This window comes from Bradyrhizobium sp. CCH5-F6, from assembly GCF_001556045.1.
GTDB lineage: Bacteria > Pseudomonadota > Alphaproteobacteria > Rhizobiales > Xanthobacteraceae > Bradyrhizobium.
The window spans coordinates 1-52,500 of record NZ_LSIC01000086.1; the positions used below are offsets into that span (position 1 = coordinate 1).

General features: G+C 65.4%; 45 protein-coding genes, 1 tRNA gene, 1 rRNA gene, 2 pseudogenes and 1 riboswitch (1 of these 50 only partly in view). Of the genes and pseudogenes, 26 read left to right on the plus strand and 23 right to left on the minus strand.

Annotated features, from left to right (window positions below; all coding sequences use genetic code 11):
* Positions 1-1,742: autotransporter domain-containing protein (locus AX729_RS38655; protein WP_156456987.1), on the plus strand; the 1,742-nt coding region annotated here is incomplete at its 5' end.
* Positions 1,743-1,748: 6 nt separating this feature from the next.
* Here the strand turns inward: AX729_RS38655 and AX729_RS15580 are convergent.
* Positions 1,749-1,970 carry a dodecin gene (locus AX729_RS15580; protein ID WP_061024515.1) on the minus strand — a complete coding sequence of 74 codons (222 nt, stop codon included), beginning with the start codon at positions 1,968-1,970 and terminating at the stop codon, positions 1,749-1,751.
* A 149-nt stretch (positions 1,971-2,119) separates the two neighbouring features.
* Between AX729_RS15580 and AX729_RS15585 the strand changes: the two genes are divergently transcribed.
* The gene (locus tag AX729_RS15585; protein WP_061024518.1) at positions 2,120-3,001 is read left to right on the plus strand and encodes a DMT family transporter; all 882 of its coding nucleotides are present in this window, start codon (positions 2,120-2,122) and stop codon (positions 2,999-3,001) included.
* A gap of 16 nt (positions 3,002-3,017) precedes the next feature.
* Here the strand turns inward: AX729_RS15585 and AX729_RS15590 are convergent, their stop codons facing one another.
* The 6 genes and pseudogenes from AX729_RS15590 to AX729_RS15615 all read right to left on the minus strand — a co-directional run bounded on the left by AX729_RS15590 (position 3,018) and on the right by AX729_RS15615 (position 10,571).
* Complete coding sequence (locus AX729_RS15590; RefSeq protein WP_008543309.1) at positions 3,018-3,575, minus strand: HNH endonuclease; 558 nt, start codon at positions 3,573-3,575, stop codon at positions 3,018-3,020.
* Positions 3,576-3,779: 204 nt separating this feature from the next.
* Positions 3,780-4,754: a peptidyl-alpha-hydroxyglycine alpha-amidating lyase family protein gene (locus AX729_RS15595; RefSeq protein ID WP_061024520.1), complete on the minus strand. Its 975-nt coding sequence runs from the start codon at positions 4,752-4,754 to the stop codon at positions 3,780-3,782.
* Between the two features lie 136 nt (positions 4,755-4,890).
* A complete protein-coding gene (locus tag AX729_RS15600) occupies positions 4,891-6,678 on the minus strand; it encodes a flavin-containing monooxygenase (protein WP_061024522.1) in 1,788 nt (595 codons plus the stop codon).
* Between the two features lie 149 nt (positions 6,679-6,827).
* Positions 6,828-8,363, minus strand: a pseudogene (locus tag AX729_RS15605) (acyl-CoA synthetase); the annotation flags it as partial.
* A 15-nt stretch (positions 8,364-8,378) separates the two neighbouring features.
* Positions 8,379-9,563 (minus strand): ABC transporter substrate-binding protein, encoded by a 1,185-nt coding sequence (locus tag AX729_RS15610; RefSeq protein WP_061024526.1) that lies wholly within the window; start codon positions 9,561-9,563, stop codon positions 8,379-8,381.
* Between the two features lie 33 nt (positions 9,564-9,596).
* Entirely contained in the window at positions 9,597-10,571 is a 975-nt protein-coding gene (locus AX729_RS15615) for an NAD(P)H-dependent flavin oxidoreductase (RefSeq protein ID WP_061024646.1), read from the minus strand.
* 179 nt (positions 10,572-10,750) lie between these two features.
* Between AX729_RS15615 and AX729_RS15620 the strand changes: the two genes are divergently transcribed.
* On the plus strand, positions 10,751-11,638 hold the full coding sequence (locus tag AX729_RS15620) for a LysR family transcriptional regulator (protein WP_061024528.1): 888 nt from the start codon (positions 10,751-10,753) through the stop codon (positions 11,636-11,638).
* On the opposite strand, the gene AX729_RS15625 is transcribed toward AX729_RS15620, so the two are convergent.
* The gene (locus tag AX729_RS15625; RefSeq protein WP_061024648.1) at positions 11,639-12,292 is read right to left on the minus strand and encodes a DNA-3-methyladenine glycosylase family protein; all 654 of its coding nucleotides are present in this window, start codon (positions 12,290-12,292) and stop codon (positions 11,639-11,641) included.
* A 116-nt stretch (positions 12,293-12,408) separates the two neighbouring features.
* Between AX729_RS15625 and gluQRS the strand changes: the two genes are divergently transcribed.
* A complete protein-coding gene (gene gluQRS / locus AX729_RS15630) occupies positions 12,409-13,311 on the plus strand; it encodes a tRNA glutamyl-Q(34) synthetase GluQRS (RefSeq protein WP_061024530.1) in 903 nt (300 codons plus the stop codon).
* 55 nt (positions 13,312-13,366) lie between these two features.
* Positions 13,367-14,638, plus strand: a complete 1,272-nt coding sequence (locus AX729_RS15635; RefSeq protein ID WP_061024533.1) for an ATP-binding protein — start codon at positions 13,367-13,369, stop codon at positions 14,636-14,638.
* Here the strand turns inward: AX729_RS15635 and AX729_RS15640 are convergent.
* Positions 14,565-15,458, minus strand: coding sequence for a YihY/virulence factor BrkB family protein (locus AX729_RS15640; RefSeq protein WP_061024535.1), 894 nt, complete (start codon positions 15,456-15,458; stop codon positions 14,565-14,567). The genes AX729_RS15635 and AX729_RS15640 overlap by 74 nt on opposite strands.
* Positions 15,459-15,691: 233 nt before the next feature.
* Between AX729_RS15640 and AX729_RS15645 the strand changes: the two genes are divergently transcribed.
* The 6 genes from AX729_RS15645 (at position 15,692) to AX729_RS15670 (ending at position 19,621) form a co-directional block, all read left to right on the plus strand.
* Positions 15,692-15,886: a twin transmembrane helix small protein gene (locus AX729_RS15645; protein ID WP_028178512.1), complete on the plus strand. Its 195-nt coding sequence runs from the start codon at positions 15,692-15,694 to the stop codon at positions 15,884-15,886.
* Between the two features lie 2 nt (positions 15,887-15,888).
* On the plus strand, positions 15,889-16,461 hold the full coding sequence (locus AX729_RS15650; protein WP_061024537.1) for a cob(I)yrinic acid a,c-diamide adenosyltransferase: 573 nt from the start codon (positions 15,889-15,891) through the stop codon (positions 16,459-16,461).
* A 126-nt stretch (positions 16,462-16,587) separates the two neighbouring features.
* On the plus strand, positions 16,588-17,337 hold the full coding sequence (locus AX729_RS15655) for an electron transfer flavoprotein subunit beta/FixA family protein (RefSeq protein ID WP_061024539.1): 750 nt from the start codon (positions 16,588-16,590) through the stop codon (positions 17,335-17,337).
* The gene (locus tag AX729_RS15660) at positions 17,337-18,281 is read left to right on the plus strand and encodes an electron transfer flavoprotein subunit alpha/FixB family protein (RefSeq protein ID WP_061024540.1); all 945 of its coding nucleotides are present in this window, start codon (positions 17,337-17,339) and stop codon (positions 18,279-18,281) included. Before AX729_RS15655 ends, AX729_RS15660 begins: the two co-directional genes overlap by 1 nt.
* Before the next feature lie 192 nt (positions 18,282-18,473).
* Positions 18,474-19,355 carry a 3-hydroxybutyryl-CoA dehydrogenase gene (locus tag AX729_RS15665; RefSeq protein ID WP_061024651.1) on the plus strand — a complete coding sequence of 294 codons (882 nt, stop codon included), beginning with the start codon at positions 18,474-18,476 and terminating at the stop codon, positions 19,353-19,355.
* A gap of 71 nt (positions 19,356-19,426) precedes the next feature.
* Entirely contained in the window at positions 19,427-19,621 is a 195-nt protein-coding gene (locus AX729_RS15670; protein WP_061024541.1) for a putative motility protein, read from the plus strand.
* Positions 19,622-19,626: 5 nt separating this feature from the next.
* Here AX729_RS15670 and tlpA read toward each other — a convergent pair whose 3' ends face one another.
* Positions 19,627-20,292, minus strand: a complete 666-nt coding sequence (gene tlpA / locus AX729_RS15675) for a thiol:disulfide interchange protein TlpA (protein WP_061024653.1) — start codon at positions 20,290-20,292, stop codon at positions 19,627-19,629.
* Positions 20,293-20,392: 100 nt separating this feature from the next.
* Between tlpA and argH the strand changes: the two genes are divergently transcribed.
* The 3 genes from argH (at position 20,393) to lysA (ending at position 23,457) form a co-directional block, all read left to right on the plus strand.
* Positions 20,393-21,790: an argininosuccinate lyase gene (gene argH / locus AX729_RS15680; protein ID WP_061024543.1), complete on the plus strand. Its 1,398-nt coding sequence runs from the start codon at positions 20,393-20,395 to the stop codon at positions 21,788-21,790.
* A 93-nt stretch (positions 21,791-21,883) separates the two neighbouring features.
* Positions 21,884-22,168, plus strand: a complete 285-nt coding sequence (gene lptM / locus AX729_RS15685; RefSeq protein WP_061024545.1) for an LPS translocon maturation chaperone LptM — start codon at positions 21,884-21,886, stop codon at positions 22,166-22,168.
* 23 nt (positions 22,169-22,191) lie between these two features.
* The gene (gene lysA / locus AX729_RS15690; RefSeq protein ID WP_061024547.1) at positions 22,192-23,457 is read left to right on the plus strand and encodes a diaminopimelate decarboxylase; all 1,266 of its coding nucleotides are present in this window, start codon (positions 22,192-22,194) and stop codon (positions 23,455-23,457) included.
* Positions 23,458-23,460: 3 nt separating this feature from the next.
* Here lysA and AX729_RS15695 read toward each other — a convergent pair whose 3' ends face one another.
* Positions 23,461-24,369: an NAD(P)-dependent oxidoreductase gene (locus AX729_RS15695; protein ID WP_061024548.1), complete on the minus strand. Its 909-nt coding sequence runs from the start codon at positions 24,367-24,369 to the stop codon at positions 23,461-23,463.
* Positions 24,370-24,501: 132 nt separating this feature from the next.
* Positions 24,502-24,885 (minus strand): carboxymuconolactone decarboxylase family protein, encoded by a 384-nt coding sequence (locus AX729_RS15700; protein WP_028134137.1) that lies wholly within the window; start codon positions 24,883-24,885, stop codon positions 24,502-24,504.
* Between the two features lie 169 nt (positions 24,886-25,054).
* Here AX729_RS15700 and AX729_RS15705 point away from each other — a divergent pair, with 169 nt between their 5' ends.
* Positions 25,055-27,709: a TIGR02302 family protein gene (locus AX729_RS15705; RefSeq protein ID WP_061024550.1), complete on the plus strand. Its 2,655-nt coding sequence runs from the start codon at positions 25,055-25,057 to the stop codon at positions 27,707-27,709.
* A 91-nt stretch (positions 27,710-27,800) separates the two neighbouring features.
* Here the strand turns inward: AX729_RS15705 and AX729_RS15710 are convergent, their stop codons facing one another.
* Positions 27,801-28,175 (minus strand): response regulator, encoded by a 375-nt coding sequence (locus AX729_RS15710; RefSeq protein ID WP_061024552.1) that lies wholly within the window; start codon positions 28,173-28,175, stop codon positions 27,801-27,803.
* 105 nt (positions 28,176-28,280) lie between these two features.
* Positions 28,281-29,159, minus strand: coding sequence for an MJ0042-type zinc finger domain-containing protein (locus tag AX729_RS15715; RefSeq protein WP_061024655.1), 879 nt, complete (start codon positions 29,157-29,159; stop codon positions 28,281-28,283).
* Between the two features lie 200 nt (positions 29,160-29,359).
* Here AX729_RS15715 and ftsE point away from each other — a divergent pair, with 200 nt between their 5' ends.
* From ftsE to AX729_RS15735, 4 genes are all read left to right on the plus strand, one after another.
* A complete protein-coding gene (ftsE, locus tag AX729_RS15720; RefSeq protein ID WP_018646542.1) occupies positions 29,360-30,019 on the plus strand; it encodes a cell division ATP-binding protein FtsE in 660 nt (219 codons plus the stop codon).
* The gene (locus AX729_RS15725; RefSeq protein WP_061024554.1) at positions 30,012-30,980 is read left to right on the plus strand and encodes a cell division protein FtsX; all 969 of its coding nucleotides are present in this window, start codon (positions 30,012-30,014) and stop codon (positions 30,978-30,980) included. Before ftsE ends, AX729_RS15725 begins: the two co-directional genes overlap by 8 nt.
* A gap of 283 nt (positions 30,981-31,263) precedes the next feature.
* Positions 31,264-31,968, plus strand: a complete 705-nt coding sequence (locus AX729_RS15730; protein WP_061024556.1) for a YdcF family protein — start codon at positions 31,264-31,266, stop codon at positions 31,966-31,968.
* A 22-nt stretch (positions 31,969-31,990) separates the two neighbouring features.
* The gene (locus tag AX729_RS15735) at positions 31,991-32,764 is read left to right on the plus strand and encodes a lysophospholipid acyltransferase family protein (RefSeq protein ID WP_061024558.1); all 774 of its coding nucleotides are present in this window, start codon (positions 31,991-31,993) and stop codon (positions 32,762-32,764) included.
* Here AX729_RS15735 and AX729_RS15740 read toward each other — a convergent pair.
* Positions 32,761-33,372: a gamma-glutamylcyclotransferase gene (locus AX729_RS15740; protein WP_061024560.1), complete on the minus strand. Its 612-nt coding sequence runs from the start codon at positions 33,370-33,372 to the stop codon at positions 32,761-32,763. The genes AX729_RS15735 and AX729_RS15740 overlap by 4 nt on opposite strands.
* 110 nt (positions 33,373-33,482) lie before the next feature.
* Between AX729_RS15740 and AX729_RS15745 the strand changes: the two genes are divergently transcribed.
* On the plus strand, positions 33,483-34,667 hold the full coding sequence (locus AX729_RS15745; protein WP_061024562.1) for a DUF2125 domain-containing protein: 1,185 nt from the start codon (positions 33,483-33,485) through the stop codon (positions 34,665-34,667).
* Positions 34,668-34,811: 144 nt separating this feature from the next.
* On the opposite strand, the gene AX729_RS15750 is transcribed toward AX729_RS15745, so the two are convergent.
* The 3 genes and pseudogenes from AX729_RS15750 to AX729_RS15760 form a co-directional block, all read right to left on the minus strand.
* Positions 34,812-35,747 (minus strand): prephenate/arogenate dehydrogenase family protein, encoded by a 936-nt coding sequence (locus AX729_RS15750; protein WP_061024564.1) that lies wholly within the window; start codon positions 35,745-35,747, stop codon positions 34,812-34,814.
* Positions 35,744-36,838: a histidinol-phosphate transaminase gene (gene hisC / locus AX729_RS15755; RefSeq protein ID WP_061024566.1), complete on the minus strand. Its 1,095-nt coding sequence runs from the start codon at positions 36,836-36,838 to the stop codon at positions 35,744-35,746. Before hisC ends, AX729_RS15750 begins: the two co-directional genes overlap by 4 nt.
* Before the next feature lie 62 nt (positions 36,839-36,900).
* Positions 36,901-37,698: pseudogene (locus tag AX729_RS15760) on the minus strand (chorismate mutase); the annotation flags it as partial.
* Positions 37,699-37,900: 202 nt separating this feature from the next.
* Positions 37,901-37,980, plus strand: a riboswitch (SAM riboswitch).
* Positions 37,981-38,065: 85 nt separating this feature from the next.
* Here AX729_RS15760 and metX point away from each other — a divergent pair.
* Positions 38,066-39,256 carry a homoserine O-acetyltransferase MetX gene (gene metX / locus AX729_RS15765; RefSeq protein WP_061024568.1) on the plus strand — a complete coding sequence of 397 codons (1,191 nt, stop codon included), beginning with the start codon at positions 38,066-38,068 and terminating at the stop codon, positions 39,254-39,256.
* A gap of 12 nt (positions 39,257-39,268) precedes the next feature.
* Positions 39,269-39,931: a methionine biosynthesis protein MetW gene (metW, locus tag AX729_RS15770; protein ID WP_061024570.1), complete on the plus strand. Its 663-nt coding sequence runs from the start codon at positions 39,269-39,271 to the stop codon at positions 39,929-39,931.
* 117 nt (positions 39,932-40,048) lie between these two features.
* On the opposite strand, the gene AX729_RS15775 is transcribed toward metW, so the two are convergent.
* Entirely contained in the window at positions 40,049-40,912 is an 864-nt protein-coding gene (locus AX729_RS15775) for an alpha/beta fold hydrolase (RefSeq protein WP_061024573.1), read from the minus strand.
* Positions 40,913-41,110: 198 nt separating this feature from the next.
* On the opposite strand from AX729_RS15775, the gene AX729_RS15780 reads away from it, so the two are divergent.
* Positions 41,111-41,791 (plus strand): NlpC/P60 family protein, encoded by a 681-nt coding sequence (locus tag AX729_RS15780; RefSeq protein ID WP_061024574.1) that lies wholly within the window; start codon positions 41,111-41,113, stop codon positions 41,789-41,791.
* 119 nt (positions 41,792-41,910) lie between these two features.
* Here the strand turns inward: AX729_RS15780 and AX729_RS15785 are convergent, their stop codons facing one another.
* The gene (locus AX729_RS15785; protein WP_061024576.1) at positions 41,911-42,657 is read right to left on the minus strand and encodes an MOSC domain-containing protein; all 747 of its coding nucleotides are present in this window, start codon (positions 42,655-42,657) and stop codon (positions 41,911-41,913) included.
* 243 nt (positions 42,658-42,900) lie between these two features.
* Between AX729_RS15785 and clpB the strand changes: the two genes are divergently transcribed.
* Positions 42,901-45,552, plus strand: coding sequence for an ATP-dependent chaperone ClpB (gene clpB, locus AX729_RS15790; RefSeq protein WP_061024577.1), 2,652 nt, complete (start codon positions 42,901-42,903; stop codon positions 45,550-45,552).
* Positions 45,553-45,628: 76 nt separating this feature from the next.
* On the opposite strand, the gene AX729_RS15795 is transcribed toward clpB, so the two are convergent.
* The 3 genes from AX729_RS15795 to AX729_RS15805 form a co-directional block, all read right to left on the minus strand.
* Positions 45,629-45,895, minus strand: coding sequence for a hypothetical protein (locus tag AX729_RS15795; RefSeq protein ID WP_061024579.1), 267 nt, complete (start codon positions 45,893-45,895; stop codon positions 45,629-45,631).
* Positions 45,896-45,981: 86 nt separating this feature from the next.
* Positions 45,982-47,601: an SMP-30/gluconolactonase/LRE family protein gene (locus AX729_RS15800; protein ID WP_061024581.1), complete on the minus strand. Its 1,620-nt coding sequence runs from the start codon at positions 47,599-47,601 to the stop codon at positions 45,982-45,984.
* A gap of 152 nt (positions 47,602-47,753) precedes the next feature.
* Positions 47,754-49,817: a M23 family metallopeptidase gene (locus AX729_RS15805; RefSeq protein WP_061024583.1), complete on the minus strand. Its 2,064-nt coding sequence runs from the start codon at positions 49,815-49,817 to the stop codon at positions 47,754-47,756.
* A gap of 1,000 nt (positions 49,818-50,817) precedes the next feature.
* On the opposite strand from AX729_RS15805, the gene AX729_RS15810 reads away from it, so the two are divergent.
* Both AX729_RS15810 and AX729_RS15815 read left to right on the plus strand, forming a co-directional pair.
* Positions 50,818-52,306, plus strand: a 16S ribosomal RNA gene (locus AX729_RS15810).
* A 187-nt stretch (positions 52,307-52,493) separates the two neighbouring features.
* Positions 52,494-52,500 (plus strand) — tRNA-Ile (locus AX729_RS15815) (it continues 70 nt past the right edge of the window).

The window sequence follows — 52,500 nt, forward strand, 5'->3', positions numbered from 1 at the left end:
GCGCCAACCTTACCGACCAGGGCGGCAGCGTCGCGATCAGCAAGAGCGGCGGCGGCACGCTGACGCTTCTGGGGGCCAACAGCTATAGCGGGGGCACGACGGTCAACGGCGGCGTGCTCAATGTCGAGGGCTCGCTGGGCGGCCCGACTGCCGTCAACAGCGGTGCCTTGATGGGGGGCGGCTCGGTCGGCGCGATAACGGTCAATGCCGGGGGCGCGTTCGCGCCCGGGAACGGCATGCCGGGCAGCTCGATGACCGTGAACGGCAGCCTCGCCTTCCAGTCCGGTGCGATCTATCTGGTTCAGCTCAATCCGTCGACGGCGGCCTATGCGGGCGTCAATGGTACTGCGCAGCTCGGCGGCGCGACGGTGCAGGCGAACTTCGCGGCGGGCAGCTATGTCGCCAAGCGATACACGATCCTGACTGCGAGCGGCGGCGTCAGCGGCACCTTCAATCCGGCCGTCGCGATCAGCAGTCTCCCGTCCAATTTCCGCGCCAACCTCAGCTACGATGCCAATGACGTCTATCTCGATCTGATCCTGACCTTCGGCATCCCATCCGGCCTCAACGGCAACCAGCAGCGCGTCGGCAACGCGCTGACCAATTTCTTCAACGGCAATGGTGGCATTGCGGCGGTGTACAGCGCGCTGACGCCGGGCGGGCTGACACAAGCGTCCGGTGAACCGGGAACGGGGGCGCTGCAGACGACGTTCAACGCCATGGGCCAGTTCATGGGCCTGCTCACTGACCCCGGCGCGCAGCGGGACGGCGGGCCGGGCTCGGCCGGTGACGCCGCTGGCTTCGCCGAGGAGGATCAGGCCAGTGCCTATGCCGCACGCAAGCGCACCGATGCATTCGCGCTGATGACGAAGGCGCCGCCGCAGATCTTAGCGCAGCGCTGGAGCGTGTGGGCCGCGGGCTTCGGCGGTTCGCAATCGACCGACGGGAATGCGGTGGTCGGCTCGAACGGCGCAACCAGCCGCATTGCCGGCACGGCTGTCGGCGCCGACTACAGGCTCTCGCCGACCACGCTGCTCGGCTTCGCGCTGGCCGGCGGCGGCACCAGTTTCGGCGTCAACGATCTCGGCACAGGCCGCTCCGACCTGTTCCAGGCGGGCGCCTATCTGCGTCACGCCAGCGGTCCGGCCTACATCTCCGCCGCGCTCGCCTATGGTTGGCAGGACATCACCACCGACCGCACGGTGACCATCGCCGGCATCGATCGCCTACGTGCCGAGTTCAACGCAAATGCCTGGTCAGGTCGGTTCGAAGGCGGCCGGCGCTTCGTCGCGCCCTGGATGGGCGGGATCGGCCTCACGCCCTACGGCGCGGCGCAGTTCACGACCTTCGATCTGCCGGTCTATGCCGAACAGGTCGTGTCCGGCTCAGGCGCATTTGCGCTGAACTACGCCGCGAGGAGCGTGACGGACACGCGCAGCGAACTCGGTCTGCGCAGCGACAAGTCCTATGCTCTGCACGATGGTGTGATGACGCTGCGCGGTCGCTTTGCCTGGGCTTACGACTTCAACCCGGACCGCGCGATCGCGGCCACTTTCCAGGCGCTGCCCGGCGCCAGCTTCGTCGTCAACGGCGCGGCGCAGGCGCGAAACTCCGCGCTCACGACCGTGTCGGCGGAGATGAAGTGGATGAACGGCTGGTCCGCGGCGGCCACTTTCGAGGGCGAGTTCTCGAATGTGACGCGCTCCTACGCCGGCAAAGGCAGCATCCGCTACGCTTGGTGACACACCTCACTCTTCCAGCGTGAAGCCGACGCGCAAGGTCACCTGATAGTGGCCGACAGTGCCGTTCTCGATGTGACCACGAGTCTGAACCACCTCGAACCACTTCATCTCGCGAATGGTCTTCGACGCCCGGCTGATCGCATTCTTGATCGCGTCCTCGATGGAGGTTTCGGACGATCCGACCAGGCCCAGGATCTTGTAGACGTGGTCTTTCTCAGCTGCGGGCATGGATGGCCTCCCTCGGTTGCGCTGCGGCATGCGCGGGCGCGCGTGCTCCCATTTGAACGAGCGCCAGCCGGTCCGGTTCCGTTCTGCGTGATGGCGCGCATGCGCCAGCCGAGGTGGAGCAGCCGGCGCCGGCCTGCTAAGCGCTATCGATGGATTCGGCGCGACGCGACAGGACGATAGGCTCTCTCTGCCTCTGCGTGACGGCGTTCGGCTGGGCGTTGAACTGGCCGCTGATGAAGCTGCTGCTCCAGCAATGGCCGCCTTTGTTCGCGCGCGGACTTGCGGGCGTTTGCGCCTCGCTGATTCTCGGGGCTCTGGTGCTGAGCCGGAAGGAATCGTTCGCCGTTCCGCGCGAGGCGGTCCCGCGGCTGCTGTTTGCGACCTTCACCAACGTCTTTGCCTGGATGGGTCTCGGCACGGTCGCGATGAAGTATGTGACGGTGAGCGAGGGCGCTCTGCTCGCCTATACGATGCCGATCTGGGCGATGCTGTTCGCCTGGCCGGTGCTGCACACACGGCCTGCCCCACGGGACATCTTCGGTCTCGTCCTCGGCGTTGCCGGCGTCACGTTGCTCCTGAGCGGAAACGGCTTCGCGTTCGGCCTCGACAAGCTGCTGGGCATCGTGCTGGCGCTGCTCTGCGCCATCCTGTTCGCGCTCGGGAACGTGCTCAACCGCAAGCCGCTGCCGATGCCGCCGCTGGTCGTCGTCGCCTGGCAGGTCGGGCTCGGCTGCGCCACGATGCTGATCCTCGGCATCGCGTTCGAGCGTCCTGATGTCACGGCGATCACTCCGCAGGGGCTCGGCTGCTTCATCTACATGACGCTGGTGCCGATGGGCATCTGCTATGTCACCTGGTTCGAGACGCTTCGGCGGTTGCCACCGACCACCGCCTCGACCGGCATGTTGATCGTGCCCGTGATCGGGGTGGTGTCCGCCGCCATCATACTGGGCGAGCCGCTGGGCCTGCGCGAATGGACGGCGATGGCGCTCACGCTCGGCGGCGTGACACTCGCCCTGCAGCGAGGGTAACGCGCGGAGGCTGGCCTTACGGATCCAGCTCCGTATCCCAGTACAGGTAGTCGAGCCAGCTGTCGTGCAGGTAATTCGGCGGGAAGAGACGGCCGTTGCGATGGAGCTGGTGCACGGTGGGCGCGAATGCGCTCTGGCGCGGAAACATCTTGGCCTGCGCCGGGGTGAGATTGCCCTTGCGCAGGTTACACGGCGAGCAGGCCGCGACTACGTTCTCCCAGGTGGTCTGGCCGCCCTTGCTGCGCGGGATGATGTGATCGAAGGTGAGGTCTTCGGGCGAGCCGCAATATTGGCAGGCGAAACGATCGCGCAGGAAGACGTTGAACCGGGTGAAGGCGGGATGGGTGGTCGGCTTGACGAAGGATTTGAGCGAGACGACGCTCGGCAGCTGCATCTCCAGCGTCGGACTTCGCACCGCCTGATCGTAATGCGCGACGATGTTGACGCGGTCGAGGAACACCGCCTTGATCGCGTCCTGCCACGACCACAACGACAGTGGGTAGTAACTCAGCGGCCGGAAGTCCGCATTCAGAACCAACACCGGCCAACTGCCTTGCGAGACATGTGCGTTCAAGTAACGCTCCCGGCCTCCAATGTACGCTGCGAAGCAGCATGTAGTGACATACTACATGCAGCGTGACGGGATTGTGAAGCCCGTTGAGCGACTTATTCAGGCGCGAGCAATGCGGCGGCGAGGTGGCAAAAGTGCTCAAAAAGCCGCGATCCCCGGCGCGCGCGGGACCCGCATCCCGGCTTGCGGGTGGCCTTGCCGTGGCAGCTACTCCCGTACCCTCTCCAGCTTCTGCAGGCAGCGCGTCGTGAGCACCGCCGCTGGCATCTCCTCGTCCGGAAAGCTGCTGTCCCAGTTGGTGACGCCGACTTCGCCGACATAGATGTCGCCCCTCGAGTCCAGCGCGATCCCGTGCGGCGCAAGGAATTTGCCGCTGACGACGCCCGGACCCTCCTCGCCGCCAAGCCGCGCGATGCGATTTCCCCTGGCGTCCACGATCGACAGCCGCGGGCCGAGATTTGGCACATGACGGTTGATGGCGAGGCCGGGGCCGAGCTCGCCGATCACGAAGGTCGGGCTCTTGCCGCCGCAGCAGCACAGCGCGCAGGGCCGGTGCAGATTGTTCCACTGCGTCTCGTACCTGCCCTCGCCGTCGAACACTTGCACGCGATGGTTCTCGCGGTCGGCGACATAGACCCAGCCGTCGGCATCGGTGGCGATGTTGTGCACGATGTTGAACTGGCCGGGATCGGTGCCGGGCTCGCCCCAGCTCTTGAGCAACTTGCCGTCGGGGGTGAACTTGTGCACGCGCGCATTGCCATAGCCGTCGGAGACGTAGATCTCGCCCTTCGGCGACAGCGCGGTGTGGGTGCAGCGGTGGAACGGCTCGCCACTCATGAACGGCGCCGGCTTTGCGGGAATGCCGATCGTGAGCAGCACCTTGCCGTCGGTGGTGCATTTGCGCACGGTATGGTCGCCGTCATCGGTGCAATAGAGATTGTCGTCGGCATCGATGTGCAGGCCGTGTGCCCGGGAGAACAGTCCTTCGCCCCAGCTGCGCAGGAAATTGCCGTCGCGGTCCAGCACCACCATCGGATGGGCGCCGCGGTTGAACACGTAGATGCGGTCTTTGCTGTCGACCGCGACCGAGGCGACGTCGGTCAGCTGCCAGCCGTCAGGCAGTTTCGCGAAATTTTCGACGACGCGGTAGCGGTGCTCGCCGCTGCCGAGAATGGCTGGCATTGGTGTTCTCCTCTTATTCGTTATGGATAGCGCGACACCGCTTCTACGTCGTCATTGCGAGCGAAGCGAAGCAATCCAGAATCTTTCCGCGGAGACAGTCTGGATTGCTTCGCTCCGCTCGCAATGACGGTGTTGCTCAAGCCGTGCTCGCCGGTGCAGCCCCAGCCTGCCCCAAAATCCCTTCCTCGATCGCCTTGATCTGGAGCGCGAGATATTTCGAATTGATGCGGCACTGGGCGAGGCTGCCGGCGATGAACCACAGGCCGGGCTGCTTCGTGCGCACGTACATGTTGCGCAGCTCGAAACCCTCGCCGAAACCCCAGATCGGGCCGACGCGATCTGCGATCGTATCGCCGAAAAGCTTTTGCACCAGATATTCCTGCGGCTTGTAGCCTGTCGAGAGCACGATGAGATCGGCTGCGATGGTCGAGCCGTCCTTCATCCGCGCGCCCTCGGTAACGAAGCTTTCGATGTCGGAAAACTGCCTGAGCCTGATCTTGCCCTCGACGATCAGGTTGGAGCAGCCGACGTTGAAATAATAGCCGCCGCCGCGGGTGAGGTATTTGAATTGCCAGCCGGTGCCCGCCTCGCCGAAATCGAGCTTGAAGCCGACGCGACGCAGACCGTCGAGCAGCTCCTTGTCGAGCTCCTTCGATTGCTCGGTCAGCATCACATGCGTCTTCTTCGCCAGCGGCGTCGGCATCGAGGCCGCGATCAGGTCATTGTCCTCGAGCGTGCCTTCATTGTAGGTCGCGTAGGCGAGCTGCGCCGACGGCTCGATGTTGGTGACCAGCGTCGGCGAGCGCTGCACCAGCGTCACCTCGGCACCGCTGGAATAAAGATCCTGCGCGATGTCGTGGCCGCTGTTGCCGGTGCCGATGACGATGGCGCGCTTGCCTGTCCAGCTCTCGCCGTCCTCGTAGCGGCTGGAATGCAGCAGCGCGCCCCTGAAATTGTCGAGGGTCGGGATATCGGGCACGTTGGCGATGCCGCTGACGCCGGTCGCCATCACCACGTGGCGCGGATGCATGGTGCGCTTGCTGCCGTCGGCGCGGCGCAGCGTCACGGTCCAGTGGCCGTTGGCCTCGTCATAGGCGCCGCCTTCGAACTCCGTGCCGGTCCAGAAGTTCAGCTCCATGGCATCGACGTAGGCTTCGAACCAGTTGGCGAGCTTGTCCTTGGGGATATAGACCGGCCAGCTGGGCGGGAAGGGCATGTAGGGCAGGTGATTGACCTGCACCTGGTTGTGCAGCGTCAGCGCGTGGTAACGCTTGCGCCAGTTGTCGCCGATCCGCGCCTCGCGATCAACGATCAGCGTGTCGACCTTGAGTTGCTTCAGCCGCGCCGCGATCGCGAGCCCGGCCTGGCCGCCGCCGACCACCAGCACGGCCGGATCTCGGTCGGCATAGCCGCGCGATGCGTTGCGCAGGTCGAGCCAGTTCGGCCCGCGGAAGTCGCGCGAATAGGCCTGGCCGCGGGGCCGCGAGGTGCCGAGCTGTTCCTCGAAGCCCTTGAGCTCATCGAGCGCGGTCAGCAGCGTCCATGCCTTCAACCGGTCGGCGTCGGTGCTGTCAGGTACGAGCCGCAGGATACCGCTGCCGCGGCCGAGGGCGGTTTCAAAGTGGAAGATGGCTTCGATGGTGTTGGTGCCGGCGCGCGTCACCCAGCGCGGCGGCGCGCGGTTGGGCGCGATCTTGAAATGAGACGGAGCGGCTTTGGGCGCGAGCGCCGTCAGCTGCTGCACGACCGTGTCGCGGCCGGCGATCGTTTGCAGGTGCCAGCTCAGCGCCAGCACGTCACGCCAAAAACTGTCGGCGAGGAACAGGTTGTCGAGCGCGACGGGATCGGGCTGGTCCAGCCCACGCTCGAATGCGTCGAGCCAGCCTTGTGCGGCGACGGAAATATCCTTCGTCCTGTCCAGCATGCGCGACCTCGTGGCCGTCTTCGCGGCGTTTCCTCTGATCGACGCTATACGGTTTCGTAGGTCGCCAAAAGCCGGTCACCCGAGCGATGCCGGCATATGGCCCTGCTTGGACGGAATATGCCAGGTGACGCTTCAACGCCGGCTGCCGGCTAAGGCCCGCCCGGCCTGCGGTCCGCCCAATAGGGATCGCGCAGCTTGCGCTTGAAGATCTTCCCGGTCGCCTCGCGCGGCAGCGCATCCAGGAACTGAATCTCCTTCGGCACCTTGAAGTTGGCCAGCCGCTCGCGCAGAAAGGCCTGCACTGCAGCGGCGGAGAGCTGCCCGGCCAGGTCGGGCTCGATGCAGGCGCACAGCCGCTCGCCATATTCCGGGTCGGGGATGCCGAACACGGCGCAATCGCGCACGCCGGGCATGGCGATCAGCACATTCTCGATCTCGGCAGGATAGATATTGACGCCGCCCGAGATCACCATGTCGCGCTTGCGGTCGCACAGGAACAGATAGCCGTCCTCGTCGAGATAGCCGACGTCGCCGACGCTGACGAGGCCGTCGCGCCCTGCTTCGGCGCGCGCCTGCGCCTTGCCGTGATAGTCGAAATCGGGCACAGCGGTCTGACGCATGTAGATCTCGCCGACCTCGCCTGCGCCGCAGAGGCTGCCGTCCTCGCGGAAGATCCTGACGATGCCGCCTTCGATGGCACGGCCCACCGTGCCGGGTTTCCTCAGCGCCTCCTCGGCCGAGTGCCACACCGGGATGCCTGTCTCGGTCGAGCCGAAATATTCGTTGATGACCGGTCCCCACCACTCGATCATGGCCCGCTTGACCTCGGGCGGGCAGGGCGCCGCACCGTGCACGACGAAGCGGAGCGACGACAAGTCATAACGCTGCCTCACCGTCTCGGGCAGGCGGAGCAGGCGCACGAACATGGTCGGCACCATGTGGATGTGCGTCACACGGTGGCGTTCGATTAGCGCCAGGAGCTCCTCGGCGTCGAACCGCGCCTGGAGAACGATGGTGCGGGCGTTGCGGAACGCCATCATGCCGTAGGAATGCGGCGCCGAATGATACATCGGCCCGTTGATCAGCACGACCTGGTCTTCGCGCGGCTTGATGCCATAGGCGATCGCGCCGACGCGTTCGGAAGCGGCGGCCTGTTCCGGCTGCATCGGCATGCGCCGCACGCCCTTCGGCATGCCCGTGGTCCCCGAAGTGTAGATCATCGCCGCGGCCCGGCGTGATGGTTCCTGCATTTCCGGATGGCCGTCGCGCCACCGGTCCCAATCCATCGATCCCGCCGGGACGCCGGTCAGATCGGGGGGAATTGCGAAGGTCGCAGCGAGCTCGGGCGGCGTCGCGACGACGAGCAGGCGGACATCCTCCGGGATGCCGGCGCGGATCTGCGGCAGCAGATCGGCGTGGCAGACCAGGATCCTGGCGCCGCTGTCGGCCAGGATGTAACGGACCTCCTCGGCCTTGAGGTGCCAGTTGATCGGCACCACGGGGCTGCCCAGTGCGGCCGAGGCCGCAACCACCTCGAACAGGGCGAAGTCGTTGCGCAGCATCATGGCGACCGGCGCAGCCTCGGCAAGGCCGAGGGCACGTAGCCCGCTCGCGGCGCGTTTGATGCGCGCCTGGATCTCGTCATAGCCGATCCGGCGTTCGCCGCTGATGATCATGGTCCGTCCCTTGTTCCGCTCGAATCAGCGATCGTCGAGCACGTCGCCGAAGCCCACCCAGCTCTTGCCGTTGAAGCGCCTGAGCTGAAGCTGCTGGAACGGCAGATAGTCGTCTGGCCCGGTCGAAACGGCGATGCCCGGCAGCAGCAGCGGCAGCTTCACCTCCTTCAGCGAGGCCGCCTGGCGCATGATGTTCTCGCGGCTGAAATCATCCTTGCACGCCTTCAGCACGGTCATCAGCAGTGTCGCGTAGTGGTAGCCTGCCGCATAGTTGGAGTTGGAGAGGTCCGCATTCGGCAGGTACTGCTTCATGAAGGCGAAGTACTCCTTCACCCCTGGATCGCTGGCCCATTGCGGGTCCATCGTGTCCTTTTGATTGCTCGACGAGATCAGGCCGACGGCGTTGTCGAGCCCGGCCGGCTCCAGGAACGAGATCGACGAGGCCGACGTCGGCACGAAGAACAGCTCGGGCTTCCAGCCGATCTCGGCGACGCCCTTGATCATCTGCGAGGTGAACTTGCCGAGCACGACTCCGAACAGCACGTCGGCGCCCGATGACTTCAGGGTCGAGAGCTGCGAGCTGATCGTCGGCGCACTGGTCTCGTAGGTCTGCTCGGCGATGATCATGCTGGCGGCCTTGTCGCCGAGCGCGCGCTTGAAGCCGGCGACATAGTCGCGGCCGAAATCGTCGTTCTGCGACAGGATGGCGATCTTGGCGCCCGGCTTGGTGCGCAGCACGTGCTTGGCATAGACCACGCCCTCGGATTCGTAGGCGGCCATGCCGGGCATGGTCCATGGATATTTCTGCGGATCGGCCCATTTCGTCGCGCCCGAGAGCACGAACAGTTGCGGCACCTTCTTGCCGTTCAGATAACGCTGCACGGCGCTGTTGGTGGCGGTGCCGAGCGAGCCGAACATCATCAGGACTTCGTCTTGCTCCACCAGCTTGCGGGTCTGCTCGACCGTCTTCGGCGGCGAATAGGCGTCGTCCAGCGTGATGAACCTGACCTTGCGGCCGTTGACGCCGCCTTCGGCATTGACCTTCTCGAAGAAGGCCTCCTGCGTCCGTCCGATCGTGCCGAAGCCGGAGGCCGGGCCGCTGTAGGGCAAAGTCTGGCCGATGCGGATCTCGCCGGCGCCTTCGGAATGAACGCTACCGCCGGCGAGCGCCAGCAGGGACAGGCCGATCAGTGCGGGTGCAAGCTTCATTGTATCCTCCCGTTATCTTGCAGGTCCGAGACGTCAGGCGCTGACGCGCATCAGGAAATCCTGGCGGGCCTGATCGAACTCACCCTTCATCCGGTCGACGAGCTCCGCGACGGGAGGGGCATCGGTGATCTGCCCGATGCCCTGGCCAGATCCCCAGATGTCGCGCCAAGCTTTCGATTTCATGTTGCCGCCGGAACCGAAATTCATCTTGGATTTGTCGGCAGCCGGGAGATTGTCCGGGTCTAGCCCGGCGGCGGCGATGGAAGGGCCGAGATAGTTGCCGTGCACGCCGGTGAACAGGTTGGTGTAGACGATGTCGTGTGCGGCATGCTGCGTCAGCGCGGATTTGTAGGCCTCGTCGGCATTGGCTTCCTGCGTCGCGATGAAGCGTGTGCCCATATAGGCGAGGTCGGCGCCCAGCGTCAGCGCCGAGGCGATGCCAAAACCGTCGCTGATCGCACCCGACAGCAGGATCGCGCCCTTGAACCATTGCTTGACCTCGCGCACCAGCGCGAAGGGCGACAGCGTGCCGGCATGTCCGCCCGCACCGGCGCAGACCAGGATCAGCCCGTCGACGCCCTGCTCGGCGGCCTTGCGGGCGTGCTTGACGTTGATGACGTCGTGGAACACCAGCCCGCCATAGGAATGCGCGGCCTCGACGATCTCCGCCGGCGGCCGCAGCGAAGTGATGATGATGGGTGCCTTGTGCTTTACGCAGGTCTCCATGTCCTTCATGAGCCGATCGTTGGAGGCATGGCAGATCTGGTTGACGGCGTAGGGCGCAACCTTTTTGCCGGGATTGCGCGATTTGTATTCGCCGAGTTCGTCCTCAATGCGGCTCAGCCACTCGTCGAGTTTCTCGACCGGACGGGCGTTGAGCGCGGGGAACGAGCCGACGACGCCCGCCTTGCACTGGGCGATCACCAGCTCCGGTCCGGAGACGATGAAAAGCGGCGAGCCGACCACGGGCAGCTCCAGCGTGTTCTTGAGCAGGGCAGGCAGTGCCATCCGATCCTCCTGACGACGCGCATCGTCGGCTCTTCCGGCCGAGGTGAGCGCTTCCATGTCGATTGTCGCGCTGGCGGGTGCTCCGCCTCGCTGGTTTGACCGCACTATAGGGTTGGACGGCGTGCGCGGGATCGTTCAATATTGAACACGTGTGTATTCAGCTTTGAACGGAACCGCCGGTGGATTGGGATCTCTGCAAGACTTTCGTCGCGGTGGCCGATACCGGCAGCTTCACCGCCGCGGCGCGACGGCTACATGCGAGCCATCCAACCGTCAGCCGCAAGATCGCGGCACTGGAGGCGCAGCTGGGCACCAAGCTGCTGGCCCGCGCTGCCGACGGATTCGTGCTCACCGCCGATGGCCGTACCTTGCGCGAGCATGCCGGGGAGATGGCGGCCGCCGCGCTCCGCGCCGAGGCCGCCGTCGGCGCGGGCGGGCGCAAGGCGCGCGGCACGGTCAAGCTGTCGATCGGGGCCACGCTGGCCTCGCACTGGCTGATGCCGCGGCTGCGATCCTTTCTGAGCGCGCATGATCACATCCGGCTCGAGATCATCACTCATCCGTTTCCGGCCAGCGTGCGGCGCCGGGAAGCCGACGTCGTGCTGCGTCCAGTGGACAGCGGCGAGGAAAACCTGGTCGGCCGCAAGATCGGCCGTCTCGGCACCGGCTTCTATGCCTCGCGCGACTATGCTGCCGCCCGACCCTTGCCGGAACGGAGCGGTGAGTGGAAGGGACACAGCGTCATCGGCTTTGCCGATCAGGATTCGAACGCGCAGCTGGCGCGCTGGAGCGATGCGATCACGCGCCAGGGCACCGTGGTGATGCGCTGCTCGTCGCAGGGCGACATGCTGGCGGCTGTGCGCGCGGGAATCGGAATCTCCGCGCTGTCCTGTTTTGTCGCCGCAAGCTATCCGGACCTCGTGCGCGTCGCGCCGCAGAAGCTCGTCAGCGTCTCCGATCTCTGGCTGCTCGCCCATCCCGACCTGGTCGAACTGTCGGCGGTGCGTGCCGTGGTCGACTTCGTGGCCGAATGCGCCCGTGCCGACCGCGAGCAGCTGCGGGGCTAATTAGTTCGATCCGGCGAGCACGCCCTCGCGCTTCTTCACCGCGCGGTAATAGCTCCACCAAAGATGCGCCGCCGCGCCGCGCAGCGGGCGCCAAGGCTCGGCAAGCGGCGCCATCTGTTTCTCCGTTGGCCGCGCTTTGAGGCCGAGCCCGATGCGGATGCCTTCCTGCACCGCGAGGTCCCCGGCCGGCCAGGCATCGCCGTGGCCGAGACAGAACAGCAGGTAGACGTCCGCAGTCCACGGCCCGATGCCGGGCAGCGCGATCAGCGTGTGATGGGCGGCATCGGCATCTTCCTCCGCCAGCACGTCGAGGTTAAGCCGCTCTGCTTCGATCTCGCGCGCCAGGTGTTTCAGCGTCTTGATCTTCGCCGCGGAGAGACCGAGCCGGCCCAGCCGGTCAGTGCGGGCGCGGCGCACGGCGTCATGGTCGAACGGGTCGAAGGCGGCCGACAGCCGTCCCCAGATCGCCGCCGCGCTCGCGGTCGAGAGCTGCTGCCCGCAGACGATGTGGGCCAGCCCCGCAAAGCCCGGCTCGCGCCGCCGCAACGCCGGCATGCCGGCGATATCGAGCACGGGCCTGAGGCGTGGATCGCGCTTGACCAGCGCGTCGACGGCTTCTTCGAGGTCGGACTGGGTTTCGAGGTGGATGGTCATTGCGGCCCTGCTCGTCATGCGCGGGCTTGACCCGCGCATCCATCTCCTATCGTAACAGAGTCCTGGAAGATGGATTGCCGGATCAAACCCGGCAATGACAAGTCTCGCGAGAATCGATGCCACCCGTTTTCCGATTTGCCCCCAGCCCCAACGGCCTCCTGCATCTCGGCCACGCTTATTCCGCGCTGCTCAACTTCGAGCGCGCGCGAGAGACGGGCGGGCGGCTGTTGCTGCGGATCGAGGACATCGACATGACGCGCTGCCGGCCGGAATACGAGGCGGCGATCTACGAGGATCTCGCTTGGCTCGGTATCTCCTGGGAGACCCCGGCGCGGCGGCAGTCGGAGCATCTTGCGGACTATCGCGCCGCGCTGGACAAGCTCTCTGCGCTCGGCCTCGTCTATCCTGCCTTCGAGAGCCGGGCCGAGATCGCAAAGCTGGTGGCAGCGCGCGAGGTTAACGGGCCGTGGCCCCGGGATCCCGACGGTGCGCCGCTCTATCCCGGCGAGGCGAAATCGCTCTCGGCCGGCGAGCGGAAGCGGCTCGTCGAGTCCGGCGCGCCTTACGCGCTGCGGCTCGACATGGCGGCCGCCTGCCGCCGCGTCGCACGCCTCACCTGGGGCGAGCTCGGCGAAGGGCCGGCCGGCGAGCACGGAACCGTTGCGGCGCAGCCGGAAGCCTGGGGTGACGTCATTCTGGCCCGCAAGGAGACGCCCACCAGCTACCATCTGTCCGTGGTGGTCGACGATGCGCTCCAGGGCGTCAGCGAAGTGGTCAGGGGGCGGGACCTGTTTCATGCTACGGCGGTGCACCGCCTGCTCCAGGTTCTGCTCGGCCTGCCGGAACCCGTCTACCGCCATCATGTGCTGATTTGCGATGAGACCGGCCGCAAGCTGTCGAAATCGAGCCGGGCGACGGGGCTACGCGAGTTGCGCGCAGCCGGCGTCACGCCGGGCGGCATCCGCCAGCTTGTGGGATTAGGTCAAGTTTCTCTGGGGGTTAGCCAAAGGCTGCCGTGACTCCTGGGGTTCCGCCGTGCCATGTTGGACGGACGGCCGGGTTCGAAGGGGATCTATGGCGGCAAAAACGCGCCCAGCGCGCACCACACGGACGTCCAGGCGACCGCCTCGGAAGCGGTCCGGGGCGGCCGGAAAGGTGCGTAAGCGCGCCACCAAGGCGGTCGCGCCGGACGTGGTCCAGGCTGCGCTCGCGGCCTTTGCCCATGAGGTTCGCACCCCCCTGACCGGCATCCTGGCCATCAGTGACCTGCTCGCCACGTCCGATCTCGGCGAGCGGGAGCGGCGCTGGGCCGACACCATCAAGGCCGGTGCCGAGCATCTGGCGAGCCTCGCCACGCTCTTCGTGGATGCGGCCAGAACCGGCAAGGGGCCGGGCAGGAGCGGCGGCACGCTTCGGCAGGACCTCTTCGACCTCAGGACGCTCGCCCGCAGCGCCGGCGATTCGCTGGCCGGCCGCGCCGCGGCCAAGGGTCTGAAGGCCGAGGTCGAGATATCCGAAAAGCTCCCTGGACTCGTGGTCGGCGATTCCGTCCGCCTGCGCGCCGCTCTCGAGAACCTGATCGACAATGCCGTGAAATTCACCGACCAGGGGGGCGTAGCGCTCGCGGTGACGCCCTGGCGGCGTTCCGCCAAGGACAAGGGCAAAGCCAAAGGCACGGTCGGCGTTGCCTTCGCGGTGTCTGACAGCGGCATCGGCCTGACCATGGCCGAGATCAAGCGGCTGTTCCGCCCTTTCACCCAGGCCAATGTCACCATCGCCTCACGCTTCGGCGGCGCCGGCTTGGGTCTCTCCTCGGTCAAGCAATTGGCGCGTGCGATGGGCGGCGGCATCACCGTCGCACCGCGTCGCGGTGGCGGCGCCACCTTCACCTTGACGGTGTCGCTGGACGCCACGGGATCGGCAAAGACCAGCACGGCGAAGGGCGAGGCGGAGGCGGACCAAGTCGCGTCGGTGCGCGTGCTCAGCGTCGAGGACAATCCGTTCGGCCGCGTCGTGCTCAACACGATCCTGACCGAACTCGGCCATCAAGCCGAGTTCATCGGGCGCGGCGAGGACGCGGTCGACAGGCTGGAGCAGGGCGCGTTCGATGCGGTGCTGATGGACATGGTGCTGCCGGGCATCGACGGTATCGAGGCCATCAGGCGGATCCGCGCGCTGCCGACGCCACTGGCTCGGATCCCGATCATCGGCGTGTCCGGCCGCGGCGAGGACGAGGCGGCTTCGCGCGCGGCTGGTGCAGACGCCTTCCTGGTCAAGCCTGTGTCTCCGCGGGCTTTAGCGACTGCGCTGCTTGAAGCGACACGCCATGAGGAAGCCGCGACTTGATGATCGCGGCGTTGAGCTCACCGCCGTAAACGAAGATCGCGGCGATGAAATACAGGAACACCAGCGCGATGATCACCGAGGCGAGCCCCGCATACATCGTCACGTAGTTGTTGGCGAAGCGCGCCAGATACTGTCCGAACACGACGCCGGAGACCAGCGACGCCACCACCGTGAAGACGATGCCCGGCATGATCTGGAGGAAGCTGCGCCGTCCCGCCGGCAGCCAAGCATGCAGGATGAACAGCGCCACCACCAGCGCGCTGATGGTGATGCCGTAGCGCAGCCAGGTCAGAATGCTCTCGTTCGATTCGACGAACAGGGGGATGTGACGCCGCGCGGCCTCGATGATCAGCGGACCGAGCACGATCAGGAACGCCATCGCGAGTGCCGTGAAGGCTGCGATCAGCGTGTAGGCAATCGATTCAAGCCGCAGCCAGTACCACCGCCGCATCTCCACCACTGCATAGGCGCGGTTGAGCGCGACCCGCAGCGCCTCGACGCCGTTGGAGGCGAAATAGACCGACAGCGCCGCGCCGATGGTCAGAATGCCGGTGCGGGTGGTGGTCAGCACGTCATGCACCTCGCCCGAGATCGAATCGGCGACCTGCTTGGGCCAGATCTGGAGCATCAGGCTGGCGGCCTGGTCGGCGAGTTCCTTGGAGCCGAAGACGCCGGCGAGCGACGTCAGCACGATCAGGAACGGGAACAGCGCCATCAGCGTCGACAGCGCAATGTGGCTCGCGATCGCCCAGCCGTCATCGGCGAGGAACGTGTAGAACGCATCCATCACGACGATGTAGATGTAACGGACTGCTTTCACGTGGCACCTACACCGCTGCTCTCTCCCCCCGCACGTAGGGAGAGATCAGAAGACCAGGCACTGGGCGCAAATCGAAAATCATCGCGCTACCATCTGATATTATTGGCTCAAAAGCCAGTTCGCGAAGCGCCTCACTGTCATTCCGGGCTCGATGCCGCGCACCGCCCCGGAATGACGCCGGAGGCTGCTGCGGCACCATGGCGCATCCGCGCACACGGTGTTATCTACGCCCGATGGCATCTCTCCTGAGTACTTTCATCCTGCCGGCAGCAGCCGGCGCCGTGGCGTTGGTGCTGCTGCTCGGCCTCATCAACATGATGCGCGGCGGCTCGCCCAACACCTCGCAAAAGCTGATGCGCTGGCGCGTGCTGCTGCAGTTCGTGGCGATCATCATCGCGATGCTCGCGGTCTGGGCGATGGGGCGTTAGCTATGGTGGTGCTGAACCGCATCTACACGAAGACCGGTGACGACGGCACGACGGCGCTCGGAACCGGCGAGCGGCGTCCGAAATACGATCTGCGCATCGAGGCCTATGGCACCGTCGACGAGACCAATGCCGCGATCGGCGTGGTCAGGCTCCACACCGGGGGCATGCCCGAGCTCGATGCGATGCTCGGCCGCATCCAGAATGATCTGTTCGACCTCGGTGCCGATCTCGCCGTGCCGGAACGGGAGGGGAAAGCCGAACGGCTGCGGGTGGTGACGAGCCAGGTCGAGCGGCTCGAGCGGGACATCGACACGCTCAACGACAAGCTCGCGCCGCTGACCTCCTTCGTGCTTCCCGGCGGCACGCCTGCCGCTGCCTATCTGCATGTCGCGCGCACGATATGCCGCAGGGCGGAACGGGTAATCGTGGAACTGGCGGCCCGGCCCGGCGAGCCGGTCAACGCGGCTGGCATCCAATATATGAACCGCCTGTCCGACTTCCTGTTCGTGGCGAGCCGGACCGCCAACGGCAATGGTGCGGGCGACGTACTCTGGGTTCCCGGCCAGAACCGCTGACCCATCCGGCGCCCGCATTTCAGAAGGCCAAAATTAGACCCGTTCGCGCGTTGACCGGGGCAGATCAGGCCTTTAGGTTCCGCGCCAGTTGATAACCCCCCTCCCAAATTGAGTGAAAGAGGATCGATGAAGGTCTTGGTGCCGGTAAAGCGGGTGGTCGATTACAACGTCAAGGTCCGCGTTAAGGGCGATGGATCGGGCGTTGAACTCGCCAACGTCAAAATGTCCATGAATCCGTTCGATGAAATCGCAGTCGAGGAAGCGCTGCGCCTGAAGGAAGGCGGCAAGGCGACCGAGGTCGTGGTGGTCTCGATTGGACCTGCGCAGGCGTCGGAGACGATCCGCACCGGTCTTGCCATGGGCGCCGACCGCGGCATCCTGGTGAAGGCCGAGGGCAGTGTCGAGCCGCTCGCAGTTGCCAAGATCCTGAAGAAGGTTGCTGAAGAAGAGCAGCCGGGCCTGATCATCCTCGGCAAGCAGGCGATCGACGACGACAGCAACCAGACCGGCCAGATGCTGGCCGCGCTGCTGGGCTGGGCGCAGGCGACCTTCGCCTCCAAGCTCGAGGTCGAAGGGTCCGACTTCAAGGTCACCCGCGAAGTCGACGGCGGCCTCCAGACCGTGAAGCTGAAGGGACCGGCGATCGTCACCACCGACCTCCGCCTCAACGAGCCGCGCTACGCCTCGCTGCCCAACATCATGAAGGCCAAGAAGAAGCCGATCGCGGAGAAGACCGTCGCCGATTACGGCGTCGACGTCGCCGCGCGCCTCGAGGTGCTCAAGACCACGGAGCCGGCGGGCCGCAAGGCAGGCGTCAAGGTGAAGGACGTCGCCGAGCTGGTGTCGAAACTCAAGAACGAAGCCGGGGTGCTCTGATGACGACGCTTCTGATTGCCGAACACGACAATGCGTCGCTCAAGGATGCGACCAACAAGGCCCTGACCGCGGCCGCCGCGCTCGGTGCGGATGTCGAGGTGCTGGTCGCCGGCCAGAACGCCAAGGCCGCGGCCGATGCCGCCGCCAAGCTCGCCGGCGTCAAGAAGGTGTTGCTCGCCGATGGCGACCTCTACGCGCACGATCTCGCCGAGCCGCTGGCTGCACTGGTGGTGTCGCTGGCGCCCGGCTATGACGCGATCGTCGCGCCCGCGACCTCGCGCTTCAAGAACGTGATGCCGCGCATCGCCGCCCTGCTTGACGTCATGCAGGTCTCGGAGATCATCAAGGTGGTGGCCCCCGACACGTTCGAACGTCCGATCTACGCCGGCAACGCCATCCAGACGGTGAAGTCGAAGGACGCCAAGAAGGTCATCACGGTGCGCACCTCCACCTTCGCCGCAGCGGGCGAAGGCGGCAGCGCGCCGGTCGAGAGCGTGGCGGCAGCGGCCGATCCCGGCCTGTCGTCGTTCCTCGGCGAGGAAGTCGCCAAGAGCGACCGTCCCGAGCTGACCTCGGCGAAGATCATCGTCTCCGGTGGCCGCGCCATGCAGAGCCGCGAGAACTTCGCCAAATACATCGAGCCGCTCGCCGACAAGCTCGGCGCCGGCGTCGGTGCCTCGCGCGCGGCGGTCGACGCCGGTTATGCGCCGAACGACTGGCAGGTCGGACAGACCGGCAAGGTCGTGGCGCCCGAGCTCTACGTCGCGGTCGGCATTTCCGGCGCGATCCAGCATCTGGCCGGCATGAAGGACTCCAAGGTGATCGTCGCGATCAACAAGGACGAGGACGCGCCGATCTTCCAGGTTGCCGATTACGGCCTGGTCGCCGATCTCTACCAGGCGGTTCCGGAGCTGACGGCTGAACTCGGTAAGCTCGGCAAGTAAGAGCATCAAACACCGGCCGGAGGGATAAAACTCCGGCCGGTGTTGCATTTTGAGGCGCTTTCTTTGGCGTTGGGCGCGCCTTCGAAGCGATCCAATCTAGGTTTCGAGCCAAGGTTCTGATTAAATCGGACCTCCCGGCTCAAGGGGATAGGCAGGGTGCGCTCGTCGCGCGCCGTTCCGGTGGATGACATGATGGCGGCAGTGATCAAGAAGGTCGGCGTGATCGGCGCGGGTCAGATGGGCAATGGCATCGCTCATGTTGCGGCGCTGGCCGGCTTCGACGTGGTGCTCAACGACATCTCGGCCGACCGCCTCAAGTCGGGGATGGCCACCATCAACGGCAATCTGGCGCGACAGGTCTCCAGGAAGGCCGTCACCGAGGACGACAAGACCAAGGCGATCGCGCGCATCACGCTCGCCGAGAAGCTCGATGACCTCGCCGACTGCGACCTCGTGATCGAGACCGCGGTCGAGAAGGAAGAGGTCAAGCGCAAGATCTTCCACGAGCTCTGCGCCGTGTTGAAGCCGGAAGCGATCGTCGCCTCCGATACGTCGTCGATCTCGATCACGCGGCTGGCCGCCGCCACCGACCGTCCCGAGCGCTTCATCGGCATTCACTTCATGAACCCGGTGCCGTTGATGGAGCTGGTGGAGCTGATCCGGGGCATCGCCACCGACGACTCCACCTTCGAGACCGCCAAGGAATTCGTCGGCAAGCTCGGCAAGCAGGTCGCGGTCTCCGAGGATTTCCCGGCCTTCATCGTCAACCGCATCCTGCTGCCGATGATCAACGAGGCCATCTACACGCTGTACGAAGGCGTCGGCAATGTCGAGGCGATCGACGCGGCGATGAAGCTCGGGGCCCATCATCCCATGGGCCCGCTCGAGCTCGCCGATTTCATCGGCCTCGACACCTGCCTTTCCATCATGCAGGTGCTGCATGAGGGGCTGGCGGACTCCAAGTACCGCCCGTGCCCGCTGCTGGTGAAATACGTCGAGGCCGGCTGGCTCGGCCGCAAGACCCAGCGCGGCTTCTACGATTACCGAGGCGCCAAGCCGGTTCCGACGCGCTGATCTACCTCGTGACAATTCATGTCGCGTTAACCCCTCACGCCTAGGTTACGGCCGGTAAGAGGGTTCGCGTAATGGACATGATGGCGATGGTCAGCAGCATGCTGGCCGCTCAGCAAGGCGCACTGCAGTCGAATATCGCGGCGACGCTGACCAAGCAGAACATGGACATGGAAAAGTCGACCGTCCTGACGCTGATGGGCGCGGGCCAACCCTCGCTGGCCAATGTCGGCCCCGGCGTCGGTGGCAATCTCAACGTCACCGCCTGAATTCCTTAAAGCGATGCGGCGGCCTTGCCCGTCGCGGCCCGGATCAGCTTGAGCGCATCCTCGCTCGCCCATTCCGCCGGCCCGGCGATCGTCGCGATCTCGCAGCCCTGCGGGTCGACCAGCACCGAGGTCGGCATGCCGAGCGCCCGGCCTATGGCCTTAAGATCCTGGAACACCTTGGCTTTCTGGTCGCTGAAATAGGCGAGGCGGGTCAGATTGGCCTCTTTGAGGAAGGTCTTGGGCTTGTCCGGGTCGCGGGTGTCGATGTTGATCGCCACCACGTCGAAATTCGGGCCCGCCAGCTTGCCCTGGAGCTCGTCCAGCGCCGGCATCTCCTTGCGGCAGGGCACGCACCACGTGGCCCAGAGGTTTACCAGCAGCGTCTTGCCGCGAAAGTCGGACAGCTTTTTCGGCTTGCCGTCGGCGTCCTCGAAGGCGAGGTCTGGCAGCTTCAACGGGGCGCTCGCCATGGTCAGCGCGGCCACCTCGCCATGCGCCAGCGGCGCGATCTTCTGCGCCGTGGCCACCGCGGACCGGCAGGCCGGATCGCCCGATGGCGACCGGCTCAGGCCGAGCCCATACAGCGCGGCGAAGCCGGCCAGGCCCGCGATCGCCAGGGTGGCGATGACGAGGGGGACGCGGCGCGTGGCAGAGGGCTTCTTGTCGAGCATATCGTTTGTCATCCGGTCGCAGATATGGCTATCAGGGGCCTCTTAATACGGCAGGCTGCGGCCGGCAAACGTACGGCAATCAAGGCGTGAGCAGGGGATCATGAGCAACAAGATGTGGGGCGGCCGGTTCTCGGAACGTCCCGACGAGATCATGGAAGAGATCAACGTCTCCATCGACGTCGATCGTCACCTGTTCGCCCAGGACATTGCCGCGTCCAAGGCCCACGCCGCGATGCTGGCCACGCAGGGCATCATCACCGCCTCTGATGCGAAAAATATCGGCAAGGGTCTAGACACGATTTTGTCAGAGATCGGCAAGGGCGGCTTCGAATTCAAGCGCGCCCTCGAGGACATTCACATGAATGTCGAGAGCCGCCTGTCGGAGCTGATCGGCCCCGCCGCCGGAAGGCTGCACACCGCCCGCTCGCGCAACGACCAGGTCGCGACAGATTTCCGTCTGTTCGTCCGCGACGTCATCGACGAGACCGATGCTGCGCTTGCCGCGTTCCAGCAGGCGCTGGCGGAGCGCGCCCTGGAGCATGCCGGCACCGTGATGCCGGGCTTCACGCATCTGCAGACCGCGCAGCCCGTGACCTTCGGCCACCATCTGCTCGCCTATGTCGAGATGGCCGCGCGCGACCGCGGCCGTTTCCAGGACGCGCGCAAGCGGCTGAACGAATCCCCGCTCGGCGCTGCCGCGCTCGCCGGAACCTCGTTCCCGATCGACCGCCACGCCACCGCGAAGGCGCTCCTGTTCGACCGCCCGATGGCGAACTCGCTCGATGCGGTCTCCGACCGCGACTTCGTGCTGGAGACGCTGTCGGCAGCCTCGATCTGCGCCGTGCACATGTCGCGCTTCGCCGAGGAAATCGTGATCTGGACCTCGCCGCTGGTCGGCCTGATCCGGCTCAGCGACAAGTTCACCACCGGCTCTTCGATCATGCCCCAGAAGCGCAATCCCGATGCCGCCGAGCTGGTGCGGGCCAAGACCGGGCGCGTGATCGGCGCGCTCAACGGCCTCCTGATCGTGATGAAGGGCCTGCCGCTCGCCTATCAGAAGGACATGCAGGAGGACAAGCAGGGCGCCATGGAGGGCTTTGCCGCGCTGTCGCTCGCGATCCGCGCCATGACCGGCATGGTCCGCGACCTCGTGCCGGATGAAGCGAAGATGAAAGCGGCCGCGGGCGAGGGTTACGCCACCGCGACCGACCTCGCCGACTGGCTGGTGCGGACCCTGAAGATGCCGTTCCGCGAGGCCCACCACGTCACCGGCCGCATCGTCGCCAAGGCCGCCGAGGGGGGCGTGGCGCTGCACGAGCTGCCGCTCAAGGAGATGCAGGCGATCGAGCCCAAGATCACCAAGGACGTGCTCGGCGTGCTCTCGGTCGAATCGTCGGTGAAGAGCCGGACCAGCTTCGGCGGCACTGCGCCAAAGAACGTGGCGTCGCAGGCCAAGGCCTGGGCGAAGCGGTTGGAAAAAGAGCGAAAATCTGGCTGAGGGCAAAATTTCGCTTATGTTTCATGGTCATCCGGCTCTCGCCAGAGCGCGCCAATCTCTGTATGGTGCGGCCCGCGTAGTGGGGATTTCGTCGTGACGTCAAAGTTTCGCCCGGCCGGTTCGGGGTGGGCCATCATTGTCTTGAGCCTGACGGCGCTCGCGCTTGCCGGATGCGGCCGCAAGGGCCCGCTGGATCTGCCGCCGACCGCTTCCACCGCTGGCGGTGCCGCACCGACCGATACCGAAGCCGAAGCCCAGAGGACGCCGAGCGTGTTCAACCCCACCTACGGGGTGGATGCCGCGCCCGCCGCAGCCAAGGGCAGGAAGAAGCCGTTCATTCTAGATCCGCTCCTGGACGACCCTCCCGCCAAGAGATAAGCCGGGACAAGCGAGCCTGCGCCATGAACCATTTCGACTATCGCAACGGCGTGCTGCACGCCGAGGCGGTGAACCTGTCCGAGCTGGCCGCGACCGTCGGCACTCCGTTCTATTGCTATTCGACCGCAACGCTCGAGCGGCACTACCGCGTCTTCACGGAGGCCTTCGCCGGCGAGAAGGTGCTGGTTTGCTACGCCATGAAGGCGAACTCCAACCAGTCGGTGCTGCGCACGCTGGCCAAGCTGGGCGCCGGCGCCGACGTGGTCTCGGGCGGCGAGTTGAAGCGCGCGCTGGCCGCCGGCATTCCCGCCAGCAAGATCGTGTTCTCAGGTGTTGGCAAGACGGAAGACGAGCTGCGCGCGGCGCTCGCCGCCGACATCCTCTGTCTCAACGTCGAATCCGAGCCTGAGCTGGAGTTGCTCTCGCGCCTTGCGACCGAAATGGGCAAGACCGCGCGGATCTCGTTGCGCGTCAATCCCGACGTCGACGCCGGCACGCATGCCAAGATCTCCACCGGCAAGTCCGAGAACAAGTTCGGCATCCCGATCGTGCATGCCCGCGAGGTCTATGCGCGGGCCGCAAGGCTGCCCGGCATCGAGGTGACCGGGACCGACGTTCATATCGGCAGCCAGATCACCGATCTCTCCGGCATGGAGACCGCCTTCCGCATCCTCTCCGAATTCGTGCAGACGCTGCGTGCCGACGGCCACGACATCAGCCACGTCGATTTCGGCGGCGGCCTCGGCATTCCCTACGACATGGACCGCGAGGCGCCGCCGGAGCCGGCCGCCTATGCCGCCATGGTCAAGCGCGTCAGCCATAATCTCGGCTGCACGCTGATGTTCGAGCCGGGCCGCATGATCGTCGGCAATGCCGGCATCCTGGTCGCCAAGGTGATCTATGTGAAGCACGGCGACGGCAAGAATTTCGTCATCATCGACGCCGCGATGAATGATTTGATCCGCCCGACGCTGTACGAGGCCCATCACGACATCCTGCCCGTGATGCAGCCTGCCAAGGGTGCGGCGACGATCATCGCCGACGTCGTCGGCCCGGTCTGCGAGACCGGTGACTATCTCGCGCTCGACCGCACGCTCCCGACGCCGAAGGCGGGCGATCTCCTCGCCATCATGACCGCGGGCGCCTATGGCGCCGTCCAGGCCGGCACCTACAACACGCGCCCGCTGGTGCCCGAGGTGCTGGTGAAGGACGATCAATACGCCGTGGTGCGCCCGCGCATCGAGGTCGAGCAGCTCATCGCGATGGATAAGCCCGCGCCCTGGCTGTGAGGGCTACTTCCCCGCCAAGCCGCCCTTTGCTCCACCAACCACAACGCCCGCCTTCCTCTCGATCGGCTTGATCGCCGCGGTGAAATCGGACTCGGCGCCTTCCGAGCTGATCACGGTCTCCCATAGCCGCCCGACAGCATCGGCAACTTCCATCGACAGGCCGAGCTGCTTCATCTCCTCCAGCGCCAGCCGCACGTCCTTCACCATCAGCCCTGTGGCGAAGCCGAAGTCGAACGTGCGTGGCAGCACCGAGCGCGGAAACTTGTCGCGACTCGCCGTGTTCATGCCGGAGCCGGCATTGATGACGTCGATCATCACGGCGGGATCGAGCCCTGCCTTCACGCCCATCACCACCGCTTCCGAGGTCGCTACGATCGCCGTAGCCGACAGGAAATTGTTGGCGAGCTTCATGGTCTGCGCCGCGCCGGGCTTCTCGCCGATGAAGAACACCTTTCCAATCACGTCGAGCGCGGGCTTGAGCAGCTCGAACTCGGCCTTCGGCCCCGACACCATCACCGCCAGCGTTCCCTTCTCGGCGCCGCCGACGCCGCCGGACACCGGGCTGTCGATCTGCACGATTTGGCGCTTGGCGAGCAGTCCGTGAATCTTCGTCGCCATCGTCGAGCCGACGGTCGACAGATCGATGAAGCGTTTTGCGCGGCTTCCCTCGATCACGCCGTTCGCCCCCGTTGCGACCTCGAGTGAAGCTTGCAGCGAAGGCAAACTCGCCATCACGGTCTCGACCTGGTCGGCGACGTGCTTCGGCGACGTCGCTGGCGTGGCGCCGCGCGCCACCAGTCTGTCGACGACCTCCTTGCGCGTGTCGAACACGACGAGCTTGTGTCCCGCCTCGATCAGCCGCCGCGCCATCGGGAAGCCCATGTTTCCGAGCCCGATGAATCCGATGTCCATGGTGTTTTTCCCTTTTCTCGTCATTGCGAGGAGCGAAGCGACGAAGCAATCCAGACCGTTTCCGCGGAAGGATTCCTGGATTGCTTCGCTCGCAATGACGGAGCAATCAGAGTGAGAGCTGGTGGCCCAGCGTCACGCCTTCCCGTCGATCTCCGCGAACACCTCGCGCGCGATCCGGAAGCTGTCGACCGCGGCGGGCATGCCGCCGTAGATCGCGACCTGCATCAGGATCTCGCGGATCTCCTCGCGGGTGACGCCGTTGGTCAGCGCGCCCTTGAGGTGCGCGCGAAACTCGTGCTGGCGGTTGAGGATCGCGATCATGGCGATATTGAGCATGCTGCGGGTCTTGCGCGGCAGCTCCTCGCGGCCCCATACGGTCCCCCAGCAATATTCGTTGAGCATCTCCTGGAACGGACGGTTGAAATCGTCGACGTTCTTCAGGGCGTTGTTGACATAGGCCTCGCCCAGCACCGCTTTGCGGACTTCCAGGCCCTTGTCGTGCATCTTCTTGTCCATGGCGTTTCCTTCGTTTCCCTCGGGGATGGCGCGCGGAAATTACGGGGTTGCGCCGCCCCAGTCACGTCCTCGTGTTATGCGGGAAAAGGAGGCTCTCCCGTACAGGAACGGATGCCTCAGTGCTGCCGTTGTGATAGGCTGTTCTGTACCGGGCAACCTGGAGAGTTGATTGAACGGCGTCACCCCCGACCCGTCAGACCCGATCCGCAACAGCGATGAGCTGTCGCGGCTGAAGCTGGCGCAGGCCCTCGATCGGGCCACTTATGCCATCGCGTGGGAGCGTGCCTGGCCCCATGTGGCGCGCCTTCTGACCGTTGCCGGCCTGTTCCTGGTGGTGTCCTGGGCTGGCCTCTGGCTGGCGCTGCCGTTCATTGCGCGGGCCATCGGCCTTGCCCTCTTTGCCGCGATCGCGGCCGTCGCCCTGTTCCCGTTGATTCGCTTCCGATGGCCGAGCCGCGAGGAAGCGCTCGCCCGGCTCGACCGTGGCTCCGGCGTCCGGCACCGCCCGGCCACCACCCTCACGGACACGCTGACCTCGCAGGACCCGGTCGCGCAGGCGCTGTGGCAGGCGCAGCGCGAGCGGACGCTGGCTTCCATCAAGCGCATCCGCGCCGGTGTGCCGCACCCGCGGCTCGCGCTTCACGATCCTTGGGCGCTGCGCGCGCTCGTCATGGTGATGCTGGTGGCGACGTTCTTCGCCGCGGGCAGCGAGCGTGCGATGCGGCTTGGCGCCGCCTTCGACTGGAATGGGGTGCTGGCGCCGACCAATGTCCGCGTCGATGCCTGGGTAACGCCGCCCCTCTACACCGGGAAGCCGCCGGTCATCCTGTCCGCCGCCAACAGGGAGGCTGCGGCGTTGCCCGCCAGCGGCCCGCTCGCCGTTCCCGCCGGCTCCACCCTGATCGTGCGCTCCTCCGGCGGCAGCCTGGACGTGGCCGTTTCCGGCGGCATCAAGGAGGTCGCTCCCACTGAAGCCGCACCCAAGGGCACCAACGAAAGGCATTTTGTCATCTCCGGCGACGGCACCGCGCATGTCCGCGCGCCCTCCGGCCAGCCGCAATGGGCGTTTGCGGCAACGCCGGACCGCGCGCCGACGATCGCACTCGCCAAGGACCCGGAGCGCCAGGCGCGCGGCGCGCTCCAGCTCTCCTACAAGATCGAGGACGATTACGGCGTCACCGGCGCCGAGGCCAAATTTGCCCCGCGTTCGATCGATGCCCGGGACGGCAGCAAAGCTGCGGGCGACAAGGCTGCTGCCGGCGACGGCGACGCCCGGACGGCTCCGCGTCCGCTGTTCCAGCCGCCTCAATTCCCGCTTGCGCTGCCGAATGCGCGGACCCGCAACGGCGTCGGACAGTCGGTGAAGGATCTCAGCGAGGATCCCTATGCCGGCGCCGAGGTCACGCTGACCCTCACGGCCAAGGACGAGGCCGGAAATGAGGCTACGAGCGAACCGTTCAACATGCGCCTGCCCGAACGGCTCTTCACCAAGCCGCTGGCACGTGCACTGATCGAGCAGCGCCGCATTCTCGCGCTCGACGCCAACAAGAATTCCGACGTGTATGCCGCGCTCGACGCGCTGATGATCGCGCCCGAGATGTTCACGCCGGAGCCCGGGCAATATCTCGGCTTGCACAGCGTTGCCCGACAGCTCGAGGCCGCACGCACCGATGATGCCCTGCGCGAGGTCGTGGCAAGTCTTTGGGCGCTCGCGGTGACGATCGAGGACGGCAAGATCTCCGACGTCGAGAAGGCGTTGCGGGCCGCTCAGGACGCGCTGAAGCAGGCGCTGGAGCGCGGCGCGAGCGACGAGGAGATCAAGAAGCTCACGCAGGATCTGCGTCAGGCGCTGAATGACTTCATGCGCCAGCTCGCCGAGCAGTTCCGCAACAACAATGACCCGCAGCAGCTGGCGCGGCCGCTCGACCCCAATACCAAGGTTCTGCGCCAGCAGGATCTGCAGAACATGATCGACCGCATGGAGCGCCTGTCGCGCTCCGGCGACAAGGATGCCGCCAAACAGTTGCTCGAGCAGCTCCAGCAGATGTTGGAAGGCCTCCAGATGGCGCAGCCGGGACAGTCCGGCGAGAGCGACATGGAGCAGGCGCTCAACGAGCTCGGCGACATGATCCGCAAGCAGCAACAATTGCGCGACAAGACCTTCAAGCAGGGCCAGGATTCCCGACGCGAGCGTTCGCGCGGCAAGCAGCAGCAGGGCGATCAGTCCATGTCGGAGCTGCAGCAGGACCAGCAGGGACTGCGCGACCGCCTTAAGAAGCTGCAGGACGAGCTTGCCAAGCGCGGGCTCACGCAGAAGGGAGAAAAGGGACAGAAAGGCCAACAGGGACAGAAGGGCCAGCCAGGGGAGCAGGGCCAGCCCGGCCAGAACGGCGATCAGGACGGCGACCAGGGCGATGACGACGGTAGTCTGGACGCTGCCGACGGCGCCATGGGCGATGCGGGATCAAAGCTCGGCGAAGGCAATGCCGACGGCGCCGTGGACTCGCAGGGCAAGGCGCTCGACGCGATGCGCAAGGGTGCGCAGAAGATGGCCGAGGCGATGCAGCAGGGCGATGGTGACGGTCAGGGCGACGGCCCCGGCCAACGCGCCGGCCGTCAGCAGAGCGGTGGCAACCAGACCGACCCGCTGGGCCGTCCGCTGCATGGGCGCGAATATGGCGACGATTATACGGTCAAGATTCCCGGCGAGATCGACACCCAGCGTGTCCGCCGCATTCTCGAAGAGCTCCGCCGTCGTCTCGGCGATCCCTCGCGCCCGCAGATCGAGCTCGACTATATCGAGCGGCTGCTGAAGGAGTTTTGAGGCTCGCGTAGCCCGGATGAGCGAAGCGATATCCGGGACCGCTGCTCCCGCATGTCGCTTCGCTCATGCGGGCTACGACACCGGCGGGTTGCTACCCCTTCCTCGCCGCCAGCGCATCCGCTACCGCCGTGCGGATGTCGGCGACCGAGAAAGGCTTGGTCACGACGTCATGCACCAGCGCGTTCAGGTTCGAGGCGCGCTCGCGCTGGTCGGCAAAGCCGGTCATCAGCAAAATGGTCAGGTCAGGGAAATCGCGGGCGGCGGAGAGCGCCAGCGCGATGCCGTCCATGACCGGCATCTGGATGTCGGTGAGCAACAGGTCGAAAGCGCCATCCTCGCGGGTCAGGATCTCCAGCGCCTCGGCGCCGTCCTGGGCAGTGACGGTCTCGTGGCCGTCCATGGCGATGGCGCGCGCCACCAGCTGGCGCATCGAATCCTCGTCGTCGGCGATCAAGATTTTCGGCATGAGACCAACCTTGGGATCAACCTTCCGTGCGGAACCTCGAGCATGATCCGGAAAAGTGCGTAGCGCCTTTCCGAAAGGATCATGCCCCAACAATAGCCTGATCGGTTATGCGCTGCCGCCGGCAATGTCGCGCCGGTTGAAGAAGCGAACGTCGATATTGCGGCCCTCCGGCGGCGGCGAGGCAAGACGTGAGCGGAAGAAGGCGCGCTCGCCGGGCCGCAGCACCGTCTGTTCCAGCACCGTATTCCAGGCGTATATCTCGGCTCCTTGCGCGTCGCGCACGGCGAAGCGCAGCCGCGGGATGTCGAGCGGCTTCTTGCCTTCGCCGACGATCACCCCCTCGATCACCAGCACCTGCTTACCTTCCACAGTCTCGCTGGAGAGCTTGACGTCCTTGAAGGCGAGGCCCCGCAGGTTCACTTCGAGCCCGACGATCTTGTAGAACGCGGCCGTCTGGGGCAGCAGCCGTACCACGTCGCCGCGCCAGATCACCATTGCCAGCACCAGCGCACCCATCGCAGCGCAGGCGGTCGGCAGGCCAAAATAGGATTTGCGCGGAGCCGCGGGGGCGGCCGGGCGGCTCACTCGCGCGCCGCGGCGGGGGAACAGGCTACGGAACCAGGACTGGTGCTGTGCGCCGGCAGTGTCCTCCTCGGCCTGCCGGGCCGCCGCTGACCACTCATCCTCGGTTTCGCGGGCCTCCTCGTCCGGCCAGTCGCTGGCGATCGACGGGCTGTCGACGACGGGCGTCGTCGTGCTGCCGTCGTCCTTGGCATAGGAGTTCCATTGTTCGGCGAGATCGGACTGGTCGTCGGCTCGGCTGGCTGTGGCCATGGCCGGCACGGATGCTTCCTCGATGGCATCCTCTGGATGGGCGATCCAGGTTTCCTTGCAGCGAGAGCAGCGGACCGCCCGTCCGTTCGCGCCAAGGCTCGCGAGCTTGATGGCGTAGGATGTCATACAATGGGGGCAGACGATATGCATGGACGAGCCTTGATGCACGAACGAGGTGTTGGACAAGTCTTGAGGAACCGGTCGCGAAAAACCGGGCGGCAAGGATGCTCCGAGTTATGCTACAGGGCGACCGTTAACGAACCGGAAACCATAACGGCGGCAAAAGCCGTTGATCGCGCATGGCGGCGCGCAGCCGTGCGGCCCGCGCCCCCTCTCGAACGGAGCTGAACTTGGTTCGGTTCGAAAATGTCGGATTGCGTTACGGCCTGGGGCCGGAGATCCTGCGCGATCTCAGCTTCCAGATCCCGGCACATTCCTTCCAGTTTCTCACCGGACCGTCCGGCGCCGGCAAGACGTCCCTGTTGCGCCTGTTGTTTCTGTCGCATCGGCCGACGCGGGGCCTCGTCAATCTGTTCGGCCACGACATCTCGCAGCTCGGCAAGGACGAGATCGCGGATCTGCGCAAGCGCATCGGCATCGTGCTTCAGGATTTCCGCCTGCTCGACCACATGACGACCTATGAGAACGTCGCGCTTCCGTTCCGCGTCATGGGCCGCAGCGAGTCGAGCTACCGCAAGGAGGTGATCGACCTCCTTCGCTGGGTCGGGCTCGGCGACCGCATGGACGCGTTGCCGCCGATCCTGTCGGGCGGCGAGAAGCAGCGCGCGGCGATCGCGCGCGCCGTGATCTCGCGGCCGCAGCTGCTGCTCGCGGACGAGCCGACCGGCAGCGTCGACCCGACGCTCGGCCGCCGCCTGCTGCGACTCTTCATCGAGCTCAACAAATCGGGCACCGCCGTCATCATCGCCACGCACGACATCGGCCTGATGGATCAGTACGAGGCGCGGCGCCTGGTGCTGCATCAGGGACGGTTGCACGTCTATGAGTAGGAGTGACGAGCGCGGCGTGCTGGTCGATCTCGGACAGGAGCGTCCGCAGCTTCCGGCCAGGGCGCGCAACATGTCGCCGATCGTGCCGCGCGCCTCGATCCATGGCCGCGCGCTGGTCGCCGTCGTCGCCATCATGACCTTCCTCGCCTCGATGGCCACGGGCACGGTGCTGCTGGTCAGTGCCTCCGCCGCCGAATGGCAGTCGGATGTCGCGAGCGAGATCACCATCCAGGTCCGCCCGCAGGCCGGCCGCGACCTCGAGCGCGACACCGCAGCCGTGACGGAGGCGATGCGCGCGCAGGCCGGCATCGTCGAGGTCAAGCCGTTCACCAGGGAGGAGAGCGGCAAGCTGCTCGAGCCCTGGCTCGGCACCGGCCTGTCGATGGACGATCTGCCGGTGCCGCGCATGATCATCGCGCGCGTGCAGCCGGGTACGCCGCTCGATCTCGGCACCTTGCGCGCGCGCGTGACGCAGGTCGCGCCGGGCGCCAGCGTCGACGATCACCGCGCCTGGATCGAGCGCATGCGCCTGATGACAAACGCCACCGTGCTGGCCGGACTCGGCATCCTCGCGCTCGTCATCATCGCCACGATCATCTCGGTTTCGTTTGCGACCCGCGGCGCCATGGCGGCGAACCGTCCGATCGTCGAGGTCCTGCATTTCGTCGGCGCCGGCGACCGCTACATCGCCAATCACTTCCTGCGCCATTTCCTCAGGCTGGGCCTCGAGGGCGGCGTGATCGGCGGCGGCGCCGCCATGCTGGTGTTCGGCTTCTCGGAGTCCGTCGCAGGCTGGTTTTCCGGCACCCCCGTCGGCGACCAGTTCGCCGCGCTGCTCGGCACCTTCTCGCTGCGGCCATCAGGCTACATCGTGCTCGCGATCCAGGCCGTGCTGATCGGAGGTGTCACCGCGGTAGCCTCGCGCCAGACGCTGTTTGCGACGTTGAATGATGTTGATTGAGTGCAGTTTTCTTACTTCTCCCCTTGTGGGAGAAGGTGGCATAGGCGGCCTTCGGCCGCCGTTCTCAGAGAACGCCGAAGCAAAGCTTCGGCTACGGCGCCGGATGAGGGGTTCTCTCCGCGTGCTCAGTGCAACAGGATCATTCGCGGAGAGAACCCCTCACCCGCCTCGCCGCTAAGCGGCGAGCCACCTTCTCCGACAAGGGGAGAGGGTAAAGAAACCGGACTCCACTTCGCCTCAAAACGTCTTAAAATCAGCTCAGGGAACGGATCAACGACATCGCATGACCTCGCCGACCGACGATCGATCGCCGAAACTGCCGCGCGGCTGGCTGCGCGCGACAATCGTGTCGACGATCGCGCTTGCCTTCGTCTGCGGGGCGGCAGGCTTCATTGCGTTCCTGTCGCAATTGCGTGGCGCCGAGACGGTGCCGGACCGCAGGGCCGACGGCATCGTGGTGCTGACCGGCGGCTCCTCGCGGGTATCGGACGCCATGGAGTTGCTTGCTGCCGGTTACGGCAGGCGGCTCCTGATCTCCGGCGTGCATCCGACCTCGACGGCGAACGACATCTCCCGGACGTTGCCGGAGAACCAGTCCTTCATGGCCTGTTGCGTCGACCTCGACCGCACCGCGCTCTCGACCCGCGGCAACGCGGCGGAAGCGCGGCGCTGGGCCGAGGGGCGCCGCTTCAAATCGCTCATCGTGGTCACCTCCAACTATCACATGCCGCGCGCGCTGGTGGAATTTTCGCATGCGATGCCACAGGCGACGCTGATTCCCTTCGTGGTGGTTGGCGACAAATGGCGCGAGGAGCCGTGGTGGACCTCCGGCTCGACGCTGCGGCTGCTCCTGTTGGAATATGTCAAGTACATCGCGGCAGAGCTCAGGGTGCGGCTGGAGGATTTCGGGATTGACCTCGTGCCCGAGATGTCGGAGCAGCCTGCAGGTCAGCGGCCGAAGCGGCCCGCCACCGCACAGGCCAGTTGATCGACAATTGATCGGACTATCGATGTTCCCAATTTTTCTGCGCTCGCTCGTGTTCAACGTGCTGTTCTACGCCGTGCTGGTGTGCCTCGCGATCGTGGCGCTGCCGACCTTCGCGCTGCCGCCGCGCGCGATGCTGACGGTGGCGGAATGGTGGGCCAAGGCGACGCTGTTCCTGATGCGCGTGGTCTGCAACATCAGGGTAGAATTCCGCGGTGTCGAGAATATCCCGAAGGGACCGCTGCTGATCGTGGCGAAGCATCAGTCGTTCTGGGAGACCTTCGTGCTGCCGGGTTTCTTCAACCGCCCGATCTTCATCCTCAAGCGACAGCTCATGCAGATCCCGGTGTTCGGCCAGTTCCTCGTCAAGACCGGGATGATCGCAATCGACCGCAATGCCGGCGTGAAGGCGCTCCTGGACATGACGCGGCGCGCGCGCGAGGCGGTGCGCAGCGGAAAGCAGCTCGTCATCTTTCCGGAAGGCACGCGCCGCGCGCCGGGCGCGCCGCCCGACTACAAGACCGGCTTTGCGCAGATCTATTCGTCCTGCGGCGTGCCGTGCCTGCCGATCGCGCTCAACTCCGGCCTGTTCTGGCCGCGCCGCACCTTCATGCGCTATCCCGGCACGCTGGTGGTGGAATTCCTCGATCCGCTGCCGCCGGGCCTGCCGAAGGACGAGTTTCTCTCCCGCGTGCAAGCCGCGATCGAAGACGCGACCGTCCGCCTCGTCGAAGCAGGCCGCAAGGAGCAGGAGCAACTGATCGGCTCGGCGCCGAGCTACGCGCCAACGAGCGGCTAGCGGCTTTCGCGATCTTCGTTCGGGGCCGGCGCGCGCGGGGAATGCGCATCACCATGAAGCATCGATGCGAGCTGATGCAGCTGCGCGTCGCGAAAGCCTTCGGCCTCGATCGCCTTCACCGTCGCGGTCACGTAATCGCGATTGGCGCCGGACTGGCCGTGGCCCTGGACGACATGGCGGTGCTGCTCGGCGAGCGACAGCCGGCCGGCATATTGCACATGGCCGCGGTCGACGACGTAAGCGAGTGCGGAGACACGCTGGCGCGCATCATTCTCCAGCCACACCGAGCGCATCACCTCGCGATAGACCGACGTGACCTGCTCGCGCGCGCGCAAATAGGCGACGACGTCGGCACGGTTCTTCTCGGCGACGCGGAAGGCGATGCCGCGGCAGGCGCCGCCGCGGTCCAGCCCGAGCACCAGGCCCGGTTTTTCCGGCGTGCCGCGATGTACGAAGGAATAGACGCAGAGCGCGCGATGCTCGCCGACCAGCCTCGCCGGGACGCGCTCCTCGAAGTCGAAGCCCGGTCGCCACATCAGCGAGCCGTAGCCGAACACCCAGAGGTCGCCCGTGGCGGTGGTAACGGAGGGGAGGGTGATTTCGGACATTTCGGGAACGGCTACCAGAACCGCGATCCCAAGCGAAGCGAATTCTCCGCCTTTCGTCGCAGCCCGCCCCCGCTTACATTTGCCAAAATCCGGGGTCAAAGGGTGGCCGCATGTCCAATATGACCGTTGCCGCAGGCCGCCGCTCCCGCTGGGGCCTTTTCATCGCCCCCGCCTTCGTCCTCATCCTTGCCGTAGCCTGGAGTTGCTTCTGGTTCTACGCCGCGTCGCAGGCCGAAATCGCCGCCGACGCCTGGCGGGCGCAGGAGGCCAAGTCCGGCCGCATCTATGATTGCGCCAAGCGCTCGATCGCCGGCTTCCCGTTCCGCTTCGAGGTCCAGTGCTCCGGGGCCAGCGTCGCCCTGATCTCGCAGAACGCGAGCAGGACGCCGTTCACGGCGAAGCTCGACAACATCCTGGTCGTGGCCCAGGTCTACGATCCCAAGCGGATCATCGCGGAATTCTCCGCGCCCGCGACGCTGACCGACGGCGTCACGCAAACCACTTTCGCGGTGAACTGGAGCAAGGGCCGCGCCAGCGTGGCCGGCCTGCCGGCCGTGCCGGATCGTGCCTCGCTCGTGTTCGACGATCCCAGCCTCAACCGTCTCGACGGCGGCGCACAGGTACCGCTCGCGCGTGCCAAGCAGGTCGAGCTGCACGGCCGCCTCGCCGACGGGTCGCCAGCCGATCGTCCTGTGATCGAGACCGTTCTCCACGTCGCACAGGGCAACATTCAGGGCGTTCATCCCCTGCTCGCCGAGCCGTTCGAGGCGGACACCCGCGCCAAGATCACCGGCCTCTCCGACCTCACGCCAAAGCCCTGGCCGCAGCGCTTCCGCGAGATCCAGGCTGCCGGCGGTCACATCGAGATCGTGCAGTCGCGGATCCAGCAGGGCGAGATGATCGCGGTTGCGGCCGGCACGCTCGGCCTCTCGGCCAATGGCCGGCTCGACGGCGAATTGCAGATGACGGTGACGGGCCTCGAGCGCGTGATCCCGGCGCTCGGCATCGAGAAGATGCTGGAGGAGGGCGTGCCGCAGGCAACGCTCGACCGCGTCGCGCCCGGCGTGAAATCGCAGGATCTCAACAACCTGTTCGGCGCGCTCGACCGCGCGGTGCCCGGGCTCGGCAAGGTCATCAAGCAGAACGCCAATGCCGGCGTCGCGGCCGGCATCAATTCGATCGGCACCGAGAGCACGCTCGAAGGCAGGAAGGCGAGAAGCTTCCCGCTGAAATTCGTCGACGGCGCGGTGCTGCTCGGCCCGGTCAAGGTCGGCCAGATCCCGCCGCTGTATTGATAGTTTGCAGTCTCGTCATTCCGGGGCGATGCGCAGCATCGAACCCGGAATCCATTTCACGGCGCGCGCTGTGGCCCGATGGATTCTCAGATGCGCAATTGCGCATCATAGCTCGCCCTTCGGGCGCCCCGGAATGACCAATGCCTACGGCTTCTTCAGCGCCGCGTGCGGCCGGCCGAAATCGGGTGCGGCCGAATCCTGGCCGATCTCGACGATGCCGCGGCGGATGGCGCGGGTGCGGGTGAAGTGATCGAACAGCGCATCGCCGTCGCCGCGCCGGATCGCGCGGGTGAGCTTGGCGAGATCCTCGGTGAAGGTGCCGAGCATCTCCAGCACGGCTTCCTTGTTGGCGAGGAAGACGTCGCGCCACATCGTCGGGTCGGACGCGGCGATCCGGGTGAAATCGCGAAAGCCGCCGGCGGAGAATTTGATGACCTCGGATTCCGTCACCTGCGCCAGCTCGTCGGCGGTGCCGACGATGGTGTAGGCGATCAGATGCGGCAGATGGCTGGTGATCGCGAGCACCAGATCGTGATGATCCGGCGTCATGATCTCGACCTTGGCGCCCATCGCCGCCCAGAACGCGCGCAGATGCTCCGTGGCCGCAGCATCTGTGCCTTCCGGCGGCGTCAGGATGCACCAGCGATTGATGAAGAGCTCGGCAAACCCTGAATCGGGGCCCGAGTGCTCGGTGCCCGCGACCGGATGCGCCGGCACGAAATGAACGCCGTTCGGCAGATGCGGGGCCATGTCCCTGACCACCGCGCCCTTGACCGAGCCAACGTCGGAGACGATTACACCAGGCTTCAGATGCGCGGCGATCTCCCGAGCCACGGGTCCACAGGCACCGACCGGAATGCAGAGGATGACGAGATCGGCATCCTTCACGGCCTCCGCATTGGTCGCGACGACCTCATCGACGATGCCGAGCTCGGCGACGCGCGCGCGTGTCTTCTCCGAGCGCGCAGTGGTGACGATCTCGCCCGCCAGGCCCTGGAGCTTCGCGGCGCGCGCGATGGAGCCGCCGATCAGGCCGAAGCCGATCAGCGCGACGCGCTGGAAGTGCCCCTGCGCATTCATTTGCCCGCCATGAAGTCGCGAAGGCCATCCAACACGAGGCGGTTGGCCTCCTCGGTGCCGATGGTCATGCGCAGCGAATGCGGCAGGCCGTAGTTCTTCAAGCCGCGCAGCACGAGGCCGCGCTTGGTCAGGAACGCGTCGGCCTCGTCGGCGGTCTTGCCCGTTTCCGGGAAGTGGATCAGCACGAAATTGGCGACGCTCGGCGTCACCTTCAGTCCGAGCTTGCCGATCTCCTCGGTGAGCCAGTTGCGCCAGGTCTCGGTGAACTGCTTCGACATCGCCTGGTGCGCGGTGTCCTCGATCGCGGCGACCGCGGCATACATCGCCGGCGTCGACACGTTGAAGGGTCCGCGGATGCGGTTGACGGCGTCGATGATGTGCTCGGGGCCGAACATCCAGCCGATGCGCAGCGCAGCCAGGCCGTGGATCTTGGAGAAGGTGTGCGTCACTACCGTGTTCTCGGTAGTGGCGACGAGCTCGATTCCCATCTCGTAGTCGTTGCGCGAGACGTAGTCGGAATAGGCGGCGTCGAGCACCAGCAGCACGTGCGAGGGCAGGCCGGCGCGCAGCCGCTTGACCTCGTCGAACGGGATGTAAGTGCCGGTCGGGTTGTTGGGGTTGGCGAGCCAGACCAGCTTCGTCTTCGGCGTCACTGCCTTGAGGATGGCATCGACGTCGCAGGTGAGGTCCTTCTCGGCCGCGACGACGTTCCTGGCGCCGACCGCCATCGTCGCGATCGGGTAGACCAGGAAGCCGTGCGTGGTGGAGATCGCCTCGTCGCCGTGGCTGAGATAGGTGTGGGCGAGCAGATTGAGGATCTCGTCCGAGCCGGCGCCGCAGATGATGCGGTTGGGATCGAGCCCGAAAGAGCGGCCGATCGCCTCGCGAAGCACGCGCGAGGTGCCTTCCGGATAGTCCTCCAGATGATCGGCCACGCGCTTGAACGCCTCGATCGCTTTGGGCGAGGGGCCGAACGGCGTCTCGTTGGCCGAGAGCTTGAACACCTTGCGGCCCGGCTCCGGTACCGGGCTCTTGCCGGGGGTGTAGGGCGCAATATCGAGAATGCCGGGATTCGGCACGGGACGGGACATCTTGGACTCCGGATAGGCGGGGCTGCTCGCGAGTTACGATTTCGCCCCGGTCGGGGGCACCGTATGAGGGCTGTGGAGCGCACCGAGGCCCCCGCCTCGATCAGGGCTGCCCTGATTTTGTCGATGCTGGTCGCGCTGGTCACCGACACCAGCAGCGCCGCGCCATCGAAGGCGGTATCGGGTACCGCGACGATCTCGGCGAGCGGCGACAGGGCGCGCGCGATCTCGGCGTTCCACCCCGACACGCGGACGCTGAAGGTCTCGACTTCCGTCACCAGGGCACTGTCTGCGACGCGCGAGACCGTGAACACCGGCATCGCCGCAGGATGATCGGCGCGTTCGACGAAAGGCAGCCGTGCGATGATCTTCGGCGCGCCAGCGGCCTCGAGCGACAGCCACCACGGCGTGCGGCTGGAGGTCGCCGAGACCAGCGCCAGGTCGCCCTTGGATTTCGCCACCGCCTCGACCGCGGCCTGTGCGCTGAAATGCGCGACGTAGGGCACGGTGAAGCCGAAATGGAAGCGCGCGGAATCGCGCATGGCGGGCTCGCTGACCGAGATGTCGGCATGCACGGAGAACGGCGCCTGGACATAGGTGAAGGTCGCGATGATGACGCGCCAGATGCTTTCGACCGTATCGAGCGGCAGGATGCCGCGATGGCGCTGCACGAGGTGGCGCATCATGTCGGCCTCGCGTGCCGGCCGGAATGCCGAGCCGACCTCCTGGGTCTGCTTCACCTGGATCAGGCGGTCGATGATGTCGCCGCGGGCCATCAGCAGGCGGTGCATCTCCGCGTCGATCGCGTCGATCTCCTTGCGCAGTTCCTGCAACGATGGTGGCGCGGGCGGACGTTGGGTCATGTCTGACAGGGGCCGTTGAAGGACGTTCAATGCGGTTCGGCGAGACAATTCGTGAGGCCGCACCGCTGCGATCAATGACCTGATTAGGCAGTCGGGGCGGCGAAAGCAAAGAGAAATGACGGTCTGTTTTGCCGATGAGACAGAGACGAATTCGACTGGCCCGGACCGCGACTTGACGAAAACCGCCCAAGACGGTAGCGTTTGCCTGTTCCGTGGTCATTTGAGCCGGCCGGCTTGCAGCCACGTTAAAAAACTCGCTAAACAGGCCGGGGACGCTTCCGATCCCGGCCGAACCTATCGTTCAGGCCGGGTTTTTCATGGCCTGATTCCAGCGGCGGTCTGACGGCAGTCGCAAACGAGGTCGATGATGGTTGGCGTCAAGTCCGTACCCAGTCCTGCGATCAGCGCCGACGAACGGTCGCACGAGGTGGATCACCCGAGCTCGCAGGTCGCGCATTTCGGCGCCGAGCAGCCGCTGCGGCTCGATTGCGGCGTCGATCTCAGCCCGTTCCAGATCGCCTACCAGACCTATGGCGAGCTCAACGCCGATCGCTCCAACGCCGTTCTGATCTGCCATGCGCTGACCGGCGACCAGCATGTCGCCAATGTGCATCCCGTCACCGGCAAGCCCGGCTGGTGGGAAACGCTGGTCGGCCCCGGCCGGCCCATCGATCCCAAGCACTACTTCATCATCTGCTCCAACGTGATCGGCGGCTGCATGGGCTCGACCGGCCCCGCCTCGATCAATCCCGCGACCGGCAAGGTCTGGGGCCTGGATTTCCCTGTCATCACCATCCCCGACATGGTGCGTGCCCAGGCGATGCTGATCGACCGGCTCGGCATCGACACGCTGTTCGCCGTCGTCGGCGGCTCCATGGGCGGCATGCAGGTGCTGCAATGGACCGCGGCCTATCCTGCCCGCGTGTTCTCCGCGCTGGCGATTGCCTGCGCGACGCGGCACTCGGCGCAGAACATCGCCTTCCACGAGCTCGGACGCCAGGCCGTGATGGCCGATCCCGACTGGCACAATGGCGGCTATGCGGACCGCGGCATCCATCCGCATCGCGGGCTCGCGGTGGCCCGGATGGCGGCGCACATCACCTATCTCTCGGATGCAGCGCTTCATCGCAAGTTCGGCCGGCGCATGCAGGACCGCGAGCTGCCGACCTTCTCGTTCGATGCCGACTTCCAGGTCGAGTCCTATCTGCGCTACCAGGGTTCGTCCTTCGTCGAGCGTTTCGATGCCAACTCCTACCTCTATCTGACGCGCGCGATGGACTATTTCGACATCGCGGCGGACCATGGCGGCGTGCTGGCGAAGGCGTTTGCGGGCATCCAGACCCGCTTCTGCGTAGTCTCCTTCACCAGCGACTGGCTGTTCCCGACCTCGGAATCGCGCGCGCTGGTGCACGCGCTGAACGCCTCCAGCGCGCGGGTGTCGTTCGCGGAAATCGAGACCGATCGTGGCCACGATGCCTTCCTGCTCGACGTGCCCGAATTCTTCGACATCTCCCGCGCCTTCCTGCAATCCGCGGGCAAGGCGCGCGGGCTCACCTAGGGACTGCTGACGATGTCTGTACAGGAAGTGCTGCCGCTGGGCGGACTTGCGGCTGAACAGCCGGGCCATTTTCGCGCCGACCACCTGCTGGTCGCCGAGATGGTCAAGCCGGGCTCGAAGGTGCTCGACGTCGGCTGCGGCGAGGGCGATCTGCTTCAGCTGCTGGAGACCCGCGGCATCGATGGCCGCGGCATCGAGCTGTCGCGCGAGGGCGTCAACCGCTGCGTCGCCAAGGGCCTCGCGGTGGTGCAGGGCGATGCCGACACCGACCTCGTCAACTATCCCGACGACGCCTTCGATTACGTGATCCTGTCGCAGACGCTGCAGGCGACGCGGCAGCCGCGTGTGGTGCTGGAGAACTTGTTGCGCATCGGCCGCCGGGCCATCGTCTCGTTCCCGAATTTCGGCTTCTGGAAGATGCGGCTCCAGCTCCTGATCGGCGGCCACATGCCGCGTACGGAGAATCTGCCGGCGACCTGGTACGACACCGCCAACATCCATTTCTGCACCATCAAGGATTTCGTCGAGCTCTGCGACGAGATCAACGTCAAGATGGAGCGCTCGGTCGCGCTCGATCTCTACGGCCGCCCGGTGCCGCTGAACCTGCCCTGGTGGGTGTGGAACATGTTCGGCGAGCAGGCGGTGTTCTTGCTCAGCAGGGGCGGGGGAAAGTGACGCCGAAGGCGTCATTCCGGGGCGATGCGCAGCATCGAACCCGGAATCCATCGTGCCGCAGCGCTTGTCGCCCAATGGATTCCGGACCTGCGCCTTCGGCGCATCCCGGAATGACAGCTAGTGCGGAGCCATCGACCGCGGATCGCGCACCGGCCAGCGCCCGGCTTCCACCAGCGTGACGAACCGCTCCACCGCCTCGTTGAACAGCGCGGGCTCTTCCAGGTTGAGCACGTGGCCCGACTTCGGAAACATCGCGAGGCCCGCGGCCGGCAGGTGCTTTTTCAGGAACAGGCTGGGCCCGACGCAGGGATCGTCCTCGTCGCCGCAGATGATCAGCGCAGGCGTTGCCACCTTCGCGATCGTGTCCGTCATCGTGTAGATCGAGGGACGTCCGCCCTGGAAGCCGCGCATCGTGCGCGCCGATCCCCTGGCGTCGTGCCGTGCCAGCGCGGCATAGAAATCGGCGTGGCCGCGCGGGTCTTTCACCAGGAAGGGAATCCGGCTCGGCGCCTCGCGCGTGACCTTTGCGACCTCGGCGGAGCCGAGGGTCTCGAATTGATCGGCATTCGCGCGGCATTGCTGGCGCCAGGCGTCTAGATTTTCGATCTCCGAGCCGGAGCCGACGCCCGCGAGCGTCATCGACAACGCGCGCTGCGGGGCGTTGAGCCCGATCTGGAGCGACGAATAGGCGCCCATCGACAGGCCGACGAGATGTGCGCGCTCGATGCCGAGATGGTCGAGCACCGCGAGCGCATCGGTGTAGAAATGCGTGTAGGTGTAGACCTCACCTTCGGGTACATCCGAAGGCGTGTAGCCGCGTGCCGAGTAGGCGATGCAGCGATGGCCGCGCGAGAAGTAGCGCATCTGCGGCTCCCAATTGGTGTAGTCGGCCGCGAACTCGTGCAGGAAGATGATCGGCGTGCCGCTGCCCGCTTCTTCGAAATAGAGACGGCAATTGTCCTTCGTTGGGGCGTAAGGCATCTGGTTTTCTCCCTAAGAGTGCTGCGGCATTGGAATGCCGTTCTGCAGTTCACGCATGTGAACTCTAACACCCGTTAACCTCCGCGCAAAATCTCCCAGAACGTGTCTTGATCTCGCCACATCGAGATTCTGATACGCGGGGTGCATGACGGCCGCGCACGGCCGATCGGGAAGTGGGGGTGTAACGAAGGATGAAGAATGGTTGAGTTGTTTGCGTCTCGCCTGTCGCGTTGTGTCGTCGCGCTGGCGTTGTTCTTTTCGGCGGTTGCCATGTTCGTTTCTCCGGCCTCGGCGCGGCCCCATCATCGTCATAGCGCAGAGCGGCACGCTTACGTGCATCACGCCAGACATCATCACTACCGTCATTATCGGCACCATGCCCGCAGCTCGCGCTTCGAGCGTAGCGCGGCACAGCTGCAGGCGAGCGGATTCGCCAACACCCAGGCGAGCTATGATCCGAACGCCAATGGCGGCGGCATGGCCACCAACGGAATGGCGAACAATGCCATGAGCAGCGGCGGGTTCGGTGGCGGATCGGGCCTCGTGTCCGAGGCACGGCGCTATCTCGGTGGCAATCCGACCGGGCGCGGCAGGCTGTGGTGCGCGCGTTTCATGAACATGGTGCTGCAGCACACAGGCCATCAGGGCACCGGCTCCGACATGGCGAGCTCGTTCGCGCGCTACGGCACGCGCATCTCCGGTCCGCAGGTCGGCGCCATCGCGGTGATGTCGCGCGGCCGCCGGGGCGGCCATGTCGGCATCATCACCGGCATCGATGCGCAGGGCAATCCGATCATGATCTCCGGCAACAGCGGCAATCGCGTCCGCGAAGCCCCGGTCTCGCGCGGCCGGATCTATGCCTACGTGATGCCGAACTGAGGTAACGCCTCGTCATTGCGAGGAGCGAAGCGACGAAGCAATCCAGACTGCCTTGGCGGGTAGATTCTGGATTGCTTCGCTGCGCTCGCAATGACGGAGTGTGCGGCGCCGGTGTCCCGTCACACCAATCTCGGCTCTTCCACCTCGACGGCATCACCGAGGCCGATCTCGCCATCGGCGATGACCTCGGCGTAGATGCCGCAATCCATGTGGCCGAGATGCCGCGAGAGCGTGGGCGGGATTTCGAGATCGCGCTTGGCGGTCACTGGGTCGACATTGGTGGCCGGGCAGCGGACGATGCGCTTGACCACCTTCAGTCGGGCATCGCCGATCGCAAGCGTCTGGCCGACCATGTCGAGCTCCGACCAGGCCGGCCAGCCCTGCACGTAGAGATTGGCGCGGAAGCGCAGGGGATGCACGGCGACGCCGCCGAGCATGGTCTCGATCGCGCGGACGCTGCCGAGGTTGATGATGGAGACGACCTTGCGGGCGACGTCGGAGAAGCTGTGGTCGCGGCCGGACAGCACCTTGGGCGGTCCCTTCAGCTCGGGCTGAAAGTTCTCGCTGAAATAGGCTTCGATGGCGGCGCGCCCGGCCGCGGTCTCCAGATCGCCGCTGGCGACGATCTGGCCGTCCCTGCGGATCGTCAACAGATTGGTGGCGTCGTCGAACCGGCTGTCGAGCTCAGCCAGCCGCTCATTGCGCGCGAGCATCAGAAACTGGATTTTCGGTTTCCAGGCCGGAGCTTCGGGATCGAAGCCGCTCGGCCCGTTCTCGATGGCGTAGCGGCGATCGGCGGGGGGGGGAAGGCCCTTGATCGGGTAACGATAAAGGCCGGTGATCTCGGCGGTCTGGCTGGCTGTCATGCCGCTACTTAGGGGATTCGGCCTGCTCGCGCCAAGCGGGCCATTGCGCGCACGAAATTGTGAAGTCGCCTCTTCCGATCAGAGGCCACGCTTCCCACATCTGGGTCAGGCCGGCGCCAGCGCCGGCTGATAACGACCGCTTGCGGGTTGAGGGACGTCAACACGGCAGGCGGAAACCCAATGAAGATGCCATTTGGAGTGCCTTTGAGGGCTCCATGAGAGGCAGGCCGAGGGACAGAAAAGATGAACATCGAGAAGTATACCGAACGCTCCAGGGGCTTCATTCAGTCTGCGCAGTCGCTCGCGATGCGCGAGGGGCACCAGCAGTTTTCCACCCTGCACCTCCTGAAAGTCCTCTTGGACGACAATGAGGGGCTCGCTGCCGGTCTGATCGACCGCGCTGGCGGCAATTCCCGTGCAATTCTGAAGGCCACCGAGGACGCCCTCGGTAAGGTGCCGAAGGTTTCCGGCGGTGGCGCCGGCCAGATTTACCTCGCACCCGAGCTTGCCCGCACCTTCGACGCCGCCGAAAAGGCCGGCGAGAAGGCCGGTGACAGCTTCGTTACGGTCGAACGGCTGCTGCTCGGCCTGACGCTGGAGAAGTCCAGCGAAGCCGGCACCATCCTCAACAAGGGCGGCGTCACGCCGCAGAACCTCAACGCGGCGATCGAGGCGCTGCGCAAGGGCCGCACCGCGGATTCCGCGACCGCCGAGAACGCGTATGACGCGCTGAAGAAATATGCCCGCGACCTGACCCAGGCCGCGCGTGACGGCAAGCTCGACCCGGTCATCGGCCGCGACGAGGAGATCCGCCGTACGATTCAAGTGCTGTCGCGCCGGACCAAGAACAACCCCGTCCTGATTGGCGAGCCCGGCGTCGGCAAGACCGCGATCGCGGAAGGGTTGGCGCTGCGCATCGTCAATGGCGACGTGCCGGAGAGTCTCAAGGACAAGAAGCTGCTCTCGCTCGATCTCGGCGCACTGATTGCCGGCGCGAAATATCGCGGTGAGTTCGAGGAGCGGCTGAAGGCCGTGCTCCAGGAAGTGACCGGGAGCGAAGGCACCTTCATCCTGTTCATCGACGAGATGCACACGCTGATCGGTGCCGGCAAGGGCGACGGCGCGATGGACGCCTCCAACCTGCTGAAGCCGGCGCTCGCCCGCGGCGAGCTGCACTGCATCGGCGCGACCACGCTCGACGAGTACCAGAAGCACGTCGAGAAGGACGCCGCGCTGGCGCGGCGCTTCCAGCCGATCTTCGTCAGCGAGCCCTCGGTCGAGGATACCATCTCGATCCTGCGCGGGCTGAAGGACAAGTACGAGCAGCACCATGGCGTGCGGATCACCGATTCCGCGCTCGTGGCCGCCACGACGCTGTCCAACCGCTACATCACCGACCGCTTCCTGCCCGACAAGGCCATCGACCTCATGGACGAGGCCGCGGCCCGGCTGAAGATGCAGGTCGATTCCAAGCCGGAAGAGCTGGATTCGCTCGACCGTGAGATCATCCGGCTCAAGATCGAGCAGGAAGCACTCAAGAAGGAAAGCGATGTCGGCTCCAAGTCCCGGCTCCAGACGCTGGAGAAGGACCTCGCCGAGCTCGAGGAGAAGTCTGCGGCGCTGACGGCGCGCTGGAGCGCGGAGAAGAACAAGCTCTCCGATGCCCAGAAGCTGAAGGCCGAGCTCGACGGCTTGCGTGTCGAGCTGGCCAACGCACAGCGGCGCGGCGAATTCCAGAAGGCCGGCGAGCTCGCCTATGGCCGGATCCCTGAGCTCGAGAAGAAGCTCGCGGACATCGAGGCCAAGGATAATACAACGCAGAACTCCGGCGAGATGATGGAGGAGGCGGTCACCGCCAACCACATCGCGCAGGTGGTCTCGCGCTGGACCGGCGTGCCCGTCGACAAGATGCTGGAAGGCGAGAAGGAGAAGCTCCTGAAGATGGAGGAGCAGCTCGGCAAGCGGGTCGTCGGCCAGGCCGAGGCCGTGCGTGCGGTCGCAACCGCCGTGCGCCGCTCGCGCGCAGGCTTGCAGGACCCGAACCGCCCCACAGGCTCGTTCATGTTCCTGGGGCCGACCGGCGTCGGCAAGACCGAGCTGACGAAAGCTCTCGCGGAATACCTGTTCAACGACGAGACCGCGATGGTCCGCCTCGACATGTCCGAATACATGGAGAAGCACTCGGTCTCGCGGCTGATCGGCGCGCCTCCCGGCTATGTCGGTTATGACGAGGGCGGCGCGCTCACCGAAGCGGTGCGGCGCCGGCCCTACCAGGTCGTGCTGTTCGACGAGATCGAGAAGGCGCATCCCGACGTCTTCAACGTCCTGTTGCAGGTGCTCGACGACGGCCGCCTGACCGATGGCCAGGGCCGCACCGTCGACTTCCGCAACACGCTGATCATCATGACCTCGAACCTCGGTTCGGAATTCCTGGTGAACCAGCCGGAGGGCGAGGACACCTCCGCCGTGCGCGAGCAGGTGATGGGCATGGTGCGGGGCCACTTCCGCCCCGAATTCCTCAACCGCGTCGACGAGATCATCCTGTTCCACCGCTTGCAGCGGAGCGAGATGGGCCGGATCGTCGAGATCCAGTTCGCGCGGCTGCAGAAGCTGCTGACGGATCGCAAGATCGTGCTGACGCTCGATGCCGCGGGCCGCGACTGGCTCGCTGCCAAGGGCTGGGATCCCGCCTACGGCGCGCGGCCGCTGAAGCGGGTGATCCAGCGCCATCTCCAGGACCCGCTCGCCGAGATGATCCTGGCCGGCGACGTCAGGGACGGCGACACCGTCGCGATCTCGTCCGAAGGCAACGTGCTGACCTTCAACGGCAAGGCACCGCAGACCGCCGAGATCGCCCAGTTCGAGGCGCCGGTGGCGAAGCGCAAGCTGAACTGAGGGTACGGCGCTTGACGCAACAGGACGCCCCGGAGAGGCCAACCTCTCTGGGGCGTTTTCCTTTGTTGGCGTCTCCTTAGCTAATCGACAGCGGACGCGGAGCCGGATCGGCCGGACCCTCCTCCTCGTCCTCCTCCAGCTCCGAAAGAATATCCACCAGCTCGCGCACCCGTCCCTGCGCCAGCGGCCGCAAATCGTTGATCATCGGCTCGTCGTTGGCGAGCCAGGCCTGGGCCTCGGCGAGTTCCTCGACGGTCGCGCCGGTCCCGATGATCTGGGCAATGGTGACGTCGTCGGCCCCGTCCACGGCCTTGACGACGTCGTCGCGTGAGAGGCGCGTCATGGCGATCCTCCTGCTGGTCGGCTTCCGTGAGCGTCTAACCGGGAGCCCGCGTGTGGGTTCCGCGGTCAGGTCTCGTCCTGCGGATGTTACTTCTTCACCGCCTTGTAGATCGCGTTTTCGACGTCCGAGCTGAAGTAGATGACACCCGTTGCGCCGACCGCGACGCCTGTCGGAATGTGCGTCGGCAGGCCGCCCGGCGCGCCCGTCAGGCCGATCGGGAGATTGGCGGCGATCTCGGTGACCTTGCCGCTGTCCGGCGCGATCTCGATCAGCCGCTTGGCGCCGACCTCCGCAACGATCAGCCGGCCGTCGCTCCCGCGCGCGATACCTTCAGGCATCTTCAGGTCCTTGGCGATCACGGTCTTTCCGCCGTTCTTGTCGATCCGGGAGACGGCGCCGGCAAAGGCTTCGGTGACGTAGACCTCGTCGCCGGCCCCGCGCACGAGTCCCACCGGACCCTCGAGATCGCCGATCAACGTGACGCGATCCTTGCCATGCTCGCCGCTCACCTTGACCAGCGATTTGGTGCCGAGTTCGGCCACGAGGATGCTGCCGTCCGCGAGCATGATTGCGTCATGCGGCGCCTTGAAGCCGTGCAGCATCTCGCGCGTGGTGCCGGTCTTGCCGTCGATCACCTGCACGGTGCCGGTGAACCAGCTCGACAGGACCACGTCGCTGCCCTTTGCCGTCGCGCTCATCGGATATTCGAGCGTGACGCCGGCGGCGTGCATGCGCGCCTTCTCGGTGACCTCGCCGGTCGCACCATTCACGGTGCGGTAGGCGAACACGTCCGCGACGTGGATCGTGTCCCTGCCGTCTTCCGAGGTGACGCCGATGCCGCCGGGCAAAGCGAGCTTGCCGATGATGATTTGCTTGGCCTGGCCGGTCGCCGGATCGACCTCCTGGATGCCGTTGTCGGCCATGTTGGAGACGTAGATGCGGTCCTTGCCGTCGATCGCGAGATTGTCCAGCGATGGCTTCAGCTGCGCGACCGTGGTCTTGGCGCCCGATTTGGGATCGACCCGGACGAGCTGGCCGAGCGCGGTGTCGATGACGAAGAGGTTGCCCTTGGAATCGAAATTCACCGCGGCCGGGACCTTGAAGCCGTCGGCGACGACGGTCAGCTCGGCCTTGTCGACGTCGACCTTCGCGACCTGTCCCTTGAACCAGAGCGGACCATACAGCTTGTCGTCGGGACCGAACTCGAAGCCGTTGAGACCGCCCATCTTCTCCATGATCTGGCGCGGCGGCTTGGCCCCCTCGACGTCGATCTCGTAGAGCGCGTCGCCGAGAAAGACGGTGGTGGCGTAGAGCCTGCCGTCCTTGCGGAAGGCGAGCGAGTTGATGCCGGGAAGGCCGCTCGCGAGCTTCTTGATCGGGCCATCGCCCTTGCGCGCATAGAGGTCGCCGGCGAGGAATCCGGTCCAGGCCATGGTGCCGTCGGGTGCGAACGCGATGTCGTCGGCCATTCCGACCGGCGCGGGGATTGCAACCTTGGCGTGACCGCCTGATATGTCGACCTCGTAGAGCGCCGCGCCCGCCACGCTGCCGGCAAACAGACGGCCGGCCTTGTCGATTCCGAGCCCATGCACGCCGTGGAACGCCGAGCCCTGCACAAGCCGGGTGATTTCCCAGCCCTCCGCCGATGCGCTCGTGGATGAGAAAAGCGCAGCAAGCAGGGCTGCGCAGGCGAGCCTGTTCTTCATGACGAGACCTCCCTTTTTTGGGAAAGTATTCGCCGCTCATGCCGCTTTGGCAAACGAAACTTGACGTTGTGACGGAGCGAGACAGCCTCGCGCGCCGACGTCGACTCCGGATCGTGTTTGGAGATGTCCCGCCGAGGCGGCCGAGTCCCGATTTACCGGTTGGTGACCTGCAATGGGCCGCCGGTCGCATCCGACATACGGGCGATGGCGCTGCCGCGGCCGCTCATCATCCCTTCGAGCCGGTCGCGCTCCTTCTCGAAGCTTGCCAGCATCGGGCCTTCCAGCGAACGGCCGCGCGGCAGCTTCACGCGCATCGGGTCGACGAAGCGGCCGTTGACCAGGATCTCGTAATGGACGTGGGGGCCGGTCGACAGGCCCGATGAGCCGACGAAGCCGATGACCTGGCCCTGCCGCACCTTCTTGCCGGGCTCCATGCCTTTGGCGAAGGCCGACATGTGGCCGTAGGCGGTCTCATAGCCGTTGGAGTGCTTGATGCGGATATACTTGCCGTAGCCGCCTTCGGGGCCGGCCTTCTCGATCACGCCGTTGCCGGATGCGAAGATCGGGGTGCCGTAGCTGGTGGACCAGTCGACGCCCGTATGCATCTTCACGTAGCCCAGGATCGGGTGGCGGCGGCCGCCGAAGCCCGAGCGCATGATGGCGTTGTTGACGGGTTTTCTGACCAGGAACTTCTTCGCGCTCTTGCCGGTCTCGTCGTAGTAGTCGACGACGCCGTCGTCGGGGCTCTGGTAGCGGTAGTATTTCTTGGTCTCGCCGCCGACCGTGAGCGAGGCGAACAGCACCTCGTTCTTTTCGCTCGACGTCACGCCCTCGTCCTCGCCGGCGTAGAACACGTCGAAGGAATCCCCGGGCTGCACCTTGCGCTGGAAATCGACGTCGTAGGAGTAGATCTTGATCATGTCCTCGATGACGGGCATCGGCACCTTGTTGCGCATCGCCGTCTCGTAGATGCTCTGGTAGAGCCGCACGCCGGAGCCGTCGTCATCGTCGTCGTCGTCGCTGCTGGCGTTGGCCCCGGTGTCAGCGACGGTGTTCATGCTGGAGACGTCGACCGCGACGTATCTGCCGAGATCGGACAGCGCCGCGATCGCCTCGACCATGGTCTCGTTGGCGATGACGACACGGTAGGGCTGGAGCCGGCCGCCGGGGCTCGCGGGCGCCATCAGGATGCGGAGCTTCTCGCCCTCCTTGAGGCCGCCGTCGCGACCGCGCGGCCCGAGCGTTGCGGTGATCGCCTTGATCTCGTCGGCGTTCGCGCCGAGATCGCGCAGCACGCCGGCGACGCTGTCGCCCTTCTTGACCATGTGGACGCGTTCCCCGTTGGGATTGCCGCCGGTGATCTGCTCCTTGGTCTTGGGCAGCAGCGTGACGTTTTCCGGCACGACGCGCGTCTCGAAACCGGCATAGGGATCGGAGGAGGGCGCTTCGGTGGCGTAGGCCATCTTGATGTCGGACGGGCCGGTCGCGCCGGACACGTCGGCTGTGGCATTGGCGAGCGAGGCGTACCGCACCCCGCCATTGCCGCGCCAGTTGGCGGCATCGCGGACCCGCATCAGGATGTCGTCGAGCGCCACCACCGCGGAAATCTTGGCCTTGGGCAGCACCGAGGAAAGATCCTTCGTGACGAAGGAGACTTCCGCGTCGGGCTCGACGGCTTCGGGATTGTTGGGATCGTCGGAGGCGGTCTTCGGATCGGAGCCGACGTCGGTGAGCAGGCGCTGGGCGTTGAACGGCGGGATCTTCGCCGACAGGTCGCTCGTCGTCATCGACAGGTTGCCCGCGATGCGGACGAAGGGGCGCACCCGCATCACGTCACGGTTGCCGACGCGGGCGACCGTCGAGACGCGCACGATGTTGCGCGAGGCCGTGGATTCGCTCGGCGGCGGCAGGCGGTCGCTCTTGTGTAGCGTGGCGGCGCGATCGGCGGCGCCGAACGCACCGCGCAGCGCGCCTTCCACCCGCTCAGGCACCTTGGCGAAGGTCATCTCGCCGTCGAGAGATGCGAAAACGGCGCCGCCGATCAGGGCTGCGCCGCAGAGTCCGGTCAGGATTGTCCCGCTGAACCATTGCACGGAGACACGGCGGCGGTCGATCACGGCGGCTTCAGAACCATCGACGGATAGCGGCGGCTCGTGGCCGAGATCGATGATCCCGGTCTCACGCCCGTAGGTGCCGCGTGACGTCCTGTGGTTCAACCCAAGTCCCCCAATCACCGACCCGAGAAAGCCCGCTTCGAACCTCGTCTCTGGCCGCCCTCTTGAAGGGGCATCGCCGGAAAAGGCAAGCCGTACGGCCGTCCGCGCTCAGAAAGCCCCGCGATGGGGACTGGCCGAAATTACGAACAGCTGAACGGGTAAAGCTCTCTCGATGTCTTTCGAACGCCGAAGGAAGGTCGCGTCATCTGCAAGATCGCCTTCCCCTGACCCCATGAAAATCGCAGGCAGCCCCCACAGGCAGTCCCGCGATTCAAGCTCGTCTCTTATCAGAACGCCGCGGGAATGTGGCTCAAGTACGGCGCCTGTCATGGAAAAAGTTTCCTGAAGGGGCGGACGCGGGAGTCCGCCCTGGAGGGGCGCCCCAAGCCGTCCCGGGAGCCCGATCCGAGCGCCTCCGGAGCCCTCCAGCGCGCAAACTTTTTTTGAGATTTTTCCTCGCCCGGCCTCGCCCCGTGCGTTTACGGCCCCTCTAATCGCCTGGAATCGCTGGAATTTCTTCGCCGGTCCACTGTGCGACGATTTGTTGACGATTGGCGTTGACAGCCCGGAAGGTGGGGCCTATAACCCCAACCACTGAGCGCGGCGCCGCCGGGTCACTGACCAAGGCGAGCGAACGCGCCACTGATGCTCCTCACCTCGTTGAGTGACACAACAGCCGATACAAGTCGGTTGGAGTTCATCCATCGTCGGTAAGGGTGTCGGGACCCTTCCTCCGGGAAGGTTGAGACCCCAGCGGTCTCGGGCTGTTTGACAAGTGAAGATGAAGAAAGAGAAACGTGGACGGCGGAGTCCTTGCGGGTCTCGCTTCTGGAAGGCTTCGGCTTTTCTGAACGAGACCGGACGAAAGACTTCGGCGGTACACGTTTTCAAGGAAACACCATCGTTGCCCGCGATGTGAATCGCAGGCAGCAAGCCGACTTCGGTCGACAATGGTGGGACCTCGTCAAACGTTGTGATCAGCCGGTTCAAAGTTCAAGTCCAACTTGAGAGTTTGATCCTGGCTCAGAGCGAACGCTGGCGGCAGGCTTAACACATGCAAGTCGAGCGGGCGTAGCAATACGTCAGCGGCAGACGGGTGAGTAACGCGTGGGAACGTACCTTTTGGTTCGGAACAACACAGGGAAACTTGTGCTAATACCGGATAAGCCCTTACGGGGAAAGATTTATCGCCGAAAGATCGGCCCGCGTCTGATTAGCTAGTTGGTAGGGTAATGGCCTACCAAGGCGACGATCAGTAGCTGGTCTGAGAGGATGATCAGCCACATTGGGACTGAGACACGGCCCAAACTCCTACGGGAGGCAGCAGTGGGGAATATTGGACAATGGGGGCAACCCTGATCCAGCCATGCCGCGTGAGTGATGAAGGCCCTAGGGTTGTAAAGCTCTTTTGTGCGGGAAGATAATGACGGTACCGCAAGAATAAGCCCCGGCTAACTTCGTGCCAGCAGCCGCGGTAATACGAAGGGGGCTAGCGTTGCTCGGAATCACTGGGCGTAAAGGGTGCGTAGGCGGGTCTTTAAGTCAGGGGTGAAATCCTGGAGCTCAACTCCAGAACTGCCTTTGATACTGAAGATCTTGAGTTCGGGAGAGGTGAGTGGAACTGCGAGTGTAGAGGTGAAATTCGTAGATATTCGCAAGAACACCAGTGGCGAAGGCGGCTCACTGGCCCGATACTGACGCTGAGGCACGAAAGCGTGGGGAGCAAACAGGATTAGATACCCTGGTAGTCCACGCCGTAAACGATGAATGCCAGCCGTTAGTGGGTTTACTCACTAGTGGCGCAGCTAACGCTTTAAGCATTCCGCCTGGGGAGTACGGTCGCAAGATTAAAACTCAAAGGAATTGACGGGGGCCCGCACAAGCGGTGGAGCATGTGGTTTAATTCGACGCAACGCGCAGAACCTTACCAGCCCTTGACATGTCCAGGACCGGTCGCAGAGATGTGACCTTCTCTTCGGAGCCTGGAGCACAGGTGCTGCATGGCTGTCGTCAGCTCGTGTCGTGAGATGTTGGGTTAAGTCCCGCAACGAGCGCAACCCCCGTCCTTAGTTGCTACCATTTAGTTGAGCACTCTAAGGAGACTGCCGGTGATAAGCCGCGAGGAAGGTGGGGATGACGTCAAGTCCTCATGGCCCTTACGGGCTGGGCTACACACGTGCTACAATGGCGGTGACAATGGGATGCTAAGGGGCGACCCTTCGCAAATCTCAAAAAGCCGTCTCAGTTCGGATTGGGCTCTGCAACTCGAGCCCATGAAGTTGGAATCGCTAGTAATCGTGGATCAGCACGCCACGGTGAATACGTTCCCGGGCCTTGTACACACCGCCCGTCACACCATGGGAGTTGGTTTTACCTGAAGACGGTGCGCTAACCCGCAAGGGAGGCAGCCGGCCACGGTAGGGTCAGCGACTGGGGTGAAGTCGTAACAAGGTAGCCGTAGGGGAACCTGCGGCTGGATCACCTCCTTTCTAAGGATGGTTCTTCAGAAGCTTGCTTCTATCGAACCGTTTTAGAAACATCAGTGGCCAACAGATCGCCAGATCGTTGAGCTGCATTGGCGGGATTTCGCCGTCTACGTTTCTCTTTCTTCGCGGACGAACACGCGCTGGGCCTGCGTCTCGCAGGATCCCTGGTCCTTGACGGGATATGCGTTAGGGGCTTG

Coding starts and splice junctions, on each gene's coding strand:
- AX729_RS15580 (WP_061024515.1), bottom strand. CDS start 1,970: ATGCCCGCAGCTGAGAAAGACCACGTCTACAAGATCCTGGGCCTGGTC.
- AX729_RS15585 (WP_061024518.1), top strand. CDS start 2,120: ATGGATTCGGCGCGACGCGACAGGACGATAGGCTCTCTCTGCCTCTGC.
- AX729_RS15595 (WP_061024520.1), bottom strand. CDS start 4,754: ATGCCAGCCATTCTCGGCAGCGGCGAGCACCGCTACCGCGTCGTCGAA.
- AX729_RS15600 (WP_061024522.1), bottom strand. CDS start 6,678: ATGCTGGACAGGACGAAGGATATTTCCGTCGCCGCACAAGGCTGGCTC.
- AX729_RS15610 (WP_061024526.1), bottom strand. CDS start 9,563: ATGAAGCTTGCACCCGCACTGATCGGCCTGTCCCTGCTGGCGCTCGCC.
- AX729_RS15615 (WP_061024646.1), bottom strand. CDS start 10,571: ATGGCACTGCCTGCCCTGCTCAAGAACACGCTGGAGCTGCCCGTGGTC.
- AX729_RS15625 (WP_061024648.1), bottom strand. CDS start 12,292: ATGACCATCCACCTCGAAACCCAGTCCGACCTCGAAGAAGCCGTCGAC.
- gluQRS (WP_061024530.1), top strand. CDS start 12,409: ATGCCACCCGTTTTCCGATTTGCCCCCAGCCCCAACGGCCTCCTGCAT.
- AX729_RS15635 (WP_061024533.1), top strand. CDS start 13,367: ATGGCGGCAAAAACGCGCCCAGCGCGCACCACACGGACGTCCAGGCGA.
- AX729_RS15645 (WP_028178512.1), top strand. CDS start 15,692: ATGGCATCTCTCCTGAGTACTTTCATCCTGCCGGCAGCAGCCGGCGCC.
- AX729_RS15650 (WP_061024537.1), top strand. CDS start 15,889: ATGGTGGTGCTGAACCGCATCTACACGAAGACCGGTGACGACGGCACG.
- AX729_RS15655 (WP_061024539.1), top strand. CDS start 16,588: ATGAAGGTCTTGGTGCCGGTAAAGCGGGTGGTCGATTACAACGTCAAG.
- AX729_RS15660 (WP_061024540.1), top strand. CDS start 17,337: ATGACGACGCTTCTGATTGCCGAACACGACAATGCGTCGCTCAAGGAT.
- AX729_RS15665 (WP_061024651.1), top strand. CDS start 18,474: ATGGCGGCAGTGATCAAGAAGGTCGGCGTGATCGGCGCGGGTCAGATG.
- AX729_RS15670 (WP_061024541.1), top strand. CDS start 19,427: ATGGACATGATGGCGATGGTCAGCAGCATGCTGGCCGCTCAGCAAGGC.
- tlpA (WP_061024653.1), bottom strand. CDS start 20,292: ATGCTCGACAAGAAGCCCTCTGCCACGCGCCGCGTCCCCCTCGTCATC.
- argH (WP_061024543.1), top strand. CDS start 20,393: ATGAGCAACAAGATGTGGGGCGGCCGGTTCTCGGAACGTCCCGACGAG.
- lysA (WP_061024547.1), top strand. CDS start 22,192: ATGAACCATTTCGACTATCGCAACGGCGTGCTGCACGCCGAGGCGGTG.
- AX729_RS15695 (WP_061024548.1), bottom strand. CDS start 24,369: ATGGACATCGGATTCATCGGGCTCGGAAACATGGGCTTCCCGATGGCG.
- AX729_RS15700 (WP_028134137.1), bottom strand. CDS start 24,885: ATGGACAAGAAGATGCACGACAAGGGCCTGGAAGTCCGCAAAGCGGTG.
- AX729_RS15710 (WP_061024552.1), bottom strand. CDS start 28,175: ATGCCGAAAATCTTGATCGCCGACGACGAGGATTCGATGCGCCAGCTG.
- AX729_RS15715 (WP_061024655.1), bottom strand. CDS start 29,159: ATGCATATCGTCTGCCCCCATTGTATGACATCCTACGCCATCAAGCTC.
- AX729_RS15725 (WP_061024554.1), top strand. CDS start 30,012: ATGAGTAGGAGTGACGAGCGCGGCGTGCTGGTCGATCTCGGACAGGAG.
- AX729_RS15730 (WP_061024556.1), top strand. CDS start 31,264: ATGACCTCGCCGACCGACGATCGATCGCCGAAACTGCCGCGCGGCTGG.
- AX729_RS15735 (WP_061024558.1), top strand. CDS start 31,991: ATGTTCCCAATTTTTCTGCGCTCGCTCGTGTTCAACGTGCTGTTCTAC.
- AX729_RS15740 (WP_061024560.1), bottom strand. CDS start 33,372: ATGTCCGAAATCACCCTCCCCTCCGTTACCACCGCCACGGGCGACCTC.
- AX729_RS15745 (WP_061024562.1), top strand. CDS start 33,483: ATGTCCAATATGACCGTTGCCGCAGGCCGCCGCTCCCGCTGGGGCCTT.
- AX729_RS15750 (WP_061024564.1), bottom strand. CDS start 35,747: ATGAATGCGCAGGGGCACTTCCAGCGCGTCGCGCTGATCGGCTTCGGC.
- hisC (WP_061024566.1), bottom strand. CDS start 36,838: ATGTCCCGTCCCGTGCCGAATCCCGGCATTCTCGATATTGCGCCCTAC.
- metX (WP_061024568.1), top strand. CDS start 38,066: ATGGTTGGCGTCAAGTCCGTACCCAGTCCTGCGATCAGCGCCGACGAA.
- metW (WP_061024570.1), top strand. CDS start 39,269: ATGTCTGTACAGGAAGTGCTGCCGCTGGGCGGACTTGCGGCTGAACAG.
- AX729_RS15775 (WP_061024573.1), bottom strand. CDS start 40,912: ATGCCTTACGCCCCAACGAAGGACAATTGCCGTCTCTATTTCGAAGAA.
- AX729_RS15780 (WP_061024574.1), top strand. CDS start 41,111: ATGGTTGAGTTGTTTGCGTCTCGCCTGTCGCGTTGTGTCGTCGCGCTG.
- AX729_RS15785 (WP_061024576.1), bottom strand. CDS start 42,657: ATGACAGCCAGCCAGACCGCCGAGATCACCGGCCTTTATCGTTACCCG.
- clpB (WP_061024577.1), top strand. CDS start 42,901: ATGAACATCGAGAAGTATACCGAACGCTCCAGGGGCTTCATTCAGTCT.
- AX729_RS15795 (WP_061024579.1), bottom strand. CDS start 45,895: ATGACGCGCCTCTCACGCGACGACGTCGTCAAGGCCGTGGACGGGGCC.
- AX729_RS15800 (WP_061024581.1), bottom strand. CDS start 47,601: ATGAAGAACAGGCTCGCCTGCGCAGCCCTGCTTGCTGCGCTTTTCTCA.